General features: G+C 66.2%; 58 protein-coding genes and 1 riboswitch (1 of these 59 cut by a window edge). Of the genes, 37 read left to right on the top strand and 21 right to left on the bottom strand.

Annotated features, from left to right (window positions below; genetic code table 11):
* Both NOF53_RS23280 and NOF53_RS23275 read right to left on the bottom strand, forming a co-directional pair.
* Window positions 1-717 carry the 5' portion of an N-acetylglucosamine-6-phosphate deacetylase gene (locus tag NOF53_RS23280; RefSeq protein WP_255973209.1) on the bottom strand. Its footprint begins 489 nt before the window's first position, so 717 of the gene's 1,206 nt are visible here — the first part of the coding sequence; its start codon is at window positions 715-717; its stop codon lies beyond the left edge, outside the window.
* 31 nt (window positions 718-748) lie between these two features.
* Window positions 749-2,044: a PTS transporter subunit EIIC gene (locus NOF53_RS23275; protein ID WP_255973207.1), complete on the bottom strand. Its 1,296-nt coding sequence runs from the start codon at window positions 2,042-2,044 to the stop codon at window positions 749-751.
* Window positions 2,045-2,198: 154 nt separating this feature from the next.
* Between NOF53_RS23275 and NOF53_RS23270 the strand changes: the two genes are divergently transcribed.
* Window positions 2,199-2,510, top strand: a complete 312-nt coding sequence (locus NOF53_RS23270) for a PTS sugar transporter subunit IIB (RefSeq protein ID WP_305087231.1) — start codon at window positions 2,199-2,201, stop codon at window positions 2,508-2,510.
* Window positions 2,507-2,968: a PTS sugar transporter subunit IIA gene (locus NOF53_RS23265; RefSeq protein ID WP_255973202.1), complete on the top strand. Its 462-nt coding sequence runs from the start codon at window positions 2,507-2,509 to the stop codon at window positions 2,966-2,968. The genes NOF53_RS23270 and NOF53_RS23265 overlap by 4 nt, the downstream gene beginning before the upstream one ends.
* A 15-nt stretch (window positions 2,969-2,983) precedes the next feature.
* Here the strand turns inward: NOF53_RS23265 and NOF53_RS23260 are convergent, their stop codons facing one another.
* Window positions 2,984-3,730 (bottom strand): GntR family transcriptional regulator, encoded by a 747-nt coding sequence (locus NOF53_RS23260; protein ID WP_255973199.1) that lies wholly within the window; start codon window positions 3,728-3,730, stop codon window positions 2,984-2,986.
* 238 nt (window positions 3,731-3,968) lie between these two features.
* Here NOF53_RS23260 and NOF53_RS23255 point away from each other — a divergent pair, with 238 nt between their 5' ends.
* On the top strand, window positions 3,969-4,442 hold the full coding sequence (locus NOF53_RS23255) for a hypothetical protein (RefSeq protein ID WP_255973196.1): 474 nt from the start codon (window positions 3,969-3,971) through the stop codon (window positions 4,440-4,442).
* On the opposite strand, the gene NOF53_RS23250 is transcribed toward NOF53_RS23255, so the two are convergent.
* Window positions 4,428-4,997: a DUF1990 domain-containing protein gene (locus NOF53_RS23250; protein WP_308213861.1), complete on the bottom strand. Its 570-nt coding sequence runs from the start codon at window positions 4,995-4,997 to the stop codon at window positions 4,428-4,430. The genes NOF53_RS23255 and NOF53_RS23250 overlap by 15 nt on opposite strands.
* A gap of 139 nt (window positions 4,998-5,136) precedes the next feature.
* Between NOF53_RS23250 and NOF53_RS23245 the strand changes: the two genes are divergently transcribed.
* Window positions 5,137-5,310 (top strand): CsbD family protein, encoded by a 174-nt coding sequence (locus tag NOF53_RS23245; RefSeq protein ID WP_255973193.1) that lies wholly within the window; start codon window positions 5,137-5,139, stop codon window positions 5,308-5,310.
* A gap of 166 nt (window positions 5,311-5,476) precedes the next feature.
* Here NOF53_RS23245 and NOF53_RS23240 read toward each other — a convergent pair whose 3' ends face one another.
* Together NOF53_RS23240 and NOF53_RS23235 are read right to left on the bottom strand one after the other, a co-directional pair.
* A complete protein-coding gene (locus NOF53_RS23240) occupies window positions 5,477-6,250 on the bottom strand; it encodes an SWIM zinc finger family protein (RefSeq protein ID WP_255973191.1) in 774 nt (257 codons plus the stop codon).
* Window positions 6,247-9,078 (bottom strand): DEAD/DEAH box helicase, encoded by a 2,832-nt coding sequence (locus NOF53_RS23235; RefSeq protein ID WP_255973189.1) that lies wholly within the window; start codon window positions 9,076-9,078, stop codon window positions 6,247-6,249. The genes NOF53_RS23240 and NOF53_RS23235 overlap by 4 nt, the downstream gene beginning before the upstream one ends.
* A 344-nt stretch (window positions 9,079-9,422) precedes the next feature.
* Here NOF53_RS23235 and NOF53_RS23230 point away from each other — a divergent pair, with 344 nt between their 5' ends.
* Entirely contained in the window at window positions 9,423-10,331 is a 909-nt protein-coding gene (locus NOF53_RS23230) for an NADP-dependent oxidoreductase (RefSeq protein ID WP_255973187.1), read from the top strand.
* Between the two features lie 28 nt (window positions 10,332-10,359).
* On the opposite strand, the gene NOF53_RS23225 is transcribed toward NOF53_RS23230, so the two are convergent.
* A complete protein-coding gene (locus tag NOF53_RS23225) occupies window positions 10,360-10,743 on the bottom strand; it encodes a hypothetical protein (RefSeq protein ID WP_255973185.1) in 384 nt (127 codons plus the stop codon).
* A gap of 175 nt (window positions 10,744-10,918) precedes the next feature.
* Between NOF53_RS23225 and NOF53_RS23220 the strand changes: the two genes are divergently transcribed.
* The 3 genes from NOF53_RS23220 to NOF53_RS23210 all read left to right on the top strand — a co-directional run bounded on the left by NOF53_RS23220 (window position 10,919) and on the right by NOF53_RS23210 (window position 13,362).
* Window positions 10,919-12,163 (top strand): DICT sensory domain-containing protein, encoded by a 1,245-nt coding sequence (locus NOF53_RS23220; RefSeq protein WP_255973182.1) that lies wholly within the window; start codon window positions 10,919-10,921, stop codon window positions 12,161-12,163.
* 120 nt (window positions 12,164-12,283) lie between these two features.
* Complete coding sequence (locus NOF53_RS23215; protein WP_255973179.1) at window positions 12,284-12,601, top strand: hypothetical protein; 318 nt, start codon at window positions 12,284-12,286, stop codon at window positions 12,599-12,601.
* A gap of 65 nt (window positions 12,602-12,666) precedes the next feature.
* Window positions 12,667-13,362 (top strand): HNH endonuclease family protein, encoded by a 696-nt coding sequence (locus tag NOF53_RS23210; RefSeq protein ID WP_255973177.1) that lies wholly within the window; start codon window positions 12,667-12,669, stop codon window positions 13,360-13,362.
* Window positions 13,363-13,368: 6 nt separating this feature from the next.
* Here NOF53_RS23210 and NOF53_RS23205 read toward each other — a convergent pair whose 3' ends face one another.
* Window positions 13,369-14,943, bottom strand: coding sequence for a molybdopterin-dependent oxidoreductase (locus tag NOF53_RS23205; protein WP_255973175.1), 1,575 nt, complete (start codon window positions 14,941-14,943; stop codon window positions 13,369-13,371).
* An 84-nt stretch (window positions 14,944-15,027) separates the two neighbouring features.
* On the opposite strand from NOF53_RS23205, the gene NOF53_RS23200 reads away from it, so the two are divergent.
* A complete protein-coding gene (locus NOF53_RS23200; RefSeq protein WP_255973173.1) occupies window positions 15,028-15,843 on the top strand; it encodes a shikimate 5-dehydrogenase in 816 nt (271 codons plus the stop codon).
* Between the two features lie 20 nt (window positions 15,844-15,863).
* On the opposite strand, the gene NOF53_RS23195 is transcribed toward NOF53_RS23200, so the two are convergent.
* Both NOF53_RS23195 and NOF53_RS23190 read right to left on the bottom strand, forming a co-directional pair.
* Window positions 15,864-16,373, bottom strand: a complete 510-nt coding sequence (locus tag NOF53_RS23195) for an O-acetyl-ADP-ribose deacetylase (protein ID WP_255973171.1) — start codon at window positions 16,371-16,373, stop codon at window positions 15,864-15,866.
* A 7-nt stretch (window positions 16,374-16,380) separates the two neighbouring features.
* Window positions 16,381-17,571 carry a benzoate/H(+) symporter BenE family transporter gene (locus tag NOF53_RS23190; protein WP_255973169.1) on the bottom strand — a complete coding sequence of 397 codons (1,191 nt, stop codon included), beginning with the start codon at window positions 17,569-17,571 and terminating at the stop codon, window positions 16,381-16,383.
* A gap of 82 nt (window positions 17,572-17,653) precedes the next feature.
* Between NOF53_RS23190 and NOF53_RS23185 the strand changes: the two genes are divergently transcribed.
* Window positions 17,654-18,115 carry an acyl-CoA thioesterase gene (locus NOF53_RS23185; protein WP_255973166.1) on the top strand — a complete coding sequence of 154 codons (462 nt, stop codon included), beginning with the start codon at window positions 17,654-17,656 and terminating at the stop codon, window positions 18,113-18,115.
* A gap of 30 nt (window positions 18,116-18,145) precedes the next feature.
* Here NOF53_RS23185 and NOF53_RS23180 read toward each other — a convergent pair whose 3' ends face one another.
* Window positions 18,146-19,174, bottom strand: coding sequence for a phosphotransferase family protein (locus NOF53_RS23180; protein WP_255973164.1), 1,029 nt, complete (start codon window positions 19,172-19,174; stop codon window positions 18,146-18,148).
* A 385-nt stretch (window positions 19,175-19,559) separates the two neighbouring features.
* Between NOF53_RS23180 and pdhA the strand changes: the two genes are divergently transcribed.
* Genes pdhA through NOF53_RS23155 form a run of 5 tightly spaced genes read left to right on the top strand, consistent with a single transcriptional unit; the run spans window position 19,560 to window position 24,806 of the window.
* Window positions 19,560-20,657, top strand: coding sequence for a pyruvate dehydrogenase (acetyl-transferring) E1 component subunit alpha (pdhA, locus tag NOF53_RS23175; protein WP_255973162.1), 1,098 nt, complete (start codon window positions 19,560-19,562; stop codon window positions 20,655-20,657).
* Window positions 20,654-21,637: an alpha-ketoacid dehydrogenase subunit beta gene (locus tag NOF53_RS23170; protein ID WP_255973160.1), complete on the top strand. Its 984-nt coding sequence runs from the start codon at window positions 20,654-20,656 to the stop codon at window positions 21,635-21,637. Before pdhA ends, NOF53_RS23170 begins: the two co-directional genes overlap by 4 nt.
* Before the next feature lie 30 nt (window positions 21,638-21,667).
* Window positions 21,668-22,894: a dihydrolipoamide acetyltransferase family protein gene (locus NOF53_RS23165; protein ID WP_255973158.1), complete on the top strand. Its 1,227-nt coding sequence runs from the start codon at window positions 21,668-21,670 to the stop codon at window positions 22,892-22,894.
* A gap of 20 nt (window positions 22,895-22,914) precedes the next feature.
* Entirely contained in the window at window positions 22,915-24,141 is a 1,227-nt protein-coding gene (locus NOF53_RS23160; protein ID WP_255973156.1) for an MFS transporter, read from the top strand.
* 32 nt (window positions 24,142-24,173) lie between these two features.
* Window positions 24,174-24,806 carry a hypothetical protein gene (locus tag NOF53_RS23155; RefSeq protein WP_255973154.1) on the top strand — a complete coding sequence of 211 codons (633 nt, stop codon included), beginning with the start codon at window positions 24,174-24,176 and terminating at the stop codon, window positions 24,804-24,806.
* Between the two features lie 69 nt (window positions 24,807-24,875).
* On the opposite strand, the gene NOF53_RS23150 is transcribed toward NOF53_RS23155, so the two are convergent.
* Genes NOF53_RS23150 through NOF53_RS23140 form a run of 3 tightly spaced genes read right to left on the bottom strand, consistent with a single transcriptional unit; the run spans window position 24,876 to window position 27,742 of the window.
* Window positions 24,876-26,300: an NAD(P)(+) transhydrogenase (Re/Si-specific) subunit beta gene (locus NOF53_RS23150; RefSeq protein WP_255973152.1), complete on the bottom strand. Its 1,425-nt coding sequence runs from the start codon at window positions 26,298-26,300 to the stop codon at window positions 24,876-24,878.
* On the bottom strand, window positions 26,300-26,629 hold the full coding sequence (locus NOF53_RS23145; RefSeq protein ID WP_255973150.1) for an NAD(P) transhydrogenase subunit alpha part 2: 330 nt from the start codon (window positions 26,627-26,629) through the stop codon (window positions 26,300-26,302). The genes NOF53_RS23150 and NOF53_RS23145 overlap by 1 nt, the downstream gene beginning before the upstream one ends.
* Window positions 26,630-27,742 (bottom strand): Re/Si-specific NAD(P)(+) transhydrogenase subunit alpha, encoded by a 1,113-nt coding sequence (locus NOF53_RS23140; protein ID WP_255973148.1) that lies wholly within the window; start codon window positions 27,740-27,742, stop codon window positions 26,630-26,632. It lies immediately after the preceding gene.
* 269 nt (window positions 27,743-28,011) lie between these two features.
* On the opposite strand from NOF53_RS23140, the gene NOF53_RS23135 reads away from it, so the two are divergent.
* Together NOF53_RS23135 and NOF53_RS23130 are read left to right on the top strand one after the other, a co-directional pair.
* The gene (locus NOF53_RS23135) at window positions 28,012-28,407 is read left to right on the top strand and encodes a DUF488 domain-containing protein (RefSeq protein WP_255973146.1); all 396 of its coding nucleotides are present in this window, start codon (window positions 28,012-28,014) and stop codon (window positions 28,405-28,407) included.
* 274 nt (window positions 28,408-28,681) lie between these two features.
* A complete protein-coding gene (locus NOF53_RS23130; protein ID WP_374212657.1) occupies window positions 28,682-30,046 on the top strand; it encodes an APC family permease in 1,365 nt (454 codons plus the stop codon).
* Window positions 30,047-30,062: 16 nt separating this feature from the next.
* Here the strand turns inward: NOF53_RS23130 and NOF53_RS23125 are convergent, their stop codons facing one another.
* The gene (locus NOF53_RS23125; RefSeq protein ID WP_255973142.1) at window positions 30,063-31,616 is read right to left on the bottom strand and encodes an AMP-binding protein; all 1,554 of its coding nucleotides are present in this window, start codon (window positions 31,614-31,616) and stop codon (window positions 30,063-30,065) included.
* Window positions 31,617-31,777: 161 nt separating this feature from the next.
* Between NOF53_RS23125 and NOF53_RS23120 the strand changes: the two genes are divergently transcribed.
* Both NOF53_RS23120 and NOF53_RS23115 read left to right on the top strand, forming a co-directional pair.
* Window positions 31,778-32,596: a maleylpyruvate isomerase family mycothiol-dependent enzyme gene (locus NOF53_RS23120; protein ID WP_255973139.1), complete on the top strand. Its 819-nt coding sequence runs from the start codon at window positions 31,778-31,780 to the stop codon at window positions 32,594-32,596.
* 5 nt (window positions 32,597-32,601) lie between these two features.
* Window positions 32,602-33,282: a Type 1 glutamine amidotransferase-like domain-containing protein gene (locus NOF53_RS23115; protein ID WP_255973136.1), complete on the top strand. Its 681-nt coding sequence runs from the start codon at window positions 32,602-32,604 to the stop codon at window positions 33,280-33,282.
* A 51-nt stretch (window positions 33,283-33,333) separates the two neighbouring features.
* Here NOF53_RS23115 and NOF53_RS23110 read toward each other — a convergent pair whose 3' ends face one another.
* Complete coding sequence (locus NOF53_RS23110) at window positions 33,334-33,663, bottom strand: hypothetical protein (protein ID WP_255973133.1); 330 nt, start codon at window positions 33,661-33,663, stop codon at window positions 33,334-33,336.
* Window positions 33,664-34,176: 513 nt separating this feature from the next.
* Here NOF53_RS23110 and NOF53_RS23105 point away from each other — a divergent pair.
* From NOF53_RS23105 to NOF53_RS23080, 6 genes are all read left to right on the top strand, one after another.
* On the top strand, window positions 34,177-35,550 hold the full coding sequence (locus NOF53_RS23105; RefSeq protein ID WP_255973130.1) for an FAD-binding oxidoreductase: 1,374 nt from the start codon (window positions 34,177-34,179) through the stop codon (window positions 35,548-35,550).
* 111 nt (window positions 35,551-35,661) lie between these two features.
* Window positions 35,662-36,828 (top strand): glycoside hydrolase family 183 protein, encoded by a 1,167-nt coding sequence (locus NOF53_RS23100; RefSeq protein WP_255973128.1) that lies wholly within the window; start codon window positions 35,662-35,664, stop codon window positions 36,826-36,828.
* Between the two features lie 56 nt (window positions 36,829-36,884).
* Window positions 36,885-37,160, top strand: coding sequence for a GNAT family N-acetyltransferase (locus NOF53_RS23095; protein WP_255973125.1), 276 nt, complete (start codon window positions 36,885-36,887; stop codon window positions 37,158-37,160).
* Window positions 37,144-37,683, top strand: coding sequence for a DUF3558 domain-containing protein (locus tag NOF53_RS23090; protein WP_255973123.1), 540 nt, complete (start codon window positions 37,144-37,146; stop codon window positions 37,681-37,683). Before NOF53_RS23095 ends, NOF53_RS23090 begins: the two co-directional genes overlap by 17 nt.
* Window positions 37,680-38,204 (top strand): DUF3558 domain-containing protein, encoded by a 525-nt coding sequence (locus NOF53_RS23085; protein WP_255973121.1) that lies wholly within the window; start codon window positions 37,680-37,682, stop codon window positions 38,202-38,204. The genes NOF53_RS23090 and NOF53_RS23085 overlap by 4 nt, the downstream gene beginning before the upstream one ends.
* 83 nt (window positions 38,205-38,287) lie before the next feature.
* Window positions 38,288-39,529 (top strand): MFS transporter, encoded by a 1,242-nt coding sequence (locus tag NOF53_RS23080; protein WP_255973119.1) that lies wholly within the window; start codon window positions 38,288-38,290, stop codon window positions 39,527-39,529.
* On the opposite strand, the gene NOF53_RS23075 is transcribed toward NOF53_RS23080, so the two are convergent.
* Window positions 39,522-41,075 carry a carboxylesterase/lipase family protein gene (locus NOF53_RS23075; RefSeq protein WP_255973117.1) on the bottom strand — a complete coding sequence of 518 codons (1,554 nt, stop codon included), beginning with the start codon at window positions 41,073-41,075 and terminating at the stop codon, window positions 39,522-39,524. The two genes, NOF53_RS23080 and NOF53_RS23075, sit on opposite strands and share 8 nt — an antisense overlap.
* Before the next feature lie 107 nt (window positions 41,076-41,182).
* Window positions 41,183-41,278: riboswitch (TPP riboswitch) on the top strand.
* On the opposite strand from NOF53_RS23075, the gene NOF53_RS23070 reads away from it, so the two are divergent.
* The 4 genes from NOF53_RS23070 to NOF53_RS23055 all read left to right on the top strand — a co-directional run bounded on the left by NOF53_RS23070 (window position 41,272) and on the right by NOF53_RS23055 (window position 44,623).
* A complete protein-coding gene (locus NOF53_RS23070; RefSeq protein WP_255973115.1) occupies window positions 41,272-41,994 on the top strand; it encodes a TenA family protein in 723 nt (240 codons plus the stop codon). (Overlaps the previous riboswitch by 7 nt.)
* Window positions 41,991-43,019, top strand: a complete 1,029-nt coding sequence (locus NOF53_RS23065; RefSeq protein WP_374212659.1) for an ABC transporter substrate-binding protein — start codon at window positions 41,991-41,993, stop codon at window positions 43,017-43,019. The genes NOF53_RS23070 and NOF53_RS23065 overlap by 4 nt, the downstream gene beginning before the upstream one ends.
* A complete protein-coding gene (locus NOF53_RS23060; protein WP_255973111.1) occupies window positions 42,997-43,818 on the top strand; it encodes an ABC transporter permease in 822 nt (273 codons plus the stop codon). The genes NOF53_RS23065 and NOF53_RS23060 overlap by 23 nt, the downstream gene beginning before the upstream one ends.
* The gene (locus tag NOF53_RS23055) at window positions 43,811-44,623 is read left to right on the top strand and encodes an ABC transporter ATP-binding protein (protein WP_255973109.1); all 813 of its coding nucleotides are present in this window, start codon (window positions 43,811-43,813) and stop codon (window positions 44,621-44,623) included. The genes NOF53_RS23060 and NOF53_RS23055 overlap by 8 nt, the downstream gene beginning before the upstream one ends.
* A gap of 29 nt (window positions 44,624-44,652) precedes the next feature.
* Here NOF53_RS23055 and NOF53_RS23050 read toward each other — a convergent pair whose 3' ends face one another.
* A complete protein-coding gene (locus tag NOF53_RS23050; RefSeq protein WP_255973107.1) occupies window positions 44,653-46,020 on the bottom strand; it encodes a WS/DGAT/MGAT family O-acyltransferase in 1,368 nt (455 codons plus the stop codon).
* Between the two features lie 174 nt (window positions 46,021-46,194).
* On the opposite strand from NOF53_RS23050, the gene NOF53_RS23045 reads away from it, so the two are divergent.
* The 8 genes from NOF53_RS23045 (at window position 46,195) to NOF53_RS23010 (ending at window position 54,606) form a co-directional block, all read left to right on the top strand.
* Window positions 46,195-47,220 carry an alpha/beta hydrolase gene (locus NOF53_RS23045; RefSeq protein ID WP_255973105.1) on the top strand — a complete coding sequence of 342 codons (1,026 nt, stop codon included), beginning with the start codon at window positions 46,195-46,197 and terminating at the stop codon, window positions 47,218-47,220.
* A gap of 315 nt (window positions 47,221-47,535) precedes the next feature.
* Complete coding sequence (locus NOF53_RS23040) at window positions 47,536-48,090, top strand: hypothetical protein (RefSeq protein ID WP_255973103.1); 555 nt, start codon at window positions 47,536-47,538, stop codon at window positions 48,088-48,090.
* A 141-nt stretch (window positions 48,091-48,231) separates the two neighbouring features.
* Complete coding sequence (locus NOF53_RS23035; protein WP_255973101.1) at window positions 48,232-49,227, top strand: hypothetical protein; 996 nt, start codon at window positions 48,232-48,234, stop codon at window positions 49,225-49,227.
* Between the two features lie 2 nt (window positions 49,228-49,229).
* Window positions 49,230-49,931, top strand: a complete 702-nt coding sequence (locus NOF53_RS23030) for an ESX secretion-associated protein EspG (protein ID WP_255973099.1) — start codon at window positions 49,230-49,232, stop codon at window positions 49,929-49,931.
* 71 nt (window positions 49,932-50,002) lie between these two features.
* Window positions 50,003-51,394 (top strand): T3SS (YopN, CesT) and YbjN peptide-binding chaperone 1, encoded by a 1,392-nt coding sequence (locus NOF53_RS23025; protein ID WP_255973097.1) that lies wholly within the window; start codon window positions 50,003-50,005, stop codon window positions 51,392-51,394.
* A 94-nt stretch (window positions 51,395-51,488) separates the two neighbouring features.
* On the top strand, window positions 51,489-51,623 hold the full coding sequence (locus NOF53_RS23020; RefSeq protein ID WP_255973095.1) for a hypothetical protein: 135 nt from the start codon (window positions 51,489-51,491) through the stop codon (window positions 51,621-51,623).
* Window positions 51,624-51,775: 152 nt separating this feature from the next.
* Window positions 51,776-53,140, top strand: a complete 1,365-nt coding sequence (locus tag NOF53_RS23015) for a hypothetical protein (RefSeq protein ID WP_255973093.1) — start codon at window positions 51,776-51,778, stop codon at window positions 53,138-53,140.
* Between the two features lie 5 nt (window positions 53,141-53,145).
* Entirely contained in the window at window positions 53,146-54,606 is a 1,461-nt protein-coding gene (locus tag NOF53_RS23010; protein ID WP_255973091.1) for an outer membrane protein assembly factor BamB family protein, read from the top strand.
* Window positions 54,607-54,765: 159 nt separating this feature from the next.
* On the opposite strand, the gene NOF53_RS23005 is transcribed toward NOF53_RS23010, so the two are convergent.
* The 3 genes from NOF53_RS23005 to NOF53_RS22995 form a co-directional block, all read right to left on the bottom strand.
* Complete coding sequence (locus NOF53_RS23005; RefSeq protein ID WP_255973297.1) at window positions 54,766-54,894, bottom strand: hypothetical protein; 129 nt, start codon at window positions 54,892-54,894, stop codon at window positions 54,766-54,768.
* Window positions 54,895-54,910: 16 nt separating this feature from the next.
* Window positions 54,911-56,035, bottom strand: a complete 1,125-nt coding sequence (locus NOF53_RS23000) for a 50S ribosomal protein L11 methyltransferase (RefSeq protein WP_255973089.1) — start codon at window positions 56,033-56,035, stop codon at window positions 54,911-54,913.
* 87 nt (window positions 56,036-56,122) lie between these two features.
* Window positions 56,123-56,305 (bottom strand): hypothetical protein (locus tag NOF53_RS22995; protein ID WP_255967257.1); only part of this gene is annotated, 183 nt, incomplete at its 5' end.

Genomic DNA, 56,305 nt, shown 5'->3' with positions numbered 1-56,305 from the left:
GAACGCACCCACCGGGCCGGGTGCCCGGTGATGGAACGGCGGCATCGCGTTGAAGAGATGCGTGGCGGTCACGGGCCTGCCCGTCGCGTCGGCGATGCGGGCCGCCGTGGTTCGCGCGTCCGCGTCGGTGTGGCCGAAACTCGGCACCACGTCCCACCGTCGCATCGCTGCCAGCAATGCCCCGAAGTGAGCGGTCTCGGGCGCCAACGTCATCGAACGGACAGTACCTCGCGCTGCGTCGCAGACCCTGTCGAACAGGTCGGGGTCGCCGGGCACGATCGAGGCAGGATCCTGTGCGCCGCAGCGGGCCTCGGAGAGAAACGGTCCCTCGAGGTGGATGCCCAGCAACGTCCCACTCTCGACCAGCCCGGCGAGGATCCGCGCCTGCCGCACCAGGTCCTGCTCCCCCGCCGACACCAGGCTCGCGAGCAGGCCGGTCGTGCCGTGCGCGCGATGGTGAGCTGCGGCGCGGCCGGCCCCGACTGCGTCGGCGTTGGGAAATCCGGCACCGGCGCCACCGTGACAATGCACATCGATGAGCCCCGGCAGCAGTATCGACTCGGTCGGTGCGGGCAGCGGCGTATCGCCGGAAAACAGTGCTGCGGGACCGACCCAGGAGATCCGGTGCCCCTCGGTGACCACCACTCCGTCGGAAATCACCGGATCGCTCGATGCGCCGGCACCGAGAGCTCCGATTACAGTGCCGCGCAGAATCATCCGGGGACCTCGGATGCGACGAGGGCCATCGTCACTGCCCTGCCTTCTGCCGGCCGGAAATCGAGTCGGAACTCGCCGTCTCTGGGGGTGTTTCGCTCTCGGTCGCCGCGACGGGAGTGTCCGCCTCGTCTTCACGGCCGGGCGTGCGCAGATTCCACTTCTTGATGACGAAGCTGAAGAGGGCGTAGTAGATCACGGCGTACCCGAGGCCGATCGGGATCAGCATCCAGGCATTGGTCGCCTTGCCGAAGTTGAGGACGTAGTCGAAGAAGCCCGCAGAGAAGGTGAACCCGTCGTGGATGCCCAGCGCATTGACCAGGGCCATCGAAGTACCGGTGAGAAACGCGTGGATCAGGTACAACGGCCAGGCCACGAACATGAACGCGAATTCGAGCGGTTCGGTGATGCCGGTCAGGAAGGCCGTGAGCGCGGTCGACAGCATGATGCCACCGACCACCTTCTTCTGTGCAGGTTTGGCGTTGCGCCAGATCGCCAGTGCTGCAGCGGGCAGAGCGAACATCATGATCGGGAAGAAGCCGGTCATGAAGATGCCTGCGTCCGGGTCCCCGGCGAAGAACCGGTTGAGATCACCGCGAACCAGCTGACCGCTCGAATCCTGGTAATCACCGACGAGGAACCAGACGGTGGAGTTGAGAATGTGGTGCAGTCCGGTCGGAATGAGCAGGCGGTTGGCCATCCCGTAGACGCCGCCACCGACTACCGAATTCTCGGCGACGGTTTCGCCCACCCACGTGAGGGCGGAATTAAATGCCAGGTAGAGAAACGCCATCAGGACACCGACGACGAGGCCCGTGACGGCGGTGAGGATGGGAACGAGTCTGCGTCCGTTGAAGAATCCGAGATAGTCGGGCAGTTTGGTCCGGTAGAACCGCTGCCACAGGAGGGCTGACAACAGACCCATCACAATGCCCGCAAGGACGCCGTAGTTGATCAGCGCCTGATCGCCGTTCGGATCGGTCTTACCCTCGAGAACGACGGGCGACATCGCCTCGAACACTCCGTTGATCACCATGTAACCGACCACGGCGGCCAGTGCGGTCGACCCGTCGGCCTTCTTCGCCCAACCGATGGCGATACCGACGGCAAAGATCAACGGTAGCCAGGTGAAGACTGCTTGACCGGCAGCGGAGATGACGCTCGCGGCGGTGTGCAGCGAATCGAACCGACCGAGGAGGTCGTCTTGGCCCAGTCGCAGCAAAATCCCGGCCGCGGGCAGCACCGCGATCGGCAGCATCAGGCTGCGCCCGAGGCGCTGCAATCCGGCAAACACCGAGGATTCCTTCTTGGGGCTGTCTTCGACAGTCATATCGGCCTTCTCTGTGCGCTTCGGTCGCCGATTCGGCGGGTGTTACGGCCGCGGCGCTGCGCCGTGCCGGCTTCGGAAGAACTATTGTGGACCGGTACCACAACGGGTACTGTCCGGTCATGACCAGTTGTTAGTTTGACCAGGTGGGCACAAGATGTCAACAGGCGAATGTGATTCAGCCGACTCGCCTGGCTGCTGCCGACCGGAGCATGAATCCACCACACGAGGAGAACCGATGTCCAAAGCGGACGCCATCATCAGCGGCCTCGGCGGTGCCGAGAACATCGTCGAGATAGAGGCCTGCATCACCCGCCTACGCACCGAGGTGAAAGACGGGGCCAAAGTCGACGAGGCGGCACTGAAAGCCGCCGGCGCACACGGAGTGCTGAAATCCGGCAGCGTCGTGCAGGTAATCGTGGGGCCCGAAGCGGATACGCTCGCCGAAGACATCGAGGACATTCTGTGAGTCTTTCCGTCCAAGCCCCGCTCCCCGGTCGAGTGCTCGCACTGGCCGACGTCCCCGACCCCGTCTTCGCCGGGCAGATGGTGGGCGCGGGAGTCGCGATCGAGCCGTCCCGTGACCGCGGACCCCTCGATGTGGTCGCCCCCATTTCCGGCAAGATTCTCAAATTGCACCCCCACGCATTCGTCATCCTCGGGTCCGCCGGTAGAGGCGTTCTGGTCCACCTCGGAATCGACACGGTGAAATTGAGAGGCGAGGGATTCACGTTGCTGGCCGCGGAGGGCGACCAGGTGGAGGCCGGTGATCCCGTCGTGCGCTTCGACCCCACCGAGATCGACGGCACCGGATACTCCGCCGTATGCCCCGTCGTGGTAATGGACTCCGCACCGGACTCCTTGGCGGACAACACCGTTGGCGCAGAGGTCACCACAGGTGAGCGTCTGTTCGACTGGACGGCGTGACCCGGTGGGACGGGCTCAGCTGCTGCGCTGAGCCCGCTCCTGGCCCTGCACTTCCATCTGCAGCTGATAACGATCCGAGCGGTACCAGCTTCGGGTGTGCTCGATCGCCGTCGGACCACTGAACGACACCCGGTCGAAGTACATCACCGGAGCGCCCTTCTTGATACCGAGCAGCGTCGCGACGTCCGCGTCGGCGCCGTTCGCGCTGACGGTCTGCTCCGCACGGTCGATGGGCATGCCGTACTTGTCGGCGGTCGCCCGATAGATCGAACCGGTGAGATCGAGATCCACCAGTCCGGGAAGCAGCGCGGCATTGAACCAGCCGTCGTCGACGCTGACCGGTTCGCCGTCGGCGAGGCGCAATCGCTTGACGTGGTACGCCCGCGTGTCGGGTGCGAGGCGCAGAGCCCGCGCCGTGGCCTCCGGCGCCACATCCTCTTCGGACATCAACACCACAGTCGTCGGCTGATGGCCTTGCGCACGCATCTCCTCGGTGAACGAGGCGAGGTGCAATTTCGACTGCACCGGCCGGTGAGCGACAAACGTACCCTTGCCGCGTACCCGCACCAGATGCCCGTCGTTGACGAGTTGACCGATGGCCTCCCGCACCGTGATCCGGCTGACCCCGTAGTCCTGCATCAACTTTCGCTCGCTCGTCATCAGGTCGCCGGGCTGCAGTTCCTTGATGCATCTGTGCAGCAGGATGACACGAAGTTGCTCGTGCTTCGGAATCACGCTGTCACGTAGATGTGCGGGCATCATTCCGGTTTCTCCACCTCGCTCGGGGACCGACACATCGGTCAGGCGGGGACCAATGGTCCCGTCCGGTCCGGTCCAAATCTGAGAATACGTGATCCGCCCGAACGTGCCTACCTCCATGGCACCCGGTTCGAGCCCGACCGGTCCTGGGAGGTGAGGTTTGCCGACTCCGGTGAGTGGGGATGCTCGTGTGTGGAAGCATCCGCGCTGCATTCCAGTCGGATCCCTCGGGAAGGTCGTCATGAATACACTCATGTCCGGACTCGTCGCCGGAGCCGCCGGAGTGACCGCCCTCAATACGGTGACCTACCTCGACATGGTGGTGCGCGGCCGTCCTGCCAGCACGGTCCCCGAGGAAACGATCGATTCGGTCGCAGCCGGTCTCGGCCTGCGGATTCCTGGGCTCGGAAGTGCGATGCAGTCCCGCCGCACGGGCCTTGGAGCACTCGGGGGAATCGCCGTCGGCTTGGGCATCGCGGTAGCCGCCGGCCTTGTCCGCCGCACCGGCATGCGATTGTCGCCGGCAGCAGGTGCCGTGGCGATCGGCGCGGGCGCGATGGCAGCCACGGACATCCCGATCGCCATCCGCGGCATCAGTGATCCGCGCAGATGGTCGATCCAGGACTGGCTCAGCGACATCGTCCCGCATCTGGCGTACGGCGCTGCGGTGCATGCTGTTCTCCGACAGCAGGACGCGACGCTATCGATTCTGTGAGACCAGCGCGTCGAGATAGCGCCGCGTCATCACCTTCTGCACCGCGCGGTTCGCGGGCCCACCCAGACGGGTGAACCACCTGCCGGGCCGCGAGAAGGCGGAGATGCTCGCGACGACGGTGTCATCGGGCCGGTGTTCGATGACGAAACGCTCCTCCCCCGCTTCCGGGTGCCCCTCGAGCGACCCGTAGGCGAAACCCTGTCGACGGGGTTCGTCGACGATGTAAATCACTCGGCAACAGAAGGTGAGCCCGACGGGACCGATCCCCCACCGAAGCTCTACGGAGGCGTCCGGAGTCGCCGCGGGGGCATCGTTCTCGACCTTCACGCCCGCGCCGCGGTGCATCCCCCAGGTGAACAGCTGTGTGACCGCGGAGTCGAACGATGCGGAGCCACGACCGATCACCTTCTGCTCGTCGAGATGGTGGTATCCGCCCGGGAAGGGAAGGTCGCGACTCGCTCCCACCTCGGTATAGGTGAACTCGCGAGTGTCACAGGGTTTGCGGCTGACGGCAGGCTCCTCCCGACCTCCGGCCGGCCCGGTGACCGACCGCACAAGTGCAACACTAGTCCGGGTGTAACTCGGGGTGCATGGAAAGTGGGTGCCTCGAAAGTGTGCCTCGAAAGTTGAGAGGTGGCCGTACCGCAATCGGATTACGATTGCAGTGGACGTCATCCACTCGGAGGAGCACGCCATGAGCATCGTCGACAAGGCCAAGAACGCCGTCCAGCACGCTGCCGGCAAGTCGAGGGAATCGATCGGCCGGGCCACCGGCGACAACGAGCTGAAGAACATCGGCAAAGCGGATCAGGCGAAGGCCAATATGAAGAAGGCCGCCGAGCGGGTCAAGGACGTTTTCAAACACTGATCGTCAGAGCGTGAAATTCCGAGGCGCGTCGATGCGCCCCGTGCGCAACCATGCCGTCAGGCGATGCGATGCACTCGCGTTCGCATGATACGACTCACTGCCGCAAGCCCTTCGAGAGTCCCTCATTCGCCCGGCAGGACCGCCACACCCTCCCGCACGGCAATGGTCACCGCAGATGCTGGTATAGCGTTTTCAGGTCATGGATCGCGGCGTCCACTTCGCGTTCGCCGGCGCACACGGATCGGACCGCCTTACGCAGCAGCAACGGGTCGAGGTCGTCGACCGCCGCCCGGAAATCGGTGTCGGGCAGGGCGGGAAGCTGGGCACTGTCGCCGAACCAATCGGCCACATCCTCATCGGCATTGCCACCGCCGACTCCGTCGATCAGCATGTCGAGGTCGACACCACGCAGGGTCAGTATTTCCAGCGGGTTCTCGTCTATCCGCTCCGTGGTGAGATACGCGACCGCAGCGGCGTGCTTGCACGGCCAGCCGTGGTCCGGACAGGTGCAGTCGTACTGGAGCGCCGAGGAGCCGGACGGTAACAGGAGGGGGCCGAGAATTTCCGGCACTGCTCCGCCCGCGAGCATCGCAAGGCTGCCGGGTTGCTTCCGCACCAGGGTGACCAGTTCGGCGATCTCGCCCTCGTCGAGCCGGTCGATCTCGACGGTCGCGATGAAAGGCTGGAGCTGGCTGCCCTGGACTTCACCGGTAGCCATCCCGCTGCTGATCTCGAGGGAGACCACCTGACCGCTGCGCGCATAGCTGCGACCACGGCTCATTCGCCCCTTGTCACCGACGAACTCGATGATGTCGACCAATTCCCGTCCCCACCAGGTGTGGCCGAACGCTCCGCGTCGCGACCGCGCCTCCAGCCCGCCCGTCACCGGTCGTTTTGAGCCGTACCGAGCGAAATCCGGTGCCGGTCGCCGAGTCGTCATTCGCCGACCGCCTCGTCGCCGAGTCGCAGTAGCTCACCGAGTTGCTGCGTGCTCATCTCCGTCACCCAGTTCTCGCCGGTTCCGACCGCGAGATCGGCCAACTCCTGCTTGGTCGCGATCATCGCGTCGATCCGTTCCTCGAGCGTGCCCACACACACGAGTTTGCGCACCTGGACGTCTCGGCGCTGCCCGATGCGGAACGCCCGGTCGGTGGCTTGGTTCTCGACCGCCGGATTCCACCATCGGTCGAGGTGCACGACATGATTGGCCGCCGTGAGGTTGAGCCCGGTACCCCCGGCCTTGAGCGAGAGCAGCATGATCGACGGCCCTTCCTCCCCTTGGAAGGCCGCCACCATGTCGTCGCGCTTCTGCTTGGTGACGCCGCCGTGGAGAAATGGCACGGTGGTACCGAAGCGATCCGACAGAAAGGGTGCCACGAGATCCCCGAATTCGCGAAACTGGGTGAACAGCAACGCCTTCTCGCCGTCCGCGAGCACGGAGTCCAGGATGTCCTCCACCAAACCGAGCTTGCCCGACCGGTGCTGACCGCGCCGCGTCACCGCGGACCCATCCCGCAGGAAGTGCGCCGGATGGTTGCACACCTGCTTGAGTTTCGTCAGCGCGGCAAGCACGGCGCCCTTGCGCTTCATCCCCTTCTTGTCCCTGATCTGAGCCATCATGTCGTCGACCACCGCCCGATAGAGGGCCGCCTGTTCCGCGGTGAGATTGGCGCGCACCGTCATCTCGAACTTGTCCGGAAGGTCGGCGATGACCGCCGGATCGGTTTTGACGCGGCGGAGCACGAACGGTGAGGTGACGGACCGGAGCCGGGCCACCGCGGTCTCGTCCTGTTCCCGTTCGATCGGAACGACGAAGCGTTTGCGGAACATCGCCTCCGAACCGAGGATCCCCGAATTCGCAAAGTCGAGAATGGAACGCAATTCGTCGAGCCGGTTCTCGACGGGTGTCCCCGTCAACGCCACTCGGTGCGCTGCGGGGATACTTCGCGCCGCCCTGGCCTGCGACGTCTTCGAGTTCTTGATGTGCTGGGCCTCGTCCAGCACCACGCGGCGCCACCGCTGTTCCTTCAGTTGCGCGAGGTCGCGCGCCAGCAACGCATATGTGGTGATCACCAGGTCACTCGCACCGACCTCCGCGGCCAGCTCCTCACCGTTCAGCCGTTGCGGGCCGTGGTGGACATGCACCCGCAAGGTCGGAACGAAACGGGCCGCCTCTCGCTGCCAATTGCCGACCACCGACATCGGGCACACCAGGAGAGTGGGCGAAGACGCATTCTCGTGCGCCAGCAACGCCAGCAGCTGCAGAGTCTTACCCAGGCCCATGTCATCGGCGAGGACGGCCCCCAGTCCGAGCCTGCTCATGAACGCCAGCCAGTCGAGCCCCCGCTGCTGATACGGCCGCAGGGTGGCGTCCAGCCGATCGGGAACCGGAACCTGCTCTGGTTGGACGTCACCTTCCAGCAACGCGGCCGCCCACCCGCTCGCCGTCACCTCGTCCACAGGCAGACGCGACAGATCATCCGCGATGAGGTCTTTGAGCAAGTCGACGATGGCACGGTCGCCACTGCCCTGCCGTTCCGTCACGTAGCGTGCCGCGCGAGCGAGCACTTCGGAATCGGCACGAACCCACTCACCGCGCAAGCGCACCAGATCGCTCTTGGAATTGACCAATCGGGTCATCTCGGCGGCAGTCAGGACCGTGTCCCCGAGCGCCAGCTCCCAGTCGTACTGCACCAACTGGTCCTTGCCGACCGACCGATTTTCCGCGCTGGCCGGGGTACCCGGCGAACTGACCCGCAACCGCATCGACGGCGACGCCACACTCCACGCGCGAGGCAGCAACAAGCTGATGCCCTTCTCCTTCAACGCCACCGCCCCGTGCCCGACGAGGTCGATCACCACCGCGGTAGGGAGGAACAGGTCGAGGCTGTCGGGGTCGCTCGGCACGTCCTGAAGTCGCGGATACGCCGCCACCGCCTCCGTCAACTTGCGGACACCGATCTGGAGGCGGCTCGCATCGGTGTGGTGCAGCGGAATCGGAACAGGGGCTTCGCCCTCCGGGCGCAGGCACACCTCCAGTCGCCACAGGGCGGTGTCCGGATCCCAGTCACCCTCGACGTCGACGTCGTCGGGTTCGAGCAGGCGCAACACCAGCTCTGGCTCGTCCACTGTGAGACTTTCGCGCCAGCGGTCGAGCGAACCGGACAGTTGCGCGGTGCCCTCGTCGTAGTGGTCGCCTCGCACAAGCGTGTCGAGGAAGGGATGCAGTGGGTCGGTGCGCCGACCGTCGCGCGGTCGGTCACCGAGAACATGGCGGGTGATCGGGTCGGTGAGTTCGGTGACGAGATCGTCCAACAGGGGGCGAGCGCCGGTCCCGTAGCGCTGCACCGGCGGCATCGCGACGGTCAGTTCGGTGAGCCACGCCCGCTGCCGTTCGCCCCCCAGCAGGCGCCAACGCGGCCACCAGGTGCCCTCCGCCCGATGCGTCTCGGGCACCACCCGGCCGGCACGCGCCCACCGCTCGATTCCGCGCACGGTATGGGTGAGGTACCGAAGATCACCGGCGATCCGCGAGTCCCACGGCGACACGGCCAGCAGGAACTCCGCTGCATCGGGCGGGGCCAGCCCCACCGCCGGCCACTCGACCAACTCCGGACCCGAGGGCGCCGGCATCGGCACCTTCACATGGTGCCGGAACTTGCGCTGCAACACCCGGCCGACCGCATCGGCGGAGTCTTCCGCCCCGAAGTCCCGGTTCTCTACCCACAGCATGAGGCCCGAACCCGGTGTCCAGAGACCGTGCAGCATGAACCCATCCAATCAGGCGGAGCCGACAGCATCAGAAGTCCCTGCATCTTCCGTGTAACTGTGGCCCGTTCCGGGCCGATGAACGAGGTGGCGGCTGTCCACGCCGAAGCGCACCACGGATCGCTGCCACACCACTGCAGTGATCGGAGGAAGACATGGACTTTGCACAAGTTCTCGAGGGCTTGCTGGCCCTGCTCGAGGCGCTCGGACCCTTGATGGGCGGCGAAGGCGGTACGAGCCCGTTCGGCAGCTCCTGACCTGTCGACAAGGAGGCCCGCCGGCGATGCCTGGCGGGCTTCCTTGTGCTGATCCGCGAGCGTGCTGTCCGTGATAGGAGTGGAGGCGTGAGCACCGCATACGGCTTCCGCGAGTACGGCAGCCCCGGAACCCAGCAGTTCTTCGACGTGCACGTCCCGTCCCCGGGCGCAGGACAGCTACAGGTCGCGGTGCACGCGGCCGGCGTGAATCCCGCCGATTGGAAAGTGCGGGCAGGTACGCGGAAGGACACCGTGCCGATCACGCTTCCCGCGGTCCTGGGCCGCGAGGTGGCAGGGGTGGTCACCGCCGTCGGGCCTCGGGTCACGGAGTTCGCGGTTGGCGACGCCGTGTTCGGCGCCACGGCCACCGGCTACGGCGGATACGCCGAGCACACAATGCTGAATGCGTCGTCGACGGCGCACAAACCCGAATCCGTTTCCTTCGCTGACGCCGCCACCCTGCCCGTGGCGGCGGGCACCGCTTACGACGCGATGGCCATGCTGAACCTGCCCGCAGGCAGCCGACTACTCGTTATCGGAGCGGGCGGTGGTGTCGGGGTGGCGGCGCTGCAATTGGCGGCCGCCCGTGGCATCACCGTTCTCGGAGTCGCGAGCCGGAGCAAGCGAGAGGTGGTCGAATCTCTGGGCGCGGAGTGGGTGGAGTCCGGTGCCGAACTGACCACGCGGATATCGGAGCCGGTCGACGCCGTCTTCGATCTGGTCGGGGGCAGCGCGCTCGCCGATGCGGCGGGCCTCGCGCGGGAACCGGCCTCGATCATCAGTATCGGCGACCCGCTCGCTGCCCGCGATCTCGGCGGTTCGGGCGTGGAGCGCAGGCGCACCACGGCGGCCTTCACCGAGCTCGCCGCACTGGTGGCCACCGGTGTGCTCGACCCGAGGGTCACCCACCGTTTCCCGCTCACGCAGGCAGGCGAGGCACTCGCTACCGTCGAGTCAGGCCACACTGCGGGCAAGGTGGTGATCGAAGTGGGTTAGTCGCCCGAATCATCTCGGCTCGTGTCGTTCAGACAGCTTCGCGAGCGGAGTGTGGCCACAGAGTGGACCGGCGCATTGCCGAGCAGCCCGCCTGTCGGCCGCCGAACGCATCTACGTGGGCGAGGATCTGGTCGACTGCATCGACGAGCCAGTCACCGCGCACAGTGACCAGGGGTTCCTCGGAACCGACCGATCCCCGGCCGGCGACGTGCACCGTCCAGCCACCTTCGGCGTCGACATCCCGATCGACGCCACCGGTCGTGGCGATCGCCAGTAGATGACAACCCAGCGTCAGATCGACGCGCAGGCCCACACCTTCCGCCGTCTCGACGAGGCGTGCGGATCGATTGGTCGCCAGGGTCAGAGCGAGGAGTGCATCGTGGTACAGCCCTATTTTCGGTAAGTCACTCATGTTCGCCACCTTGTCTTCGAGAGACCGCCCGTACGACGCTCCACTGATCGTTGCTGTCCCTCGTGTCGCGGCGGCGTCCACAAAGTCTCGAATTGATAACAAAAGATCACGGATTGATAACAGGGGCTTCCTCGGCCCCGCTGCGGCCCACGATCGCCGATGCGAGAATTGCAGCATGTTCGTCATTGCCCCCGATCGGTCCGTAGACACCGCGGAGAGAGTGGACGGATTGGTGGTCTCGCCGCACACGGCGGCCGTGCGCCGCCTGGACAACGGTGCGCTCGCCGCCCTCGAGGTACAACTGCGCGGCCCGTCGGACGGCCCACTCGCAACCCCGGAGGCCTTGCGGACCGTGGCCCGGGCGATGAACGAGAAGCGGGAACTCGACCACCTCACATGGGAGGTCGCCGGCTCCGTCACGGCGGACGGCGTTCCCGTGCTGGTGTCGATCGATCTCGACTCCCTCCCCGGCTTGGAGGGGTTCGCTACCGAGAGCCCGCGCCGCGACATCGTGGTGATCACGGCCGCAATACTTATCGCCGATCCATCCCGTGCCCTTCGCGCCGTCGCGGATGCGCGCAGTCGTGGAAGGCTCATCGCCGTAGACGAGGTGGGTACCCACCCCGAAGCGATCGCACTCCTGTCGCTGGTCGAGCCGGACGTCATCCAACTCGCCCCCGTCATGATCACGCGTCGTCCGGATTCCGACATCGCCCGCACCGCGCATGCGGTGGCTGCGCGCGTGGAAAGCTCCGGTGCCGTGGTGGTCGCCACCGGAGTCGATACCGAGGTACAGCGCCGGCGGGCGCTCAGCCTAGGAGCGACGTATGGAGTCGGTGGCCTGCTCGAGGAGGTCGAGTCGGCGCCGACATCGTGGCCGGCATCGGCGACTGCCGAGCCCTTCCCGCCTGCACCTACGTGGAACACCCCCGAGCACGCCACCCGCTCCCCACACGCCATCGCGTCCTCCGGGCGTACCGCTGTCCGTAGTTTCAAGCGGCTCCTGGTGACGATGAGCAACACCCTCGAAACGCACGCCGCTGCCGCGGGGCCCGAAACCCTGGTTTTGGGAACTTTCCAGCGCGCCGAGCACTTCACCGACCGCACACGCGCCCGTTGGCAGAACATGGCGAGCCGGATCGCCTACGCGGGCGTGTACGGCGTCGGCATGGGCCACACGGTGGACGAGGGAATTCATCAGGCTCCCCTCGCTGCAGACGATGAATTGGTGGAGGAATGGAACGTCGTTGTCCTGGGCCCCCATTTCAGTTGCGTTCTCTCCGCCGTGGATCTTCACCGCGGAGAGGCGGATTCGGAACGCGAATTCGACTACGTCGTCTCCTACGACCGATCGACGGTCGTGCAGTGTGCGCGGGCTGTCCTCGACCGGTTCACCGCTGATCCGAACGGCGCCGGGTAGAGCAGCCCGAGGTCGAGCGTCGCCTCGACATTTCCGACGCCCGGAGCATGGCGTCGTGCACGACGCAGGTGAGATGCTGGAAGTTGTCCGCCCGCCACGCCGGAGACTCGGAGTCGGCCCATGAGCATCCTCATTCAGGTTCTCGAGCAGGGATACGCACTCACCACCCCGTGGGAGCAGCGGAAGTATGCGTTCGTCGACGCAACGCACATCGTGACCATTCGTCTCGACGGGCAGTCCGGCGTCTGGCTCGACGGTGTGAAACACGGTGAGGCGCATCGTCTTGCGATCACGCCGGTCCCCAGTGAGGCCATCTTCTTCCTCCTGCGCACCCTCGACATCCTGGCGGAATGCCGACAGAGTGGCGGGTCGTGGGTAATCGGGCACGACGGCGCCCACTTGTCCTCGATCGCCGCCGTGCGGTTACCCTTCGCCTGACGTGTCGGTGTTCCGCGGGATACTGCGGATCGCGAGTTCGGACACTCGAGCGCCGGGGGGACGCAATGAGAGTTCTGTATGTCCTAGTGGGGGCTCTTGCGGTCGGGGGCTGCGGGGTATCGATCCTCGATCTGAGCGGGCCGGGTGCTGCGCCCGGCAGTCCGCCACGCGCGCACATCGAACAGTTGCTGGCGCAGGTCGAGACCGTCGAGTCCCGCCCTCACCCGGGTGGATACCAACGCGGGTGTGCGGGCAAGGAACTGTGTGTGTTCGGTCCGGCGTGGACCGACGCCCAGAACGCTCCGGCCGGCCACGACGGGTGCGACACCCGCAACAACGTGCTGGCCACCGACCTGCGATCGGTGTCGTTCCGGGACGGCACCCGGGAGTGCGTCGTGCTGAGCGGGGTCCTCGCCGATCCGTACTCCGGCGAGGTCGTCGACTTCGACCGCAGCGACGCCAAAGCAGTGCAGATCGACCACGTATACCCGTTGGCCGCTGCCTGGGACATGGGTGCGTCGACGTGGCCGCTGGAACGCCGACTCCGCTTCGCCAACGACACGGTGTTCAATTTGCTCGCAGTCAACGGCGACGTCAACCAGGACAAGGGAGACCAGACTCCCGGCGACTGGCTTCCGCCGAATTCGGCTTATCACTGTTTCTATGCAGGCAAGTACCTCACCGTCGCCGTCGAGTACGGGCTACCCGTCACCGCCGCCGACCGGAGGGCACTCGCCGACGTCGCGGAAAGGTGCCCGTGAACTTCCTCAGGCCACAGTGAACGAACGTGTGTGCCATCCGGTGGCGCCTCCCGGTATCGGCGGCATCCTCTTTTCCACCTGGACGTTGCCGGCGAGGTCGGTCGCCCGCACCTGCAGAGTGTGTAGACCAGGTGTCGCCTGCCACTCCCAGGTCCATTGACGCCAGGTATCGATCGTGTACTGCCGCGCGAGCGTGGCCTTCTCCCACGGACCGTTGTCTACCCGCACCTCCACCGTCTCGATTCCTCGGCGCTGCGCCCAGGCGGTTCCGGCAACCAGCACCGGACCCGGCACCAGCGGGGCGAAGGGCGCCGGAACATCGATTCGGGAGGCGGTCTTGATCGGCGCCTTCTCCGCCCATCCACGCTTCGTCCAGTACGCGTCGGCCGCGTCGAAGCGGGTGAGTTCCCACTCCACCACCCATTTGGTGGCCGAGACGTAACCGTAGAGTCCGGGCACCACCTGGCGTACGGGGTAGCCGTGCTCGAAGGGCAACGGCTGACCGTTCATTGCCACCGCGAGCATCGCATCCCGCCCGTCTCGCAGCGCTTCGACCGGGGTACCCGCGGTGAAGTCGTCGATGCTCGTCGAGAGCAGCATGTCGGCCTCCGGGTCGACGCCCACCTCGTCGAGGAGATTTTTGATCGGGTAGCCGATCCAGGTGGCGTTGCCCGCGAGGATCCCGCCGACCTCGTTGGACACGCACGTCAACGTGATCATCCGTTCGACCGGTGTGCGCGCAACGAGGTCGTCCCACGTGAGAGTGAGCTCCCGCTCCACCATTCCGTGGATGTGCAGTTCCCAGTTGTCCGTCGTCATCCGCGGGACCCGCAGGGCGGTGTCGATGCGATAGAACTCGTCGTTCGCGGTGACGAAGGAGGTGCCGCCGGGCACGCCGATATCCGTTCCCGGGGCGATCGGAGACGCTTTGTCCACCACCGAAGGGATCGCGAAGTCGTTACGGTTGTCGACGGCCCCGGCGATCCGCTGTCCCAGATACCGTCCAGCAGCTCCCGTGGCCGCTACCGCCGCAGCAGCAGTGGCCGCCAACACCAAGAACTTACGGCGAGGCCACCGCGAATCCACACCATCGTTCCCTTCCGGCATCTGGGCCGCCACCGTCAGGATGCGGAGCACGACGATTCCGACCACGAGACCGGCGAGCGTCGGCACCGCATAGACCCACGTAGCGCTCGGACGGTGCGTCGCGGCATACACGCCGACGCCACCGAGGACCATGAGGAGGGCGCTACCGAAGGGAGCGCCCTGTCTCTCGAGGATGCCTGCCACCGCGGCAAATGCCGCGATCAGCACTGTCATCCCGACGAAAAGTGCGGGTTTGTCGTTCGTCCCGAACGTCGAGATGGCGAACTCGCGCGCCCAGGCAGGGCTGCGATCGACCGTAGTCGAACCGACCGCATAGAAGGGCGAGCTGTTCTGGTCGATCAGCACGGAGAGGAGCTCACCAACCGCGAGAACCACACCGGCCGCGATCACTCCGGCCAGTGCACGGGAGAACAGATGCCGTCGCCCCTGTGGCGCGCGTGCGGCCTCGGTCCGGTCATCGATCGTGCTAGTCATGCAGCCGCGCTCCTTTGTTGTGGTCACCGGGTATTCGGAGCCGGCAACACGCGCGGATGGGAGGTCACCACTAGTATTGCGCTGATGAACAAGCTCGACAAAGACACACTTCTCTGCATCTCGCTCTCCGGACGGCCGAGCAACATCGGCACCCGATTTCACAACTATCTCTACGGCGAGCTGGGCCTGAATTTCGTCTACAAGGCGTTCACCACCACCGATCTACAGGCCGCGGTCGGCGGGATTCGCGCACTCGGTATTCGCGGCGCCGGTATCTCGATGCCGTTCAAGGAACACGTCATCGACTACGTCGACGTCATGCACTCGTCGGCGTCGGTCATCGAGTCGGTCAACACCATCGTCAACGAGGACGGCATCCTGCACGCCTACAACACCGACTATCAGGCAGTGGCAAACCTGTTGCGCGAGAACGGTCTTCCGCACTCACTGTCCGTGGCCGTCGCGGGAAGTGGCGGAATGGCCAAGGCCGTGGTGGCAGCGGTCCGCGACTTCGGCTTCACCGACGTCACCGTGGTGGCCCGCAACGCGGAGACGGGCGGCGCACTCGCGAAGCAGTACGGCTTTTCGTGGCAACCCGAACTCGGCGACGCCCGTCCGGGCCTGCTGATCAACGCGACACCGATCGGGATGGCTGGCGGCGCCGAGGCGGACAACCTGGCGTTCGAACTCGACGCGATCGAAGCGGCGGAGGCGGTGTTCGACGTGGTGGCGATGCCTGCGACCACGCCGTTGATCCGGGCAGCGGCCGAGCGCCACAAGACCGTGATCACCGGCGCCGAAGTGATCGCCCTGCAGGCGGCCGAACAGTTCGTCCTCTACACAGGTGTACGTCCCTCTCCCGAAGAGATCCGAAGGGCGTCAGAGTATTCGCGGTCGTGAAACACCACGTTGGGCGCGGGTCACCCGACTGTCGCGCGAAGCCTTTCCGCCATCCGGGCGTCAAACGCCACGAACATCACGCGCGGCACACCGGCGGGTGATCGGCGCACTGCGCTGACCGCCTGACGGACCGCGTCGTCGGCCGGCCAACCGTAGACACCGGCCGAGATGAGCGGAAAGGCAACCGAGTCCGCACCGAGCTCGGCCGCCACCCGCAAGCTGCTCAGGTAGGCACTCCGCAAGACGGGTGACCGATCTTCGGAAGACGAATACACCGGCCCGACGGTGTGGATCACCCACCGGGCCGGCAACCTCCCCGCAGTAGTGGCCACGGCCTCCCCCGCCGGCAGGCCGTCGGGCAGCGTCGTCGCCCGCAACTTCCTGCACTCGTCCAGGATGTCCGGTCCGCCCGCGCGGTGGATCGCTCCATCCACGCCGCCGCCTCCGAGAAGGGTGGAGTTGGCGGCATTCACGATTGCGTCCACCGTCACCGTCGTGATGTCGCCCTGCACTACCTCGATGGTCGTCATCGGCCCATTATCGCCGGAAGTGGAGGGCAGTCCGCACGATCAATCCGGCGATCAGCGCCCAGAAAGCCGAACCGATTCCGAGGACGCTCACCCCCGACGCCGCAATCAGGAACGTGACGACAGCCCCCTCGCGTTCGGAGACGTCGGCGAGCGCCGACGCCAGCGCACCGCCCAGAGTCCCGAGTAACGCAAGGCCGGCCACCGCCTCCACGAGACCCTCCGGGGCCGCCGCAATGAGCGTGGCGACCGCGGCCGAACACGCCGCCAAGACCAGGTACGCCCAGCCTGCGGTGAAGGCGGCGAGCCACCGTTTCCGGGGGTCGGGGTGGGCGGTGGGCGCGGCGGAGAGCGCGGCACTGATCGCCGCGAGGTTGATGGCGTGCCCGCCGGCGGGTGCACCCACCACCGTTCCGATACCCGTCACCAGCATCGCAGGCCGCCACGGCACCTCGTATCCGAACGAGTTCATCACTGCGGTGCCGGGAATATTCTGCGAGGCCATGGTCACGATGTACAGCGGAACGGCGATCCCGATCAACGCCTGCCACGACCAGGCCGGCGCCGTCAGCACGAGCTCCGGCAGCAATGCGCTGGGGTCGAGTCCGATTCCGCCGACGACGAGGCTCACCGCGATCACCACACCCGCGACAGCGAACGCCGCCGGGACCGCCCACCGTGTCGAGTACCGCTGCAGAACGAGCCACACCAGCACGACCGGGACGACCGCCAGTGGTGCGTCCCGCAACGCGAGCACCGGAGCCAGGCACAGAGGCAACAACACACCGGCCAGCATCGCCTGCGCCAACGCGGAAGGTATCGCGGCGATGACGCGGCCGAGCCGAGGCCACAATCCGGTGAGAATGACGGCAGCACCGACAACGGCGAAAGCGCCCACCGCCGCAGGCCATCCACCGCTCACGGTCCCGGCGCCGGCGAGGAGCGCGGCACCGGGTGTCGACCAGGCAAGGGTGATCGGCATGCGGTAACGCCGCGACAACCACAGCATGCCCAGTGCCTGTGTCACACACAGCGCGAGGAGTCCCGACGCCGCCTCGCCGGAGTTGGCGCCCACCGCGGTCAATCCGGTGAGGACCACCGCGAAGGAACTGGTGAAACCCACGAGGGCTGTAACGATTCCCGCGCTGACCGGCTGGGCGGCGGAATCGGGCGAACGCACGTCACTGTCGGGTACGGACATAGGACGCGATTCTGCCCGATGCACGGTCGCGTCCGGCGGGCCCGCCCAGGGCACGGGCGCCCCGGCGTTTAAGGTCGAGGCGATGAAACACGACGACGTCCCCGCCTTGCCGACCGCCGCCGACTTCCCGGTCCTGTGGCCGGTACCCACACGCTGGGCGGACAACGACCACTACGGGCACGTCAACAACGTCACCTATTACTCGTACTTCGACACCGCGGTCAATGCCTGGCTGATGGCGCAAACAGGCAGGGACATCCGGGAGTTGCCGGCGATCGGCATCGTCGCCGAGACGTCCTGCAAGTACCTCAGTGAACTGACCTTCCCGGACAGTCTCCAGGTGGGTCTGTCGATCGAGAGGCTCGGCAATCGCAGCATCGTGTACGCGCTCGCGATTTTCCGGGAAGGCGAAGACACCCTCGACCTTGCGGCGCTCGGCCGCTTCGTCCACGTGTACGTCGACGCGAAGACACGCAAGCCGGTGCCCATCCCGCCCGAAATTTACAATGCAGCAACACTACTGGTGGTAACGGACGCAAATTGAGCGCCCGGTACCGCGCAGCGGTGCCCCGGTTCAGCGCAGGCCCTCGGCCTCCGCGGTGGCGACGGCCCGGGCGATGATTCCGTCGATCAGCGTGACCGTGGGCGCCCCGGTCTCGGCCCGGTTCCGTGGATCGTCCATCACCCGACGCAGGACGCCTTCGGCGATGATCGCCAGCTTCCACAGTGCCAGGACGTGCCAGTAGCCCACGTGCGTGACGTCACGCTCGGTCTCCCGGGTGTACGCCTCCACGAGCTCGACCCTCGTCGGGAAACCCTCCAAAGTGGAAGCAGGGAAAGGTCCGGCATCCTCGTCACCGTCCTCCGGCCAGTAGGCCAGAAGTGCACCGACGTCGGCCAGGGGGTCCCCGAGAGTGCAGAGTTCCCAGTCCACCACGGCGAGCACCTCCCCCTCCTCGGGCGAGGTGATGACATTACTCAGGTGGAAATCGCCATGTACGAGCGACAGTTCCTTCTGCTCGGGCATGTTGCGCGCGAGGATGTCCGCGAGTTCCTCGATCGCCGGGACGTCCCGCGTCCGGGACTTCTCCCACTGGTCCGCCCACCGTTTCAACTGCCTTGCCGCGTACGGCTTGTGGCTCGCCAAGTCCTCGAGCCCGGCGTCAGCGAGGTCGACGGCGTGAATCTTCGCGAGCGCACGCGCCATCGCGAGCCCGACACCCCGTCTCTGCTCGGGCGTCAACTTCTTGGCGACCCCGATGCTGTCGATCACCACGCCACCCACGTAGCTCATCAACACGAGCGGCGCGTCGGTCACTTCGGGATCTTCGGTGAGTCCGAGGATTTTCGGCACCGGCACGTCCGAACCCTGCAATGAGGACAGGATTCGATGTTCCCGGACCACGTCGTGCGCCGAGGCGAGCAGGTTTCCGAGCGGCGGACGCCGAAGCACCCACCTGCCGCCACCTGCATCACTGACCGCATATGTGAGGTTCGACTGACCGTTTCCGATCCTCTCGAAGCTCAGCGGTGCGATCGCTCCTACACCGAGTCCGGCAATCCACGCGGAGACGGCATCTTCGTTCAACCCCACAGCATTCACGCGCTCGATGCTAACCGCTCGCGTGCCCTGCGCGGTGGGAACCTAGACGCACCGGCAATGACGGCGACGCGGATTTCGGCTTATACACCTTCTGCGGACGGTCCTTCGGAATCCGCGGCGAGCGGGGACGATGCGCACCCTCCCTGGCCGGATTGCCGCTCCATAACAGTTCGGCTTCGGGCGCTGTCACAACTGGTCATAAGACGCAGTACGACTCTTCCAACTGCTCAACAACTGGTCATCTTGCTCTGCCGGGATTCGGCCACTTGCGCACTTCGCGTTCCGGTGGATGCTGAGAAGTAGGACACACACATGTCCTGTAGTGCAGCGCACGTCTCCCGCGAACCCACAAGGTCTCCGGGACGCGACAAGCGAGGTGAGTCCGATGGTCGACAAGATTGCCTATCCGGTCCAGCTCATTCAGCCGGACGGCCGACGGGTCCTGCGACCCGATTACACGAGCCTGGTGCGCGATATCGGCCCGGACGAACTTCGCGCACTGTACGTAGACCTGGTGGTCACCCGCCGTGTCGACGTCGAAGCCACTGCCTTGCAACGGCAAGGCGAACTGGGCCTGTGGGCCCCCATGCTCGGCCAGGAGGCCGCACAAGTCGGTTCGGCCCGCGCGCTCCGCCGCGACGATTACGCCTTCATCAGCTACCGGGAGCATGCCGTCGCCTACTGCCGGGGTGTCGACCCAGCGGAGATGACACGGATGTGGCGCGGAACCGCACATTCAGGCTGGGATCCGAGTGCAGTGAATGTCACCAACCCGGCCATCGTCGTCGGATCTCAAGGGCTACACGCCACCGGATACGCCATGGGCGCTCACTTGGACGGTGCCGAGATCGCGACCATCGCCTACTTCGGTGACGGCGCCACCAGCCAGGGAGATATCGCCGAGGCGCTGGGCTTCTCGATGAGTTTCAACGCCCCGGTGGTGTTTTTCTGTCAGAACAATCAGTGGGCGATCAGTGAACCCGTGCACCTACAGAGTCCCGTTCCGATCTCCCAGCGCGCCGCCGGCTACGGGATGCCCGCCGTCCGAGTGGACGGCAACGATGTTCTCGCCGTCCTCGCGGTCACCCGGCAGGCCACGCAGCGGGCACGTGAGGGCAGCGGCCCCTCGTTCATCGAAGCCATCACCTATCGGATGGGTCCCCACACGACCTCCGACGATCCGACGCGGTATCGATCTTCGGCGGAGACCGCGGAGTGGACCGCCCGCGATCCGATCGACCGCATGCACCGCCTGCTCGACCGCGAGGGCCTACTCGACGATGCGTTCCTGGCCCGGGTTCGTACCACCGCGGACGACATCGCCGCGCGACTGCGGTCGGGGGCTGTCGGCGCACCCGCACCGCCGCCGCTCAGCGTGTTCGATCACGTCTACACCAGTGCACATCCGCTCGTCGACGAAGAGCGCGCCCAGTACGCCGCGTACCTCGCAGCGATCACCGACACCGAGGAGGCACTGTCATGAGCACCACCAGAATGTCACTCGGTGCGGCCGTGGGAGCCGGTCTGCGGCGCGCACTCGAAGGGGACCGCAAGGTCGTGATCATGGGCGAGGACGTCGGACGCCTCGGCGGGGTCTTCCGTGTCACCGACACCTTGCAGAAGGACTTCGGCGACAACCGGGTGATCGACACCCCGCTTGCCGAATCGGGGATCATCGGCGCCGCCTTCGGTATGGCACTGCGCGGATACCGGCCCGTGTGCGAGATCCAGTTCGACGGCTTCGTATACCCGGCATTCGACCAGATCGTCTCGCAGGTCGCCAAGATTCACTACCGCACCGAGGGAAAGGTGACTGCGCCCCTGACTATCCGCATTCCCTACGGCGGTGGAATCGGGGCGGTCGAACATCACTCGGAGTCCCCGGAAGCCTACTTCGCCCACACTGCCGGACTGCGGGTGGTCACCCCGAGCAGTCCCGGTGACGCCTTCCACATGATCCAGCAGTCGATCGCGTCGGACGACCCGGTGGTGTTCTTCGAACCGAAGCGGCGATACTGGGACACAGCGGAATTCGACGTCGACGCCGAACCGGACCTGCCGTTGCACCGCGCGCGCGTCCTGCGCGAAGGATCGGACGCCACGATCGTCGCCTACGGTTCTGTCGTACCCACCGCGCTGTCGGCGGCGACCATCGCCGCCGAGGAGGGCCATCTCCTCGAGGTGATCGATCTGCGCTCCCTCTCCCCGATCGATTTTTCCACCATCGAGCGATCGGTCCGCAAAACCGGGCGGCTCGTCGTGGCGCACGAGGCGTCGACGTTCCTCGGTCTGGGCGCCGAAGTTGCCGCCCGGATCTCGGAGCGGTGTTTCTACCAACTCGAGGCCCCCGTTCTGCGCGTCGGTGGTTTCGGCATTCCCTATCCCCCGGCGAAGCTGGAACGTCACCACCTCCCCGACGCCGACCGTCTGCTCGAGGCCGTGGACCGCAGCCTCGCGGCCTGACCGGGTCCGCCCGAAGGAGAGGAGTGTCCGTTGGCGCAGGAATTCCGCTTGCCCGACCTCGGTGAGGGGTTGACCGAGGCCGAGTTGGTGTCGTGGTCGGTCGACGTCGGTCAGAGCGTCGAACTGAACCAAGTCATCGCCGAGGTCGAGACCGCCAAGGCGCTGGTCGAACTTCCCTCGCCCTACGCAGGTGTCGTGGAAGAGCTGTTGATCCCCGCGGGCGCCACAGTGCCGGTGGGGACACCGCTCATCAGAATCGCCACCGACTCGGCGACGGACGAGCGGCCGACCCGGACTCCCGTCCTGGTCGGATACGGACCCGAGGCCGCCGCCCAGAGCAGACGTCCCCGCACGCGCGCGCCCGCGGCACCGGAGACCACGGCACCACGCGAACGCGCGCGCCCCGACGCGTCGCCGGCGGCCCGGCTGGCAGCACGCGAGCGTGGAATCGACCTCACCCTCGTCCGGGGCACCGGTCCGTCCGGTGCCGTCACCCGAAACGATGTGGAGGAGTACGCCGGCTCGACCGAAGCACGCGGGGCGGCGGGACGGGCCGAGCGGGAGACCCGCACACCTGTGCGCGGCGTGCGGAAGCAGACCGCCGCCGCCATGGTCCGCAGCGCGTTCACTGCGCCCCACGTCACGGAGTTCGTGACGACCGACGTCACGCGGTCGGTCGAACTTCTCGAACGTCTCCGCGGTCTACGGGAATTCGAGGGACTGTCCGTCACTCCTCTCAGCCTCGCTGCGAAGGCCATGATCGTTGCCCTGCGCGAGCACCCCGGTCTCAACGCCACCTGGGACGAAGAGAATCAGGAAATTGTCACCAAGCACTACGTCAACCTCGGCATCGCCGTGGCCACTTCGCGCGGTCTCGTCGTTCCCCACGTGACAGAGGCACAGTCGCTGAGCCTGCTCGAACTGTGCCGGGCAATCACCGAACTGACCGCCATCGCGCGCAGCGGCACAGCCGCCCCTGCACAACTCACCGGCGGTACCGTCTCACTCACCAACGTCGGCGTCTTCGGTATCGACACGGGCACACCCATCATCAACCCCGGCGAATCCGCGATCCTGTGCCTGGGCGCCGTCACCCAGCGGCCGTGGGTACACGAGGGCGAACTCGCCGTCCGCTGGGTCACGACCCTGAGCGTGTCCTTCGATCACCGCGTCGTCGACGGCGAACAGGGGTCGCGATTCCTGTCCTCGGTAGCGGCGATGCTCCACGACCCGGTGGCCCTGCTCGCACACCTCTGAGCCTGGGTACGTTTAGCCCCGTGAGTACATCTCAACCGCCCGCGGTGAACAGGCGCGCACGGGTCCCGGAAGTTCTCAGGTCCGCCCGCGCGGCGATCTTCGTAATCTTCGGGATCAACGGGTTCCTCCTCGGGATGTGGGTGGTCCACATCCCCGCGATCGAGGGCCGTACCGGGATCAGCCACTCCACGCTCGGGTCGCTGCTTCTCCTGCTGGCGATCGGCGCGATCATCGGCATGCAGCTCACCGGCCCCCTCGCCGACCGAATCGGAAGCAGGCGGACCGTGATCGCCGCCGGGCTCACCCTGTCGGTCGCGACGGTCGGCCCCGGACTGGCGACCGAGGCGTGGCAGCTGGGTCTCGCACTTCTTGTCTTCGGCTTCGCCAACGGGGCGCTCGACGTTTCGATGAACTCGCAGGCAGTCGAGGTGGAACAGCGCTACCGGCGGCCCATCATGTCGGCCTTCCACGCCCTCTTCTCCGTCGGCGGGGTCGCAGGATCGCTCGTCGGCGCCGCAACACTCGCCGCAGACTGGACGCCGGCCGCGGCGCTCCTGGTCGCCGGGGGCATCGGGATCGCGACCGTCGCGGTGAGTGCACGGTGGCTCATGCAGGATCGACCGCGCGACGCGGAGAAGGTCACACCCGAAGAGAAAGCGCACGGAAGACTGTCGGCACGAGTCCTGGCGCTCGGCGGCATCGCGTTCGTGCTCATGCTCGCCGAAGGCGCCGCCAACGACTGGAGTGCGCTGCAGGTCAAAGAGCACCTCGCCACCTCCGACTCGGTCGCCGCCCTCGCGTTCGGCGCCTTCTCGGTGATGATGACGGCTGGACGGTTCACCGCCGACCGGGTCAGTGGCGCTCTGGGGCCCGTCGCAGTCGTCCGCTACGGCACGCTGATCGCCGCCGCCGGATTGGGGCTCGTGCTCATGTCCGAGATACTCCCGCTCACGATCTTCGGCTGGGCACTGTTCGGTTTGGGGCTCTCCGGAGGAGTTCCTCAAATCTTCACCGCCGCGGGCAACCTCGGCTCGGGGTCCGCGGGCACCAACATGTCCCGCGTCGTCGGCCTCGGATATGTCGGATTCCTCGCCGGGCCGGCCACCATCGGCTGGATCACTCAGGTGATTCCCCTCACAACCGCGATGGTGGTGCCACTGGGGTGTGTGTTGATCGCCGCTGCGTGTGCCGGTGCGGTCCGGCGAACACCCCACGCCGTACTCCGGGATCACAGCGCGCTCTCATAGTTCGTTCAGCGTCGGTTGGCATGCTGGATACCGTGACCGAATCGAACAGCACGCTGCGCCGCAGCGTTCACCGTCTTGCCGTATCCGCGGCGGGCACGGTGCTGCTGTGCGCGCTGTACCTCGTCAAACCTGCATCGACTGCGCTCACGTTCCCAGAGCCGTTACGATCCGTCGCGGACCAGGTGATCAGCACCATCGACGTCACCTCCGTACTCGTCGCGACCGTCGTCCTCGCGGTGGTCGCGATGTTGCGGAAACTCTCGTACGGAATCGGGGCGGTCCTGGCGCTCTGTCTCGGAGCGAACCTCACCAGCGCCGCCGTGCGGGCCTGGGCGGCGGATGCACCGTCCGTCCTGCTCCCGAGCGGGCACGTCGTCGCCGCCGCGGCCCTCTATGGCTCGGCAATCCTGGTATCGGCGCCGCGTTTCCGGCCCGTGATCGCTGGCCTGGGGTTCGCCCTGATCCTCGGCGTCGCGGGAGCCTCGGCGCTCGTCGATCCCATCAGCGTCTACGGGCTCGTAGCGAGCCTTGTCGTGTCCTCGATCTGGTGGGCGCTGGCGTCGACGCTGATGCTGTACTCCCCCGTCGCCGCGAAACGGGAGGAGCTACGCCCCGACACCGCGGCCATGGCCTTCTCCCGGCACCGCAGCAGCCTCCGCCTCTGAGGCGCTTCGCGCCCGTGCGTGGTTAACGAGTCTCTGCACTCGTTAACCACGCACGGGCGGCGGAGCCGCCTACAGGGCTTTGAGTTCCTCGGTGACGTCGGCGACGGACTTCTTGGCGTCGCCGAAGAGCATCGAGGTGGTGTCCGCGTAGAAAAGCGGGTTCTCGATGCCGGCGAAGCCGGAGTTCATCGACCGCTTGAGCACGATCACCGACTTCGACTGATCCACGTTCAGGATCGGCATCCCGTGGATCGGGGACGACGGGTCGTTGCGGGCGGCGGGGTTGGTGACATCGTTCGCGCCGATCACCAGGGTGACGTCGGTGCGGGCGAACTCGTCGTTGATGTCGTCCATTTCCTTCATCGCGTCGTACTCGACGTCGGCCTCGGCGAGCAGCACGTTCATGTGCCCGGGCATCCGGCCTGCGACCGGGTGAATGGCGTACTTGACCTCGACACCCTTCGACTCGAGCATCTTGGCCATGTCCTTGACCGCGTGCTGGGCCTGCGCGACCGCCAAGCCGTACCCGGGCACCACGATGACCTGATTGGCGTACGCCATCTGGATCGCCGCGTCCGCCGCCGAGGTGGACTTCGCCGTCTTCACCGTTCCGTCCCCGACCGCCGCGGCGCCGCCGCCGCCACCGAATCCGCCGGCCACGATCGCCGGAATGGACCGGTTCATCGCCTTCGCCATCAGGTTGGTCAGGATCGAACCCGACGCGCCGACGATCATGCCGGCCACGATCATCGCCTGATTATTCAGTGCCAAACCGGCGGCCGCCGCGGACAACCCGGTCAACGCGTTGAGCAACGAGATCACCACGGGCATGTCGGCGCCGCCGATCGGCAACACCACCATCAACCCCAGGACCGCGGCGAGAACCAGGACACCGACGATCCACCACTGGCTGGTCGGACCGGCCGGGTCGATCGCCCGGATTCCGATGATCACCGCCAACGCTACGGCCCCGAGCAGCAACAGCGCGTTGAGCGGCTGCTGCAACCGGCCGATGCCGATCGGGCGGCCCGGCAGGGTTTCCTGCAACTTGAGGAAGGCGATGACCGAACCCCAGAACGATATGGACCCGATGATCGCCGCGAACAGCGACGCGATGACGATGTGCACCGTCGGCGACTCACCGTGCGCGAAGGCGGTGAACCCGTCCGAGTCGAGGAACTCGGCGTAGGCGATGAGGGCGACGGTGCCGCCGCCGACTCCGTTGAACAGGGCCACCAGCTGCGGCATCGCCGTCATCTTCGTCCGCAACGCCGGCGGCACACCGAGCACCACACCGATGACCAGACCGGTCACGATCAGCACCCAGTTCGAGGTGTCGCGAATCGCGATCAGCGTCGCGATCACGGCGAGCGCCATACCGGCCGCGGCGATCTGGTTACCGCGGACCGCGGTCTTCGGGCCGGTCAGGCCCATCAGACCGTAGATGAACATGCCGAACGCGACGATGTACAGCACGTTGACGAGGTACTCCATTACTTGTCCCCACCCTTCTGGGCAGCAGCGACAGGCGCAACAGGCTTGGACTTGAACATCGCGAGCATGCGGTCGGTGACCACGAAACCACCGACCACGTTGATCGTTCCGAAGACCAGGGCGACGAACAGGATCACCTGCAGGCCCCACGGCGGGTTGTCTACCTTGCCGAGCACCACCAGGGCGCCGAGCACGACGATGCCGTGGATGGCGTTCGTGCCCGACATCAGCGGGGTATGCAATGTATTCGGGACCTTCGAGATGACCGCGAACCCCACGAACCCGGACAACACCAGGATCGCGATATTCGCCAACAGTTCGGTGTACATCTAGGACACACTCTCCTCACGGGTGACGCAGGACGCGGCGAGGACCTCGTCCGAGAAATCGGGGGCCAGTGCCCCGTCGACGAGCATCAACTCGAGCAATGCCGAAACGTTCTTCGAGTACAGCTCGGAGGCATGCTCGGGCATCGACGCGGGCAGGTTCAGCGGCGAGCAGATCGTCACCCCGTGCTTGACCACGGTCTGACCCGGTTCGGTGAGCTCACAGTTACCGCCGGTCTCTCCGGCCAGATCGACTACCACACTGCCGGGCTTCATGCCCTCGACCGCGGCCGCGGTCACCAACCGCGGTGCCGGACGGCCCGGCACCAGGGCGGTGGTGATGACCACGTCGAAGCCTTTGATGGCGTCCTCGAGCGCCTGCTGCTGCTGCGCCCGTTCCTCGTCGGTGAGTTCGCGGGCGTAGCCGCCCTCGCCGGCGGCGTCGATCCCCAGATCCAGCCACTGCGCACCAACCGATCGAACCTGATCGGCCACCTCCGGGCGCACGTCGTAGCCGGTGGCCCGGCCACCGAGCCGCTTCGCCGTCGCCAACGCCTGCAAACCCGCGACACCGACACCGAGCACCAACACCGTCGCCGGCTTGACGGTGCCCGCGGCGGTGGTGAGCATCGGGAAGAACCGCGTCGACTCCGACGCCGCCAACAACACCGCCTTGTACCCGGCCACATTCGCCTGCGACGACAACGCGTCCATCACCTGGGCGCGGGAGATCCGAGGTATCGCCTCGACCGCGAATGCCTGCACTCCCGCCGCCTGCAACGCGGCGACCTGATTGTCCTGGTTGCGCGGGGCGAGGAACCCGATCAACGTCTGACCGGAGTGAAAGCGGCCGACTTCCTCGTTCGACGGCGGGGCGACCTTGACCACTACGTCCGCCGACCACGGATCGCCGATCTTCGCGCCCGCCCCGACATACAGCTCGTCCGGAATCAGCGCGCCCAACCCGGCACCCGACTCGACCACCACATCGACACCCTTACCCGTCAATGCGGCCACGATCTTCGGCACCAACGCCACCCGACGCTCGTCCTCGTTCAACTCACGAGGAACGCCAACCGTCGGGCGCGGCTGCGCCGCGCTCTGCGATGTATCCATTTATCGACTTCCTGCGGTAGATGGTCTGCATGCCGCCACGAGCGGCAACCAACCGATGATGAGCGGAAAGTGTCCCCCGCCTCGACTGAATTCAGCTGATGATAGCCAGAGACCGCGTGACGTAGGGAACAGAGCAGCCGGCGCAGACCCGTCTGAATCGAGTCCGAACAGCCGTTCTCACACGTCTTTCGGCATCTTTGTGAGCCCAGTCACACACGGTCGAGTCGTAGGCTGAGGAGAGGCAACCGCACAGAAGCGGAGGTTCGACCATGCACAAGCCACACGAACGGCGGGCAACGGACGTCGAATCGGCCGTAGTGGTAGAACGGGTCTACGACCACCCCACCGACGGCAACGGACTCCGGCTCTTCGTCGACCGGCTCTGGCCGCGCGGCCTTCGCAAGGATGCTTTTCACTTCGACGACTGGGCCCGCGATCTCGCACCCTCGACCGAGCTGCGTCATTGGTATTCACACGATGTCGCAGCCTTCAGCGAGTTCCGGGAACGGTACGTATCCGAGCTGGACTCCCCGCCGGGCCGCAAGGCGCTCGCGAGGATCCGGGACCTCGCGCACGGGCGCCCCATCGTCCTCTTGACCGCCACCAAGGACGTCACTCACAGTCACGCCGAGGTCCTCGCCGAATACCTGCGCGGTCAGCGGTGACCGGCGAGGCGAAACCCGGCGACCTCGCCGACGAGGATCTCGGCGGCGAGTCGGCGTGCTGGCTCGACCGTGTCTGCCCCGACTGCGGAGTGTTCCTCACGGACCGGACAGCGCCGCACTGTCCACGATGCGGGACCGCGACCGCACACGAAACGCCGGCGACGCAGGACCCCGCCGACGTAACGTGCATCAGTTTGAGAGCGTGCCTGCTGGGTACATGACTGCACCTGAAGGTGGCGGCATGTCACCGTGGCAGACGGGATGAACCTTGCAGATGCGACGAGCCGTGAACGAGGGAGATACCGAACGCCTCGAGGGCGCCGGGAACGGGACCGTTCTCGCCAGGGCCATCACGGGCCCTCTACTGTTCGTGTTCATCCTCGGCGACGTCCTGGGCGCCGGTATCTATGCATTGGTGGGGGTCATCGCCGGCGAGGTGGGCGGTGCAGTGTGGGTGCCACTGCTGGTGGCACTGGCGATGGCATTGCTGACGGCGACCTCGTATGCCGAACTGGTCACCAAGTATCCGCGCGCCGGCGGGGCTGCGGTGTTCGCCCAGCGGGCGTATCGGAAGCCGATGATCTCGTTCCTCGTCGGGTTCTCGATGCTGGCGGCGGGCGTCACGAGCGCAGCGGGACTCGCCCTCGCGTTCTCCGGCGACTACCTTGCCGTATTCCTGGATGTGCCGACGGTTCCTGCAGCACTCGTGTTCCTTCTTCTCGTGGGACTTCTCAATGCACGGGGCATCAAGGAGTCGATGCGCGCGAACGTCGTGATGACAGTGGTGGAGGTCACCGGCCTGGTTCTGGTCGTGGTTCTCGCCGGCATCGTGCTCGGGCGCGGCGACGGCACCCTGGGCCGGGTGGTCGAATTCGACGACAGCCGTTCGCCGGCGCTCGCGGTGCTGGCCGCCGCCCTGCTCGCGTATTACTCGTTCGTCGGCTTCGAGACGTCCGCGAACGTCGCCGAAGAGGTGACCAACGTGCGCAAGGTGTACCCGCGCGCGCTGTTCGGGGCCTTGCTGACGGCGGGCGTCGTCTACGTCCTCGTCGGTCTCGCTGTCTCGGTGGTCCTTCCCGCAGACGAACTCGCCGCATCTTCGGGCCCCTTGCTGGCGGTGGTCTCGGCGGCCGACGTCGGCGTTCCGTCTCGCCTGTTCAGTCTGATCGCGCTCGTCGCCGTCGCCAACGGCGCACTGCTGACGATGATCATGGCGAGCAGACTCACATATGGGATGGCATCCGAGGGATTGCTTCCAAGTCCGTTCGCACGCGTCCTGCCGCGGCGTCGGACTCCCTGGGTGGCAATTGTCGCGACCACTGCAGTCGCCATGGCTCTGTGCGTCACCGGTTCACTGTCCGCCTTGGCGGAGACTGTGGTTCTGCTACTGCTCTTCGTCTTCATCAGCACCAACATCGCGGTGCTCGTGTTGCGTCGTGATGCGGTGCAGCACGACCACTTCCGGGCCCCGACGATCCTTCCGATCCTCGCCATCTTCACGTGCCTTGCGTTGCTCACCCAGCAGAGCGCGGCCACCTGGCTGCGTGCAGCGCTACTCCTTGCTGTCGGGATAGTGCTGCACGTACTTTCCCGCCGTCGTTCCACGAAGGCCGACGCCGAGAGTCCCCGTGTGCAGTAGCGCGGGGACCCTCGGATCAGCGGACCGTCTCTGCCTCCGCGAGATACCGGGCTCGCAGCTTGTGCTTGACGAGTTTGCCCGTGGGCGTGCGCGGCAGGTCGTCCGAGAAGTCGATGCTGCGCGGCGCCTTGAAGTGGGTCACCCGGTCACGCACGTAGTCCAGTAGTTCACGCGCGACGACATCCGACGGCTCGACACCGTTGACGAGTTGGACCACCGCCTTGACCTGTTCGCCCATCTCCTCGTCGGGTACACCGATCACCGCCACGTCGAAGACCTTGGGATGCATGGTGAGAATGTTCTCGGACTCCTGCGGGTAGATGTTCACCCCGCCGGAGATGATCATGAAGGCTGCCCGATCTGTGAGATACAGAAAGCGATCGGCGTCGAGATACCCGATATCCCCACTGGTGGTCCACGTCGGATGATATGGATGCGTTGCGGATTCGGTCTTGGCCGGATCGTTGTGGTATTCGAACGGCCGCTCCTCGCGCTCCCAGTACACCGTTCCGATCTCACCGATGGGTAGCTCCGCACCGGTGTCGTCGCAGACGTGCACGATGCCCATCACCCCGTCGTGCCCGACGGATCCCGGCTTGGCGAGGGCCTGCGCACTGTCGATGAACGTGGCGCCGGCACCTTCGGTGGAGGCGTAGTACTCATGAATCACCGGACCCCACCACTCGATCATGGAACGTTTCACGTCGGGTGGGCACGGGGCGGCCGCATGAATCGCCACCTTCACACTGGACACGTCGAACTTCTCGCGTACTTCCCTCGGCAGCTTGAGCATTCGCACGAACATGGTGGGCACCCACTGACTGTGCGTCACCTGGTACTTCTCGATCAGTCGCAGCGCCTCCTCGGCGTCGAACTTGTCCATGAGGATGATAGTTCCGCCGACAGACGTGATGGTGCCGCAGAAGCGAAGGGGCGCCGCATGATACAGCGGTGCGGGGCACAGATAGACGGTGTCCGCGTCGAATCCGTACATCGGCGCGAACACTGCCGTGTACGGGTCCATCGTCGAGTCCACTTCGCCTTCCGGCAGTGCGGGTTTGATTCCCTTCGGCCTGCCCGTCGTACCCGACGAGTACAGCATGTCCTGGCCGCGGGGTTGCGAGTCCAGTGGTTCGTCGGGCTGCGCCGCCACCGCCGCGTCGTAGCTGTCGAAGCCGTCCAGTTCACCGCCGTAGACGAGCCTGTGCCGGACGCCGGGCAAGTGCGCCGGGTCGGTGGGGATCGCTCGTGCCGCGTCAGCCGAGGCGATGAGGACGGCGGCTCCACAGTCGTTCACGACGTACCCGGCTTCGGCTGCAGTGAGGTGCCAGTTCACCACGGTGATGTAGAGCCCGGACCGCAACGCCGCCCAGTACACCTCGAGGACGCGGAGGTCGTTGCTCGACACCAGAGCCAGGTGATCCCCGACCTCCAAGCCCAGTCCGCGTAGGTGTCGCGCCAACCGGATGGAACGCTGGTCCAGCTCCCGGTAGGTGAGCTGCTCCCCTGTGGACGGCCGGACGACGGCCGGCTTGTCCGGGGTGGTGGCGACGAAATTTCCGGGAAACATCCGCACTCCTTTGTTAATGGAGATTCTCATCATCGGTCTACCACACGCGTCTCGGGAGGGGCGGCCGTTCACACTCACCGCGGCAAACCTTCCTCAGGGGTGAAAACGCCGGGCCGCCGCTCGGCAAGTCCTACAGTTGAAGCGAAAGGAGGCCATCAGACGTGACTGCCCTACAGAAGGAACCGATACTCGACGCCCTGTTCGAGGAGTGGGAGGTGCTCGACCAGTTGCTGTCCTCGGTGTCGGGTGACGCCTGGTTCACTCCCAGTCCTCTGCCTGGATGGACCGTGCACGACATCGCTGCGCACCTGATCGGTACCGAATCCATGCTCGCGGGGATACCGGCGCCCCACACCACTGTCGATGTCCACGGGTTCGCCCATGTGCGCAACGAGATCGGAGCGTTCAACGAACAGTGGGTGGAGGGATTGCGCGGATGCCCCGGCTCGGAGATGCTCGAGCGCTTCCGTGCGATCACCGAGCGCAGGCGCTCCGAACTGGCGGCGATGACGGACGAGATGTTCGAGGCCGAGACCGCCACACCAGTCGGCCCGGCGCCCTATCTCCGGTTCATGCGCATCCGCGTCTTCGACTGCTGGATGCACGAACTCGACCTCCGCGAGGCACTGGGCGTGGCCGGGAACGAGGGCGGAACCCGCGGGGAGACTGCGTTCGAGGAGATCGCGGGAGCGGTCGCGTTTCTCGTGGGTAAGCGCGGCAAGGCGCCGGAGGGCTCGCGTATCACCTTCGAGTTGACGGGTCCGCTCGCGAGAGAAATCCACGTCGCCGTCGACGGGCGGGCAGCCGTGGTGGACGAGTTGCCGTCCGCCGCCACCACGACGATCACCCTCGACTCCCGGCTGTTCACCCGGCTTGCCGGTGGAAGGGTGAAGGCCGCGGATCACCGCGACGCAGTCTCCATCAGCGGTGACACCGCCGTCGGCAAGCAGATCGTCGACAACCTCGCGTTCACCATCTGACCGGGATGCGCCTGTTTCTGTCGTCCTACCGGTTCGGAGCCGACCCCGCACCGTTGATGTCGCTCGTCGGAAGTCCGGGACGTGTGGGCGTGATTGCGTCGGCAGCGGACGCATGGCCGCCGGCCGCGCGCGCGTCCGCGGTCGTCAGTGACATGACGCCTCTCCGGCGCCTGGGTTTCTCTCCGGAGGAAGTCGATCTTCGCGACTACATCCGAACGCAGAACGGCGAAACGGGCCGGCTGAGGGACCGGCTGGCCGGATTGGGCATGCTCTGGGTGCGGGGCGGAAATACGTTCGTCCTGCGTGCGCAGATGGCGCGAAGTGGTGCGGACGATGTCATCCGGGACCTGCTGCGAAACGATTCGCTCGTCTATGCCGGTTACAGCGCGGGCGCCTGCGTCATGACACCCACGCTGCGCGGTCTCGACTCCTCCGATGACCCGGCGGAGGTTGTCGAGACCTGCGGCATGGAGCCGATCTGGGAAGGCCTCGGGGTGGTGCCGTTCGCGATCGTGCCGCATCATCCGCCTGCGGCGCCCTCAGGGGGCCAAGAAGCGGTGCCCTTGGAAGACGCGGCCGCTGTTCGGCGTACTGTCGCCACCTTGCGGCTCGCCGGGATGGATTACCGGACCTTGACCGACGAGCAGGCAATCGTGGTGGATGGAGATTCCACCGAGCTCATCTGACGAAGCACCGCCGCGAACGGGGGCCGACTCTGCGGGGCGCCCGGGGGAACGTCAGCCGAAGACGGCGACGGGCATCGACGGCGCGAACGGCGCGACCCGGTCGAGTGCTGCCCAGGTGACCTCGCAACGCTTTGCGGTGACCTCATCGGCGTCGGCGAGGAGAGTGTTGAGGAGAACCTTGGGGTTCAGACGCCACTCGGTGACCATCGCGAGAACTTCGTCGTTCGTGAACAATCCTGAGCCGGCCAGTGCGAAGACCCACTCATCGAACTCCCCGCGGTGAATCTGCTCGATGGAGTCGTAGTCGATGCCACCGTCGATGAACTCGTACGAGAACATCGCGGAGATGTAACTGCTGGGGTCTCGGTGGAGTGCATGCATCGTGCGGGTCCTTCCGGGGTCGGTGCGGCAAAACCGGCCCCAAGTTGCGATCTAGCTCACATTTCGTGAGATTCTCCGATTGGGTGTAACGCCTCGCCGGTGTTTGACGATGCAGAACGCTAACCCGGGAAAGTGCTTTTTTGCATTGCCCGGCCGATACGATCCGGTAACAGAGTGAAGAATGTGACCTGAGTTACACCCGAAACGCTCCGGTCCACATCTGCCCCGAGGTACTACTACCTGCGGGTTTCGCGTATCGAAGGGTTCTATACCCCTCCGCCGCCCAAGGCAAAAAAATTAACATCCGTAATCTCACATAGTGAGACTCCTACGCGTGGGTAACAAGTTCCGAGGTCGAGACCCATCCCAACCTGCACTGAACGTCCAGGTTGAGGCGATATCTGGAGCAAACCCTCCGAATCGGTTCAGTTGGACGCTCGACCAAATTGAGGACATCAAAGTCCGCGCCACGCTACCGTCGGGTACGCCGCACCCGCCCGCGAGGAGCATTTCATGACGATCGCACCGGAAGTTCTCGCGGAACTCGACGCCGCCCTTCCCCGCGGATGCCTCCTCACCGATCCCGATCTTCTCGCGTCCTACAGCCACGACTGGGCGCGCGACCCGGACGCCGTCCTGCCCGCCGCCGTCGCAAGGCCGACCTGCACCGAGGACGTCTCGGCAGTGCTGCGCTGGGCCGGCAGGCATCGGGTCCCGGTGATTCCCCGCGGAGCGGGATCGGGGCTCAGTGGAGGTGCCACTGCGGTACGAGACAGCGTGGTCGTCAGCACCGAGCGGATGCGCCGGATCGACGTCGACCCCGTCACGCGTATCGCCGTCGTCGAACCCGGCCTGCTCAACGCCGAGGTGAAGGCGGCGGCCGCGGAGCACGGGCTGTGGTACCCGCCCGACCCATCGTCCTTCGAGATGTGCTCGATCGGTGGCAACGTGGCGACCAACGCCGGCGGTCTGTGCTGTGTGAAATACGGGGTCACCACGGACTACGTGCTGGGCCTCCGGGTGGTACTCGCGGACGGAACGGCGGTGCGGCTGGGCGGGCCCCGACTCAAGGACGTCGCCGGACTGTCGCTGACCAAACTCTTCGTCGGCAGTGAGGGCACCCTCGGGGTCGTCACCGAGGTGACCCTCAGACTGATTCCAGCTCAGCCGCCGTCGTGCACTTTGGTGGCCACGTTCGCTTCGGTGCAGGCGGCCGCAGACACCGTGCTGGCCATCACCCGCTCGTTGCGCCCGTCGATGCTCGAGTTCATGGACGGCACGACGATCGGCGCCGTGGAGGACGCACTGAAGATGGGCTTGGACCGGACCGCCGAAGCCATGCTCATCGCCCGCTCCGATGCTCCGGGGGCGATTGCCTTCGATGAGATTTCGATCATGGCCGACGCCTGCACCGCCAGCGGCGCGTCGGAGGTGTTCACCACCGATGATCCAGAGGAGGGGGAAGCCTTCGCAGCCGCAAGGCGATTCGCCATTCCCGCGGTGGAGCGGCTGGGGAGCCTCCTCCTCGAAGACGTCGGGGTCCCGCTGCCGAAGCTACCCGCACTGGTCGAGGGCATAGCGGCCATCGCGCGGGCGCGGGACGTGCTCATCGCCGTCATTGCTCATGCCGGCGACGGCAATACGCATCCGCTCATCGTGTTCGATCCCGAGGATGTCGCCATGGCGGAACGGGCCCGGCTCGCGTTCGGCGAGATCATGGATCTCGCTATTTCGCTCGGGGGAACGATCACCGGTGAACACGGGGTGGGAAGGCTGAAGAAGGCGTGGCTGCCCGACCAGGTGGGCAAGGATGTCATGGATCTGACGGCCCGGGTGAAGCAGGCGCTCGATCCGCTCGGAATCCTCAACCCGGGCGCGATTCTGTAGGCTCCCGCGGCGGACAAGGTACCCAAATGGTTATGCGAGGGGCTGGTGTGACGCCTGAGGTGTTGCTAGCGTGACCGGACCTGGCTCGATTCGTCGCAGAGAGGTGTGCCTGTGAACAAGCTCCGCCGTGTCGGCTCACTGGCCATGCCAGCTCTATTGGCGTCTACCTGCACGTTTTTCGCCTGGTCGCCCTCCGTGGCGACGGCGGCGCCGTGCCTCGGATCAGGCAGTTTCGGTTCGAGCGCCGGTATCAACCCGATCCCCTGGCTCAACGGCAGCGACGGCCGACTTCCCGAACTGCGTGGCAGAACGCAGGCCGTCGCACACATCACCGGGCCTCGCAGCCCCAACGACACGATCTTCCGATTCGGCGTTCTCGGAACCGACCTCGGCATCATGTGGGACAACGGGGGCGGCCAGGTTCTCACCGCTTTCGGCGACACGGTCGGTCTCAGCGACAATCCCCTCTGCGGGCTCGTCGGCGACTGGCGCAGCAACATCCTGCTTCGCAGCAGCGACCGCGATCTGTCCAACGGAATGAGTATCGACAACTCACCCGTCGACCGTCCGAATCACTCCAAGGAAATCATTGCGAGCAAGAAGATTCCGGGTGTCGAGCAAACCGTCATCCCCACCACCGGCATCTCGGTCGGTCCCACGCAATACATCAACTACATGTCCGTGCGGAGCTGGGGAGCTCCCGGCGAGTGGGACACCAACGCGTCAGGCATCGCGTATTCGACCGACAACGGCGAGAACTGGGCCACGGACCCGCTGACCCTGCGACCGAATGTGCCCGGTACCGGGGCCGAGAACTTCCAGATGGGTTCCTACGTCAAACACGACGGATTCGTCTACGCCTTCGGCACTCCGTCGGGTCGTTCGGGTGACGCCCGGTTGTCGCGGGTGCCGGAAGCGGAGATACGCAACCTCGCCGTCTACGAATACTGGGACGGCAAGGCGTGGGTGAAGGCGAACGCTGCGGCTGCCAGCCCAATAATCCCCGGGCCCGTCAGCGAGCTGTCCGTGCAATTCAACGACTACCTCGGCCAGTTCGTCGCGATGTACACGGACGCGGGCAACTCCGTGGTCATGCGGCGGTCCGACCGGCTCGAATCCGGCTGGAGTGCACCGGAAGTATTGGTGAGCAGCCGCGACGTACCAGAGCTGTACGGGGCCTACATGCATCCGTGGTCGAAGGGGTCGGATCTGTACTTTCTCGCCACCACCTGGTCCGACTACAACGTCATGCTGCTGCGCACCAGCCTCGCCGACTGACGGTAACCTGCGAGTGTGCGCAGCACTGCACGCTCGAGGCAAACAGAGGAGTGGTTGTGGCGGTCAAGGTAGAGCACGACGTGTCCGAGTCCCGGTTCGAGATCTTCCTCGACGGTCAGCTCGCCGGGTACGCTGAGTACGCCGAGGGGAACGGGGTGCGCGACTTCCACCACACCGTCACGTACCCGCAGTTCCGGGGACAGGGTCTGGCGGCTCAACTGGTGATGGCCGCCTTGGACGACACGAAGGAACGTGGCTTCTCTGTGGTTCCGTCCTGCTCGTACGTCGAGCACTACATCGCCGAGAATCCGAGCTATGCGGAGCTCGTCTGAGGCTGCCCACCCGGCCGTCCGAGGGGCGTGTGTCGCTGCCGCCGTACTGACACTGGTCGGTTGCGCGTCAGGCGGCGGTGAAGACTCCGGCACGACGGATCTTCCTCCGCGGACGTCGGCCGCCGAGACGGGAGCATTCGTGGGTGAGTGCGGCTCACTCACCGACGCCGAGGTGTACGAACGGTCGGGGATGTCCGGGCTCACGCCGGTGTCCCGCAACGGGATCAAATGCCGTTGGGAAGCCGACGGCGGCGCCCGATACGTGATGTTCACCTGGTACCGCGGCAGCCCGATCGACCGGGAAAGGTCGGTGGCGCAGGGAATCGGGCACGAGGTCCACGACCTCGAGATCGCCGGACATCGGGGGTTCTCCTCGCAGAACGAAGGATTCTGCGAAGTGGCCCTGGCGACTGGCGGGGATTTCGTGCACTGGCTGGTCCGGTACGGCGGTGGCGTCACACCGTCCGATCCCTGCGCGGCGCCCACTGCTCTTGTCGAAATTACTGTGGAGAAGGCGAGATGAGCGCCGCCCGCACGTTCGCCGCCGCACTCGCGTCGGTGCTGCTCCTGGCCGGGTGCGGTACGTCGGTGACCGGCACTCCCCTGCCGGAAGGTTCCGGTGTGAGCGGAGGTGGCTCCGACCGGTTCGACAAGCTGCTGCGCGAGTGTGAGGCCGTCCCCAACGAGAAGATCGCGGAGGTACTCGGCGGCGACGGAATCGACCAGTACTTCTATGGCGCCGTATGCATGTGGACGGTGTCGTCGCATGCCGGTTCCCTCGACGTGACGTTCGGCTGGTTCGAGAACAACTCCCTGCAGCGCGAGCGGGATGTCGCCGAACAGCTGGGCTATCAAGTGGAAACCACCTTTGTCGCGGGCGCGTCGGCATTCACCGCCCGGCGGCCGGGTGACAGCGCGACGTGCGGGATCACCGCCGCCTACTCCGGGGTGATCACGTGGTGGGTGCAGCAGCGTTCGGGTACCGGTGATCCTTGTGCGGGCGCACGGACCCTCGCGGAATTGACGCTGCAGCGCAATCAGTGACGAGTGAAAATGGGTCGCGGCGGACTCGGCAGCGCTGTTAGCGTCGAGTAACCACCTTGTCGCGCCGACCGGAGGACTCAGCCGTGACCGCCACCGAGACGGCAGTGCCTCGCCGGCTCAGCCCTCTCGTGCTGCTCAATCTCGCAACCCTGTTCTCCGCCACCGGAAACGGCATCGCGATCGTTGTGCTGCCCTGGCTGGTTCTGGAGCGGACCGGCCGCGCCTCCGACGCCGCGGTGGTCGCAGGCGCGGCCACTCTTCCCCTGCTGCTGTCGAGTCTGTTCGCGGGAACATTCGTCGACCTGTTCGGCCGGCGCCGCACCTCGATCATCTCCGATTGCCTCTCTGCGCTCTCCGCTGCCGCTATCCCCGTCGTGGCGAATACCGCGGGCCTGTCCGTCCTGATCATCGCCGTCCTCGCGGCGGTCGGCGCCGCGTTCGATCCGGCAGGCATCGCCGCCAGAGAATCGATGCTGCCCGCCGCCACCACGTCGGCCGGGTGGTCGCTCGACCGGATGAACAGCCTCTACGAGGCCAATTACAACGTGGCGTACCTGGTCGGACCCGGCATCGGCGGCGTTCTGATCGCCACAGTGGGCGCCGAGAACACATTGTGGGTGACCGCTCTCGGTTTCGTGTTGTCCATTGTCACCATCACCTTCCTCCGGCTCGAGAATGCCGGCCGGCCCGACACCTCGTCACGGCCGACCTCCCTCTGGCGCGGCACCGTCGAGGGCCTGAAGTTCGTGTGGCACAACCGTCTTCTGCGCACTATCGCCTTGGTCGACATGGCGGTAGTGGCGCTGTACCTGCCCGTCGAGTCCGTCGTGTTCCCGGTGTACTTCACCGAACTCGACAAACCCGCGCAACTGGGTTCCGTGCTGATGGCACTGAGCGTAGGCGGAGTCGTGGGCGCCCTGGCATACGGACCGCTCTCCCCGTACGTATCGAGACGAGCCATCATGATCGTCGCGGTGATCGTCCTGGGCGCCGCAATGGTGGCCATGGCTTTCCTGCCACCATTGTGGGCTATCCTCGCGCTGGCCCTGCTGCAGGGCCTCGTGTTCGGTCCGGTCGGCCCGATCGCCAACTACGCCATGCAAACTCGGAGTCCCGAGCACATGCGCGGGCGGATCACGGGGGTCATGACGTCCACCGCGTACGCTGCCGGTCCGCTGGGGTATCTGCTCGCCGGGCCGATGATCGACGCCTGGGGCATCCAGCCCGCGTTCTTCGTTCTCGCCGTCCCGGTACTCGTCCTCGGTGTCGTCTGCTGCGCGTTTCCCGTCCTGAAGGAACTCGATGCCCCCGTGACAGTCAGCTGAAGCCCATCACCTCGTTGCCCCAGGCCAGACGCATGTCACGGTCCGGGTCCTTCACGAGGGTGTCGGAGCTGTCGATCAACAACGTCGCGCGAGTGTCCTCGTCGTACGGCGCCCAGTGTTTCGACCCGTCCAACGCCGCCGGAACACTGTGCCGGACGAAGGCGAGCCATCGGCGCTGGACGCGACCCGACACCTCCAGCGCCGTCTTTCGCCCGCCCAGCCAGAACGTGGGATCGACGTTCAGGGTGCCGAAGTTGCCGAACACGTAGGGCAGCTCGGTGGCGTGTCCCGCCCCGATGCGCGCAGCCTTGAGGATCGGGGTCGCGGCATCGAACCGGTACATCCACGTCGGTGAATGGCGACTGTGCGCGTCGGCCACCCACAGGGCGGGCATCCGGAACGCGGCGTCGCGGGACATCGCCAGCGCACCCCGTGATTTTCCGCGGTCCGGGTAGGCGGCCAGGATGTCGGCGAGCCGGTTGGCGGGGAGGTCGGGATGGTCGGCGGCGATGGCACGGAGCATCTCCTGCACCGAATCGGACGTTACCGGGAGCAAGGGCGACTTCATCAACTTGAACAGCGAGGACTCGTCCTTGTTGGACCCGATGATGAGGGGAATACGGTGGGAGTAGCCCTTCTGGAACGCCGCCACCGGGTACCGCGGCAGGAAGTCGCGGTCGACGACGGGTGCCATGGCAAGCGTGCCGGGGATCTTGGTGGGCACCTCGTTGACCAGAGTGTCGCTGGCCTCGATGATCCGGTCGTACGGAAGGCGGAGCAGAGTGGCGGACTCTTCCGGCTCCAGCCCCACGATGTCGAGGAATTGCCGGGCCACCGTGGCGGCGCGCTCGCTCCCGTAAACGGAGGTCGCCGGTGGGCTTTGCGCGATTGCGCGGTGAAACAGTCCTTCCGCGGTCGGACAGGTCATCAGTGTGGTGATCGAGCCGGCGCCGGACGACTCGCCGAACACTGTCACCTCGTCCGGATCCCCGCCGAAGGCCGAGATGTTGTCACGCACCCATGCCAACGCCGCGACTTGATCGCGCAACCCGATGTTCGTCTCGAACTCGTGCTCGGCCGAGGAGAACGACGACAAGTCGAGGAAGCCGAGCGCACCCACCCGGTAGTTGAACGACACCACCACCACGTCCCCGACGGTGGACAGGATGCGCCCGTCATAGATGCTCTGCGCCGCCGTTCCCAAGCAGTAAGCACCCCCGTGTATCCACACCATCACCGGCCGTGGTGTGCCATCCGGTTCCGGGGCCCACACGTTGATCGAGAGGCAGTCCTCGTCCATATCGAGTCCCGCGTCGATAGGCACGGCAGTGCCGTGTCCCTGCGGCGCCATGGGTCCGAAGGTGGCGCAGTCACGCACACCCGTCCACTGTGGCGGCGAGACGGGAGCCCGGAAGCGCAGTGCGCCGACGGGGGCGGCCGCGAACGGGATGCCCTTCCATGCGTAGACGTCGCCGTCGGCATGCCCGCATACCGCGCCGTCGCGGGCGCGGACGACCAGCGTGTCGCCGGACTTCTCGACTTCCACGACTGAATCTCCTCACCGGGAATCTCCGGCCAAGGTACCAACGATGTACAGGGACGTCCGGGTGAAGGGCTTTTCCACTCTCCTGGGGGCCGGTGCTAGGGTCGGCTTGTTCTGACACGGGGTGCTCCGCACGGGCGGGGCTGAGATCACACCCGGGAACCTGCTCAGGTAATGCTGACGAAGGGATGTCATCGTAGTGAACAGCTCTGTCCATAGTGCCGCCGTCGTGGGCCGGCACACCCGATTCACGGACCACTTGTGGGACCGCACCAAGGTGTTACGGGAAGCGATCGACGAGCTCGAATTCCTCCGCCGTCTCGGTGACGGCACGCTTCCACTGGACGTGTTCCGCACGTACATCGAGCAGGACTTGCTGTACCTCACCGGGTACGCGAAAGCCCTGTCATTGGTGGCCGCGCATGCCCCGGACCCGGTCGCGGCCGGATTCTGGGCCAACTCCGCCGCCACGGCTGCCACCGTCGAGGCCAGCTTGCACCAGAATCTGCTCAGTGGTGGGAAGTTGCCCGCATCGGATGCTCAGCCGCAGCATTCGCAGGCGTGCCTCGGGTACGTCTCCTATCTGACGGCCGTCGCCGCCACCGAGCCGTATCCGGTTGCCGCGGCTGCGGTACTCCCCTGCTTCTGGATCTATGCCGACGTGGGACGGCGACTCGCCGCGAGCGCCCGCGAGGTGCTCTCCGCGGATCCGTCGCATCCCTACGCCCAGTGGGTGACCACGTACGACGCCGAGGAGTTCCACGTAGCCGTGGCCACCGCCCGCGAACTGGTGGACGCTGCCGCCGATGCCGCCACCGAAGCGCAACGTGAGGCCATGGTCGAGGCGTTCGTCGTCGCCAGCCGGTACGAACTCCTGTTCTGGGATACCGCGCTGAACGAGCAGAAGTGGCCGAAGTCGTGAGGTTCTTCGCGCGCACGAAGCGCGCCGCCACGGCAGCCATCGTCCTCGTCTCCGCCCTCTCGGTGCTGTCCGGGTGCGCGAACAACGGGTCGTCGGACGACACCATCCGGTTCGCCCTCGACTGGACGCCCAACACCAACCACACGGGTTTGTCCGTCGCCCTCGAACAGGGGTACTTCGCCGACGCCGGACTCGACGTGGAGGTTCTGCCGTACAACGACACGTCGCCCGACACGCTCGTCGACGCCGGGAACGCGGAGTTCGGTGTGAGCTTCCAGAGTTCGGCGACGTTCTCCAAGGCTGCGGGTGCCCAGACGAAGTCCGTGCTCGCGCCCCTGCAGCACTGGGCCACGGGCATCGCGGTCAAGGCCGACCGCGCAGACATCACCCGGCCCAGGGATCTGGACGGCAAGATTTACGCCGGCTTCGCCGACCCCGACGGTGAAGCGACGCTGAAACAGATCATCCGCAACGACGGCGGCAAGGGTGAGTTCACCACGGTCACCCTCGGCACGTCCGCGTACGAGGCGGTCTACTCCGGCACCGCCGACTTCACCGTGTCGTTCTTCGCCTGGGAAGGCATCGAGGCCGAGCACCAGGGAACGCCGATGCGGTACTTCCACTACACGGACTTCGGTTTTCCCGACGCGTATGCGCTCGTGATCGAGGGCAACGAAGGATGGATGGCCGACCACCCCGAGGAGGCACGGAAGTTCGTCCAGGCACTGCAGCGGGGTTACCAGTTCGCGGCCGAGCAGCCCGATCAGGCCGCGCAGATGCTGATCGACGCCAATCCCGGTGCGTTCCCGGACGAGTCGTTGGTGCGGGAGAGCCAGCAGATGCTCTCGTCCCAGTACATGGTGGATGCCGCCGGAACCGTCGGTACCCAGACCACCGAGAAGTGGGCAGGGTACTCGGGATTCCTGTTCGAGCACGGCTTGCTGACCGGACCCGACGGAGCGCCGTTGACCGCCGAGCCCGACTGGTCGACGTATTTCACCAATGAGTACCTCGACACACCCTGAGACGAGTTCCCGCGCGGCGGGGCCGGGGACGTCCTCGGTCCTGCGGCGGGGACTCCCCGCGCTGGTGGTCGTCGTGGCACTGGTGCTCGCCTGGCAGGTCTATGTGAGCGTCAGCGGGATCCGTCCGCAAGTGCTGCCGTCGCCGCTACGCGTCGTCGCGCAGGGGTGGCGCGCCCGGGACATCATCGCGGGACACGCCTCGGCCACCCTGCAGGTCACGATCATCGGCTTTGCCGTATCTCTGCTGTGCGCCTGGGCACTCGCGGTTCTGGTCGATTTCTCTCCGTGGCTGCGGCGCGCATTCGTGCCGTTGTTCGTGGTGTCGCAGACGCTGCCCATCATCGCGATCGCACCACTCATGATCATCTGGTTCGGCTTCGGTCTGCTGCCCAAGGTGCTCGTCATCGCGCTCGCCACATTCTTCCCGATGACGATCGGCCTGATCGAAGGTTTCGCAGCGGCCGATCGGGAAGCCGGGTCACTGCTGCGCAGCATGGGAGCGTCCCGGTGGCAGGAGTTCCGCTACCTCCGGCTGCCGTCGGCGATCCCACGCTTCTTCACGGCCCTGCGCATCGGCATCACCTACGCCGTCGTGGGAGCGGTGTTCGCCGAATACGTTGGTGCCACCTCGGGTCTGGGCATCTACATGGCCACCCAGAAGAACTCGTTCCGGACCGACCTGGTTCTGGCCGCGGTGTTGGTGACTGCGGTGATCAGTGTCAGCCTCTACCTGGTCACCTTCGCGGTCGAACGTGCCGTCGCGCCGTGGATCGCTGCCGAGAGGGGCCGCAATGACTGACGACGCGCGGGTCGAACTGTCCGGGCTGTCCAAGGCATTCCCCGTCCGCGGGGGCGTTCGGCCCGTTCTCGACAACGTCTCTTTCACCGTCGAGCCGGGCGAGTTCGTGTCGGTCATCGGACCGAGTGGGTGCGGGAAGAGCACGGCGTTCGCGATGCTCGCCGGCCTCGACCGACCCGACTCGGGAACCGTCACGATCGGCGGTACGCCCGTGCCCGCGGCCGGTGGCGGTTCCGCACAGTGTGCCTACATGCCGCAGAAGGATCTCCTCTTCCCGTGGCGCACCGTCCTCGACAACACCACCCTCGGCCTGGAGGTGCAGGGCATGCCCCGGCGCGATGCACGGAAGCGCGCCCGCGCCCTCTTCCCCGTATTCGGCCTCGCCGGGTTCGAGGACGCGCGACCCAGCCAGTTGTCGGGTGGGATGCGGCAACGCGCCGCGATGCTCCGCACCGTCGTGCAGGAACGTCCCGTCCTCCTCCTCGACGAACCGTTCGGTGCCCTGGATTCGTTGACCCGCACCGAGATGCAGGCCTGGTTGCAGGAAGTCTGGCAGCGCTATCGGTGGACGGTACTGATGATCACCCACGACATTCGTGAGGCCGTGTACCTATCGGACCGGGTGGTCGTGCTCTCCGCACGACCCGCCACCGTCCGACGCGAAGTGTCCGTGGATCTGCCACGGCCCCGGGAGCTGTCGATGATGACCTCCCCCGAGTTCGCGGATGTCGAACACGAACTCCTCGAGGTCTTGCACGAGGAGTCGAAGCGCGCGCTCGTAGAGCAGGAGTCGCGGCGCGGCTGACCACGCCGCGTCACCAGCTCACAGCAGCATTACTTCACCACGAGCGCCTTCTCCAGTTCGGCGAGGGCCGTTTCGAGATGGATCAGAATTCGCTGCAGGCTCGGCACCGACCGTCTGCATCCCACCACCCCGAAGTCGAGATTGTCACCGTTGTTGGTGAGGGTGATGTTGAGGGCCTGCCCGTCCAACACCACCGACGTCGGGTAGAGGCCGTCGAGACGGGAACCGTTCCAGTACATCGTCTTCCGCGGACCGGGAACGTTGGAGATGATCACGTTGAACGGTGGGGGCGTGAGGCGCACGAAGCCCGGAACCGGGGTCAGGGCGATCGGCGACATGTTCACCGCCGACCACGCGAGGGCCTGCATCGGCGTGAGGCTGCTGAACAGTTCCTTCCCCTGGGACATGGACGCCGAGATGGCCGACAGCCGATCGGCCGGGTCCTCGATGTCCGTCGCCAGATTGCACAGCGTGACCCCGACGGAGTTGCCCCCGGCGTCCGCCTTCTTCTCGTCGCGCAAGGAGACGGGAACCATCGCGATGAGCGGCGCGTCCGGCAAGCCGTCCTGCTCGGTCAGGTAGTGGCGCAACGCTCCCGCGCACATGGCGAGCACGACGTCGTTGACACTGACCCCCACTGCCTTGCGCACGGCATTGACGCGCTCGAGCGGCCACGACTGGGCGGCAAAGCGCCGCGCGCCACCGATCGGGACGTTGAGCATCGTCTTGGGTGCCTCGTACGGAAACTTCATGTCGTGCTGCCCCAGCGCAGTGCGGGCGATGCGCAGGGTCGCGGGTGCGAGACCGGCCACCTCACCGGCCGCGCGGCGCAGACCGCCGAGCACCGATCCGAGGTCGGGACCGCCACCGCCGTCCCGATGGGCTTCCCGGCGGGGCAGGTTCCACGGCGGCGGCGCATCACGCACGGTGGGGTCGGTGGTCAGGGTGCGCTGCAGCAACCGGAGCCCGGATACGCCGTCCATCAGCGAATGATGGAACTTGGTGTAGATCGCGAACCGCCCGTCGCTGAGTCCCTCGATCACGTACATCTCCCACAGGGGGCGGTGACGATCGAGGAGCGTGCCGTGCAACCGCGAGGTGAGCGTGAGCAACTCCCGCACCCGGCACGGCGCCGGCAGCGCCGAATGACGAACGTGGTACTCGAGATCGACATCGCCCTCGTCTGCCCACCACAGGTTGCCGACACTGCCGACGGGCCCCTGTGGCTTCTTACGGAACGTGGAGTCGACGGTCGTGTGCGACAGCATCGCCTCGAGCATCGTCTTGACGTAGTCGGGCCCGGCATCCTCGGGTGGTGTGAACAACTCGAGCGACCCGACATGCATCGGATGCTCCCTCGATTCGCCTAACAGGAATATCGAATCGGTAACCGGCATGATCCCCACCTGGACGTTCACCCCCGCTCGGTCACTATCCCATTACGACTTTCCTGTGGATGGTACGTCGGGCGTAGCGTCCGTGCGCACAACTCCGATATAGATCGTACGGCGCGAATGAGGTGACGCCACCCACGCTGCGTCATGGGTACCGAAGACCGAAGGAGGCAGGCCATGAGCACTGCAACTGCGGAATTCTGCCCCACACCGCTACCACTGACCCGGCGCGAGTTCGTCGGGGCCAGCCTGCAGTCCGCCGCCCTCGCGCACACCCTGCGGCGCACCGTCCGGCCCTTCCTCGACGGCTGGGCCCGGTACCCCGAATTGCCCTGGCCAACCGGGGTGGTCGACTACCTCGGGTACTCCCTCGGCCCCGTCCGTGGGACCCAGCGGAGGCCGATCCGGCTCCCGCACTGCCGCGCCGAGTGGATCCGGCCCGCCGGTGAACTCGGTAACCGGGCCATTCTGTACCTGCACGGCGGCGCGTTCCTGTGCTGCGGAATCAATTCGCACCGGCAGATGGTGTCTCGCATTTCCGCCGAATCCCAGGCGTCCACCTTGAACGTGGCCTACCGCATGATCCCCCAGAACCCTATTCGCGCGGCCGTCGACGACGGGGTCGACGGCTACCGATGGCTGCTCGCACACGGCTACACCGCCGATCGGATCGTCATCGCGGGTGACTCCGCGGGTGGGTTCCTGACATTCATGGTGACGCTCGAAGCGCTACGGCAGGGACTCCCCCGCCCCGCAGCCGATGTCGCGCTGTCGCCGCTGACCGACCTCGATCCCGTCAACAAGCTGGCGCATCCCAACGCCGACCTGTGCGCGGTGTTCCCTCGGCGTGCGGTCGGAGCGCTGTCCACGCTCATCGAACGCCTCGACACACGCGGCGGGCACGAACCGTCCACGTCCCCCGTGGACGGCGACCTCGCCGCGATGCCGCCCGCGCTGATTCAGACCGGTTCGCACGAAATGGTGTACGTCGACGCAGAGTTGATGTCGCAACGACTCTCCCAGGCGGGTGTCCCCTGCGAACTGCAGATCTGGGAGCGCCAGGTTCACGTCTTCCAGGCCGCTGCGGGGCTCCTCCCCGAGGGCAGACGGGCGATACGGGAAATCGGTCGTTTCATTCGTGAGTCCACACCCGTGAGCATTCCTGCACGCTCCATGGTTGATGAGTGCGCACGGGTCAGCTAGTGAAGAAAGGTCGATACCGCTCACGAAGCGAAGAGGAGGGCGGACGCAGCGACAGCCACCCCGGCTCGTGCGGACAGTGGCGTGCTGCGGAAGAACTTCTCGAGTAAAGACATCATTACCCCCGGTCGGCGCGGTATGGACACCGATGGATCGTGGTCGCGGAGGCTGTACCGGGCAAGGGTTATCCTCAGCGTGCACCGAACCCGGCAACTATCGAGCGAACCCTTCGACTGCCCTCGGCGGGCGTACACGTGCGGCGTCCCAGCGGGACGCCCTCTATGGTGGACGCATTTGGACGCCGACGACAGGTAGCGAATGGACGACAGAACCGTAGCGATCGGGGCACTCGCGATTGCCACTGTATCCGCGGTCTCGGGCCTGATGGTGGGCGCTGCGGGCGGGGTCTTCGACAGCACCAACGCGTATGTGGCGCCGCCCCCGCTATCGTCGGAAGGATTGCAGGCTGCCGGCGCATACAGTGCCGAGCCGGCCACCTACCAGGTGTTCGTGCCGCCGACTCCGACGTGGCAGATGGCGGAGCTCACCACACCGCGCGCAGTTCCGGTCACCACCGAGCCCGCCCCCACGACCACCACGTTGCCTCCCGCGGCGGCGCCTCCGCCGCCGGCTCCGGTTGTGACGACGATCGTTCCTCGCCCCACCGTCAGCGTTGCCCCGATCACCCAGCCCCCGGTCACGCGGGCTCCGGTCACCCAGCCCCCGGTCACACGGGCTCCGGTGATTACCACCACCGAGGCTCCGGACGCGCGCATCGCGGCGGGGATCCCCGCACCACCGGCCCCGACCACCTCGACGACGACTCGTCCGGTGATCACCATTCCGCCGGTGACCACACGTCCGCAGCGCTGACGGCTCGGGCGAGTACGAAGGCATGACGTGCGCCTCGCGAAGATTCGCGGTGGTGACAATTCGAGCCGCCTGTAAGGTGGCTTCCCGCCGGATTGGGGGGATCCAACCGGGACCGAGAGTGACCGGCATCGGAGGCTGCGCGTGAATGATGGGTACGACCAACCGTCGAGTGGCGAGAACTTCCAGTCGGAGCGATGGGACCACCGCGCGATCAGAGGCGCAATCGAGGCGATGTCGCCGGCAACATCCGAGACCGTGGCGGCAGCCTGGGACGAGATCGGCCGCCGATTCCAGGACTCGATCACCGCGTTTTCCGACGCCACTCACAGCGCCCTCGCGAGCGGGTGGCGGGGACCCGCCGCCGGCACGGCCGCCTCGGCGATCGACCACTATGTCGCGGGCGCGCAGCTGGCGAGTGACGGTTTCCGCGACGTCGGGGCGGCCCTGCGCGAAGCGATCGCCGGAGCCGAGGCGGTCCGGGGCGCCGTCGGTGAACCCGTCGAGTACGCCACCGACTGGACCCGCGTGATGCCGTGGAATTGGAGCAGTGAAGCCGAATCCGTCGGCGCCGAACAGGCAGCGAAATCCGCGATGGGTTCTGTCTACTCCCCGGCATACCGGACGTCGGGCGAACAGCTCCCCACCCTGAGTGCTCGCACGCCGGACGCCTTGGACATCCCACTCGACTCCGCTTCGACGCACGCGGCCGCCACTGGACAGCCCACCGGATTCGACTACGGCCCCAACGGAATACACGGGATCCCCAGCGACCGTCAGGTAGCAGTAGAAACCACCGACACCGTCTCTCGCAATGAGCAGCGCAAGGGCGAGGGGCTTCACGACGAGGCCACAGACGCGCCCGGACAGCACGACGTGGCCGCCGCCGGCTCGACGTCCGTGGCGACTGCGGCCCTGGCCGGCGCCGTCGGTGGCGGGGTCGCACAGTATGCGCACAGGGTGGTCGCCGCTCACCAGGCGTCGGCCGCCGAGCCTCCCCGGAAACCGGCTACGACAACGCAGGCGGACAACCCCGAGCAGGACCCCGCGGACGTGCCCACCTATCTCGAAAGCATCGACGCGGGGAGTGCGGTCATCGGCCCTCTTCCCCACGTCACCCCGGCTGTGATCGGCCGCTGACCGTGACGCAGTGGACGTTGAGCGCCGGGCAGTTCACGGCGCTGTGGGCGCAAACCGGACAGGACCGCATCCCGTTTCCCTTTCGCGGTGCGAGTCCACTGTCCGATGCCGTCGAGTTCGCGGCCGAGCAGAACCGGATCAGGGCCGAGTTCGACGCTCCCGAGCACGACAACCTCGCGGCTGCGCTCCGAGTTCTCGCCCAGCCGGAACTGCGGATCGAGATCTCGGGTTCACTGGGCGAGAGCAACGACAACCCGATCCGACTGCTCGGGGGCATGGCTCGCGGACATGCGGTCGCCGCCCAGCAACACGCCGGCGCAGAGGTGGTGATCCGCCGCTGCGAACCCTACGACCTCGGCCGCCAGCTGATCGCCCAGCTTCCCGACGTCGATGCCGGTCACGCCCCCGGCGTTGTGTTCCCACGCGAGGAGATGACCGGAAGAGCCGAGCTGTCCGTGCGGGCGCGGGCGGTCACCGAACTCCTCGCGCGGCGCTCGACGAGCCAGGGCACCGTCCTCGTGATCCGGGGTGGGCGGGAATCCTCGCACTCGGTGGGCGGGGTCGCCTGGCGCGACCTCGACGCCGACGGCCGCTACCTCGTGTGGGGCGATACGACGGTGGCGGTGGAGCCGGGCACGTCCTGGGACCTTCTCGGCGCCGTCGATCGCCTCACCGGACGAATCCCCGCCGGGCATCCCGTCTGAGTGTTTCGTCCCCCTCCCGCGCTGCGGTGTCGGCGATCGCGACTACCGTGTAGGGCGAAAGTAGGTGATTCGTGGCCGAGCCGGACGGAGCAGACATGCAGGACTTCGATCTGGACGTCAGCGTGAATCGCGATTGGGCCGAGTTTCAGCGTCGCCTCGCCGACTACCTGGCAGCAATGCGCGACGAGGACCTTCTGGTACTCGAATCGGGGTTCGAGGAACTCGACGAATCTCGTGGACTGATGCCCTGCATCCAGTTCGTCGTGTGGGACGGCGACACGGTGCGCTGCGAGGTGCCATCCAACCACTATCTGCACCCCGACCGCATGCTGTCGGACGCGGAGCAGCAGTACCTCACCGAGCTGGGCTGGAATCGGCCCACCCGCGGTCCGGACGACGAGGCGGACGACGGGTCTCCCGCGTTCTTCGTCGACAAGAAGCAGTCGTGGTCCGATCAGCTCGCCGCGATGACCGTCGCCGCATTCCGGGACGTGTGGGGAGTGACCCATCCGGCGTTCCTCAGCACCGAAACGTCCAGCACAGACCCCGCAGCGGCATTCGATCCCATCGCGGTGCGTCCGCCTCTGGTCACACAGCTCGATCCCACCGCGGCGGTTGTCCCCCGCGACGCGGAGCATCTCCACGAGCTGATCACACTCTCGCTGGTACCGATGCTCGGACTGCTCCCCGAACGCGACCCCGACGGGGATGTTCCGATTCGGATGGGCCACACCATCCTGTTCATCGGCCCACTCGCCGACTCGATGGACGTGCAGCTCTTCGCGCCGCTCATCCACGACATCAGCGACCGCACCCGGGCCGCCGAGGTCACCGCGGACCTCAACCGGACGTGGTCGCGGATCAAGTTCGTCCTGGTGGACGACCGGTTGTCGGCGTTCCTCGAGGTGTCGGGCAATCCCTTCGTTCCGCAACACCTCACCGACAGCTGCAAGGTGTTCTCCGATTTTCTGAGGACCGTCGACGGTGATTTCGCGACCCGATTCGGCGGGCAGTTGTTCTTCCGCCGGGACGACGACGCCGACGAAGAGCCGGCACTTATCGTCGAAACCCGGATGACGGCCGCCGAACTGCCCAACGAACTGCTCACCTTGTTCCATCTCGACCCCGAGGGCGACGGCGGTACCGATGCCGAGGTCGTCGCCGACGTCTGTGGTCACGACCGCGACCTGATCGTCTCGCTGCTCAACACCGGGACCGAGTGGGTCGCGCAGCTGCGCCGGGACGCCGACGAATTCCGTGAGCAGGCCGAGACCGCGATGGCGGAGACCTCCGATTCGCATGCCGATGGCTGGGAGCGAGTGGTTGGGGATCTCCGTGACGCTCTGCGCACGATCGTTCTTCCGCCGCCGCATCCTGCTCCCGAAACGAAGCCCCGGCCGGAGCAGATGGGGCTGTTCAACAACCCGGAAGAGCAGACGCTGTTCGACGACCCCTCGTCCTAGCGCCACCTTTCTGTGATTGGTCCGGTCTACGCGAAAATTGGCGTACTGTCGGCATTATCGGCGCCGCCCAGGTTCCGCTTTCAGGGATGAGTCCATGGCCGACAAATCGCCCCGCAATTCCATGTCCAAGAAGTCGGGTAAGTCGTTGAAGGAAAAGCGCGCCGACAAGAAGATGAAGTCGAACGGGCAGGTCGATCCCGAGATCGTCTCGCACGTCAAGAAGCGCTGACCCTCCCGTGCGCCATTGTGGTGGCTCCCGCTACCACAACGGCGCACCTCTCTGTCTCCGCCGTAGTCGGTAACGCCGGTCACGACCGGAACGACTAGCACTTCGGATGCTCACGCACCGAGTGAGCGCCTGCGACACGAGGGTGGGGGCACATGGGGGACGCGGCGGGCAACAGACGCGCAGAGGGCTGGACCAACGCATTGGTGATCGTATCGATCATGGCCGGTGGGGTGATCGTTGCGGGACTCCTCGACCGCGGATCCGGCACCAGCGAAGGGCCCGGCTCGGACCAGCAAGTCGCTGCGGACGCCACCTCGTCGTATGTCACGCCCGAAGTCGAGTACCCGGTCGAGATTCCCGGATGTGCCACCGTGGAGGCGCCGTCCGAGAGCAGGTACATCGGCGTGTCCGTCGTCGGCGAGCAGAGTTACGACAATCCGCGGTATCCGTGGTTTTCGGCGGTCAAAGCGTCAGCCATGACGGCGGCGGTGCTTGATGCTCTCCCGGACGAGGTCGAGGTTCGCTTCGCCAGTCCCGCCGAGACTTTGCTCTTCGAGCCCATCCCCGAGTACGACCGGTCCGACCCAGCCGTGGCCGACCTCGATCTCGGTGGTGCGACGAGCGCACGCGGAACCCTTCTGCGCGGACCGGATGTCGGCACCCTCAGCGTGTCCGTCAGCCAATCGCACGCGCCGATACCACCCTGCGTCGCGGGACAACTCGACAGTCGCACCACCTCAGCCGATGGCACCGTCCTGGACGCGCAGGACACCTGGAGCGAGTACGACGGCAAGCGGACTCTCTCCCGCAGGGTTTCCGGGTACTTGCCGGACGGCACCCGCGTCGACGCCTCTGCCTCCGACGAAGATTCCTCGGCGGCAGACCTGTCCACCCGCTACGGCGGGACCGTCCCTCTGACGATCGACGAGCTCGTCGCCATCGTCCTGCGCCCGGAACTTCGGGTGAGCACTCCGGTTCCGGCGGGCACCCTGCCCCCGCCGCCCTCGTGTGGCTTCGGGTCGGACACCGACGATGCCGCGCCGGCCGTGAGCCGGAGCGATGTCGAGCGGCTCAACCGCGTACTCGACGACCTTTGGCGCGGTCAGGCGTTCGTCTCGTCGAGACCGCTCGGATCGCTGCAACTCGCGGACTACAGCGACACGTCTCTGTGTGAACAGATCGACATCACGACGCCGGGATCTACTGGCACACTGCATATTTCGATCAGCGGTGGTCATGTAGTACCGCCACTACAGGACAAGTACGACCCGTCCTACGACCCCGACATTGCCGACGCAACCCGGCTGCCCGACGGATCGGTGGTCCAACGCCGTGATGCGACTCGATTGCCCGTTGCCCTCGACGGCTCCGGCGCCGGTGAGAACGTCCATGAGGTCACCGTTACGCGTCCGTCGGGAACGCAGGTGACGATCCGCTCGGAGTCGGTGCTCCCCCAGGCTCCACTTCCTTTCGAAGTTCTCGAATTCATTGCCACCGCTTCCGGACTGGAGCTGTGAGCGATATGACCATCGACACGAGCACCCGCACGCTGCTGCTCGCCGCGCTGACCGCGGTCGTGACGGTGGCGGGCGCCGTCACCGTGGTGGCTACGCACGGTGCAGACACCCAGCCCGGCACCGCCGCACCCGAATCCTCGGATTCGAGCGCAACCGGAGAAGTGTCGGTAGCGTCACCGGATGCGCCGGACAGCGAGTGGACTCTCGACGCGGCGGCCACGTTCGGCCGTCAGTTCGCCGTGTTCCGCAGTCCCGCGTACGAGACGGATTTCGACTCCGGCCAGCCCGGTTTCCTGAACGGGGGCGAAATACTGGTCACCATGATCGGACTCGTGAACCAGGAGACGGGTGGGTTGAATCAGACCGAATTGGTGGGCGTCGACAGTTCCGACGGTTCCGTGCGGTGGAAGACACCGATCGACAACCTCGGCACGTGCGCCGAGGCGGCCCTCGACGGCAAAGTCGTCTGCTATTCCAGTCCGTACGAAGGCGCACAGACGTTCTCGGCGATCGATATCGGCACCGGCGAAGTGACGGAAACCGCCCGTGCGCCCGAGGATTGGTGGATATTGGGGATTACGGTATCCGGGGATCGGCTCTTCGTGCTCGAGGGTGACCCCGAATCCGATGACATCGAGGTGCATAGTGGCTCACCGAGTGACCCGGACGCAAACTGGTCGCAGCGGTTCGACCTCGGTGCCGCCTGGGAGGAGGCCTTCGGCCGGATCATGACGACGGAGCACGGTCACGGTGTGCTCGAACTGGGCGGTGAGGTGGCGGGATTCGACCTCGACAACGGGCGGCCGACGTTCACTCGCGGCCTCCCCGACTGTTCGTCGGCGGCGCATGCCACCGAGGGTGGGGTGGTCGTGCGTGTTCACAGCGACTGCAACCTCGGCGAGGTACTCGGTTCGGAAGCGATCGATCGCACCGGTCGCGTCATCGCCTCCACTACGAACGAGGCAGCGCACACCTTGGTGATCGACCGCCCCACCGACGATTCGACGCCCCTCCTCCTCGGTGACGGCGGCTACGACCGCATCCGCGGGGAGCGATTGTGGACGAGCGCCGCCCTGCTGTCGCGACCCGAAACCGATTCACCCGAATCTTCTGATTCCGCGCGCGGCACGGCGGTCGCAGTTCTCGGTGATGTCGCGTTGCTGCGTGACCCGGCAGGCGGGACCGAGTCGGGTCTCGACCTACGGACCGGAGAAATTCTGTGGGAGGAGGAATTCGACGACGCCGGCAACATCGCCGCGGCCGAAGGTTCCATCGTCATCGACCTGGCTGGCGACACGCTGCGCGGCAAGGACATTCGCACGGGCGAGAACGTGTGGACTCTGCCGCTGAAGTCGGTGGTCGACGACGGTGATGCCTGGGACGGCAGCATGGCGCTCGCCGACAGCGACGCCGGATTGGTCTACTCCACGTCACACACGATGGTGTGTTTGAGCCCCTCGGAGTGAGCAGGGCACCTTTTGGCGACCGACGTGCAACCGGGCACCCGACCCGTCGCCTACATTAGGGCACCCATAGTCCCCGAAACGACCCGCACCTTGCCTCCCACCCTCAGTCGACGTGCCGTGTTGTCCCTGAGGTTCGCGACCGTCGCCGGCCTCGCAGTGTCAGCGTGCGGATCGAGTAGCGAAGCCCAGGTCGTCGGACAAGTGGACGGCGAGAAACGGGACCACAAGGTAGAAGCCGATGTTGAACAACACCATCGACGACAGCAATAGTTTCACCGGCGGCGGCAATGCCCGCACCCTGCGCCTACCGCGTCGTGGGGACCAACCGCCACAGTGACGTCACTTCGCGAGTGCGAGCTGCGTGGAGGGGGTCGGTGCGGTCGGACACCTTCCCGTGCCGCGGTCTCACGTCACGGCGTCCGGCGACGGTGAGCCCGAACTCGTCGAACATGGCCAGGAGCTCGTCCCGGCTGCGCAGTCCCAGATGCTCGGCGATGTCGGACAGGACGAGCCAGCCCTCTCCCCCGGGTTCGAGGTGGTCGGTCAGACCCGAGAGAAAGCCGCGGAGCATCTTGCTGTCGGGGTCGTAGATGGCGTACTCGATGGGCGAGGTGGGTTTGGCGGGGATCCACGGCGGGTTGCACACCACCAGCGGTGCACGGCCTTCCGGGAACAGGTCCGCCGCCATCAGCTGCACTCGCTCCGAGTAACCGAGCCGGTCCAGATTTGCACGGGCCGAGGCGAGCGCGTTCGGATCGAGGTCCGTGGCAATCACTTTTTTCACTCCGCGGTGGGCGAGCACCGCCGCGAGCACGCCCGTTCCGGTGCCGATATCGAATGCCTCTTCGATGGACGGCAGCGGGGTGTCCGCCACCAGATCGACGTATTCGCCGCGAATCGGAGAGAACACTCCGTACCCGGGGTGGATGCGGGCGCCCAGGGCGGGAATCTCGACGCCCTTCTTCTGCCACTCGTGGGCACCGATCGCGCCGAGTAGGTCGCGCAGGGTGGTGACGGTGGGCTGCTCGCTCGGTCCGAAGGCCGCCAGCACGGCCTGCCGCACGTCGGGGGCCCGTCGCAACGGGACGGACTGATCGGCGTCGAACGGGACCAGCAGCATTCCGAGAATGCCCGCCCGCCTCGACTGCGTCTGCCGGTGCAGGTGAAAGGCGGTCGCGGGATCGTCCGAGGCCTTGCGCGGTTTGCGGTCGGTCCGCTTCGCGACGGCGACGGACAGTTGCCGGGCGCCTTGAAAGTCGCCGCGCCACAACAGCGCCGTCCCCTCACAGGCGAGACGGTAGGCCTCGTCGGCCGTCATGGTGTCGTCTGCCACCCGAATCTTCTTCGGTGGCCTCGCACCGCTGGTAGACCGCCACACCGCCGAATGCTCGGTGCCGTCCTCGGTCCAGCGGACGAACTCGTGTTCCATGAGGGAGAGCCTAGGCCTACGGCCCGTGCGTCGTTAACGAGTGCAGGGACTCGTGTGCTGTCTCAGGACTTCGTGAACACATCTGTCTCAGGACTTCGTGGACAGTGTGGTCAGTGGTTGGAATGTAGCTGATCGGTCGAGGGTGAGTTCACGGGCGATGGCGTCACCGACCAGGACGGTGACGTCGTCGCCTCGCCAGTGCAGTACCGCTTTCTGATCTCCCCACCGTCTGCCGAGGGAGATCGAGTGGCCGTCGAACTGGACGATGCC

The sequence above is a fragment of the Rhodococcus tibetensis genome, from assembly GCF_024438035.1.
In the GTDB taxonomy this organism is placed as follows: Bacteria; Actinomycetota; Actinomycetes; order Mycobacteriales; family Mycobacteriaceae; genus Rhodococcus_F; species Rhodococcus_F tibetensis.
This window is presented reverse-complemented; position numbering and strand designations above follow the sequence as displayed.

Coding starts and splice junctions, on each gene's coding strand:
- NOF53_RS23275 (WP_255973207.1), bottom strand. CDS start 2,044: ATGACTGTCGAAGACAGCCCCAAGAAGGAATCCTCGGTGTTTGCCGGA.
- NOF53_RS23270 (WP_305087231.1), top strand. CDS start 2,199: ATGTCAACAGGCGAATGTGATTCAGCCGACTCGCCTGGCTGCTGCCGA.
- NOF53_RS23260 (WP_255973199.1), bottom strand. CDS start 3,730: ATGATGCCCGCACATCTACGTGACAGCGTGATTCCGAAGCACGAGCAA.
- NOF53_RS23255 (WP_255973196.1), top strand. CDS start 3,969: ATGAATACACTCATGTCCGGACTCGTCGCCGGAGCCGCCGGAGTGACC.
- NOF53_RS23245 (WP_255973193.1), top strand. CDS start 5,137: ATGAGCATCGTCGACAAGGCCAAGAACGCCGTCCAGCACGCTGCCGGC.
- NOF53_RS23240 (WP_255973191.1), bottom strand. CDS start 6,250: ATGACGACTCGGCGACCGGCACCGGATTTCGCTCGGTACGGCTCAAAA.
- NOF53_RS23235 (WP_255973189.1), bottom strand. CDS start 9,078: ATGCTGCACGGTCTCTGGACACCGGGTTCGGGCCTCATGCTGTGGGTA.
- NOF53_RS23225 (WP_255973185.1), bottom strand. CDS start 10,743: ATGAGTGACTTACCGAAAATAGGGCTGTACCACGATGCACTCCTCGCT.
- NOF53_RS23220 (WP_255973182.1), top strand. CDS start 10,919: ATGTTCGTCATTGCCCCCGATCGGTCCGTAGACACCGCGGAGAGAGTG.
- NOF53_RS23215 (WP_255973179.1), top strand. CDS start 12,284: ATGAGCATCCTCATTCAGGTTCTCGAGCAGGGATACGCACTCACCACC.
- NOF53_RS23210 (WP_255973177.1), top strand. CDS start 12,667: ATGAGAGTTCTGTATGTCCTAGTGGGGGCTCTTGCGGTCGGGGGCTGC.
- NOF53_RS23205 (WP_255973175.1), bottom strand. CDS start 14,943: ATGACTAGCACGATCGATGACCGGACCGAGGCCGCACGCGCGCCACAG.
- NOF53_RS23200 (WP_255973173.1), top strand. CDS start 15,028: ATGAACAAGCTCGACAAAGACACACTTCTCTGCATCTCGCTCTCCGGA.
- NOF53_RS23195 (WP_255973171.1), bottom strand. CDS start 16,373: ATGACGACCATCGAGGTAGTGCAGGGCGACATCACGACGGTGACGGTG.
- NOF53_RS23190 (WP_255973169.1), bottom strand. CDS start 17,571: ATGTCCGTACCCGACAGTGACGTGCGTTCGCCCGATTCCGCCGCCCAG.
- NOF53_RS23185 (WP_255973166.1), top strand. CDS start 17,654: ATGAAACACGACGACGTCCCCGCCTTGCCGACCGCCGCCGACTTCCCG.
- pdhA (WP_255973162.1), top strand. CDS start 19,560: ATGGTCGACAAGATTGCCTATCCGGTCCAGCTCATTCAGCCGGACGGC.
- NOF53_RS23170 (WP_255973160.1), top strand. CDS start 20,654: ATGAGCACCACCAGAATGTCACTCGGTGCGGCCGTGGGAGCCGGTCTG.
- NOF53_RS23150 (WP_255973152.1), bottom strand. CDS start 26,300: ATGGAGTACCTCGTCAACGTGCTGTACATCGTCGCGTTCGGCATGTTC.
- NOF53_RS23145 (WP_255973150.1), bottom strand. CDS start 26,629: ATGTACACCGAACTGTTGGCGAATATCGCGATCCTGGTGTTGTCCGGG.
- NOF53_RS23140 (WP_255973148.1), bottom strand. CDS start 27,742: ATGGATACATCGCAGAGCGCGGCGCAGCCGCGCCCGACGGTTGGCGTT.
- NOF53_RS23135 (WP_255973146.1), top strand. CDS start 28,012: ATGCACAAGCCACACGAACGGCGGGCAACGGACGTCGAATCGGCCGTA.
- NOF53_RS23130 (WP_374212657.1), top strand. CDS start 28,682: ATGCGACGAGCCGTGAACGAGGGAGATACCGAACGCCTCGAGGGCGCC.
- NOF53_RS23125 (WP_255973142.1), bottom strand. CDS start 31,616: ATGTTTCCCGGAAATTTCGTCGCCACCACCCCGGACAAGCCGGCCGTC.
- NOF53_RS23115 (WP_255973136.1), top strand. CDS start 32,602: ATGCGCCTGTTTCTGTCGTCCTACCGGTTCGGAGCCGACCCCGCACCG.
- NOF53_RS23110 (WP_255973133.1), bottom strand. CDS start 33,663: ATGCATGCACTCCACCGAGACCCCAGCAGTTACATCTCCGCGATGTTC.
- NOF53_RS23105 (WP_255973130.1), top strand. CDS start 34,177: ATGACGATCGCACCGGAAGTTCTCGCGGAACTCGACGCCGCCCTTCCC.
- NOF53_RS23090 (WP_255973123.1), top strand. CDS start 37,144: ATGCGGAGCTCGTCTGAGGCTGCCCACCCGGCCGTCCGAGGGGCGTGT.
- NOF53_RS23085 (WP_255973121.1), top strand. CDS start 37,680: ATGAGCGCCGCCCGCACGTTCGCCGCCGCACTCGCGTCGGTGCTGCTC.
- NOF53_RS23060 (WP_255973111.1), top strand. CDS start 42,997: ATGAGTACCTCGACACACCCTGAGACGAGTTCCCGCGCGGCGGGGCCG.
- NOF53_RS23055 (WP_255973109.1), top strand. CDS start 43,811: ATGACTGACGACGCGCGGGTCGAACTGTCCGGGCTGTCCAAGGCATTC.
- NOF53_RS23050 (WP_255973107.1), bottom strand. CDS start 46,020: ATGCCGGTTACCGATTCGATATTCCTGTTAGGCGAATCGAGGGAGCAT.
- NOF53_RS23045 (WP_255973105.1), top strand. CDS start 46,195: ATGAGCACTGCAACTGCGGAATTCTGCCCCACACCGCTACCACTGACC.
- NOF53_RS23040 (WP_255973103.1), top strand. CDS start 47,536: ATGGACGACAGAACCGTAGCGATCGGGGCACTCGCGATTGCCACTGTA.
- NOF53_RS23020 (WP_255973095.1), top strand. CDS start 51,489: ATGGCCGACAAATCGCCCCGCAATTCCATGTCCAAGAAGTCGGGTAAG.
- NOF53_RS23015 (WP_255973093.1), top strand. CDS start 51,776: ATGGGGGACGCGGCGGGCAACAGACGCGCAGAGGGCTGGACCAACGCA.
- NOF53_RS23010 (WP_255973091.1), top strand. CDS start 53,146: ATGACCATCGACACGAGCACCCGCACGCTGCTGCTCGCCGCGCTGACC.
- NOF53_RS23000 (WP_255973089.1), bottom strand. CDS start 56,035: ATGGAACACGAGTTCGTCCGCTGGACCGAGGACGGCACCGAGCATTCG.